At 70.2% G+C, this 56,177-nt stretch carries 51 protein-coding genes (1 of these 51 running past the window's edge); 24 read left to right on the top strand and 27 right to left on the bottom strand.

The genetic code is table 11. The annotated features are described in order from the left end of the window. Positions 1 to 337, bottom strand: partial view of an NAD(P)H-quinone dehydrogenase gene (locus tag ACZ4WS_RS06020; RefSeq protein ID WP_467977582.1) — the start only. 1,163 nt of this gene lie to the left of the window's left edge; only the first 337 of its 1,500 coding nucleotides appear in the window; it begins with the start codon at positions 335 to 337; its stop codon lies beyond the left edge, outside the window. Between the two features lie 56 nt (positions 338 to 393). On the opposite strand from ACZ4WS_RS06020, the gene ACZ4WS_RS06015 reads away from it, so the two are divergent. The 4 genes from ACZ4WS_RS06015 to ACZ4WS_RS06000 all read left to right on the top strand — a co-directional run bounded on the left by ACZ4WS_RS06015 (position 394) and on the right by ACZ4WS_RS06000 (position 5,007). Further along, entirely contained in the window at positions 394 to 831 is a 438-nt protein-coding gene (locus tag ACZ4WS_RS06015) for a gamma-glutamylcyclotransferase family protein (protein ID WP_330306915.1), read from the top strand. Between the two features lie 127 nt (positions 832 to 958). Continuing rightward, positions 959 to 1,783: a purine-nucleoside phosphorylase gene (locus ACZ4WS_RS06010; RefSeq protein WP_467977580.1), complete on the top strand. Its 825-nt coding sequence runs from the start codon at positions 959 to 961 to the stop codon at positions 1,781 to 1,783. Positions 1,784 to 2,017: 234 nt separating this feature from the next. Next, positions 2,018 to 3,649 (top strand): phospho-sugar mutase, encoded by a 1,632-nt coding sequence (locus tag ACZ4WS_RS06005; protein WP_467977579.1) that lies wholly within the window; start codon positions 2,018 to 2,020, stop codon positions 3,647 to 3,649. A 140-nt stretch (positions 3,650 to 3,789) separates the two neighbouring features. Next, complete coding sequence (locus ACZ4WS_RS06000; protein ID WP_467977577.1) at positions 3,790 to 5,007, top strand: hypothetical protein; 1,218 nt, start codon at positions 3,790 to 3,792, stop codon at positions 5,005 to 5,007. 142 nt (positions 5,008 to 5,149) lie between these two features. On the opposite strand, the gene ACZ4WS_RS05995 is transcribed toward ACZ4WS_RS06000, so the two are convergent. After that, positions 5,150 to 5,791 (bottom strand): PH domain-containing protein, encoded by a 642-nt coding sequence (locus ACZ4WS_RS05995; RefSeq protein WP_467977576.1) that lies wholly within the window; start codon positions 5,789 to 5,791, stop codon positions 5,150 to 5,152. A 167-nt stretch (positions 5,792 to 5,958) separates the two neighbouring features. Here ACZ4WS_RS05995 and deoC point away from each other — a divergent pair, with 167 nt between their 5' ends. From deoC to ACZ4WS_RS05980, 3 genes are read left to right on the top strand one after another with little or no spacing between them, the layout of a single operon-like run. Continuing rightward, the gene (gene deoC, locus ACZ4WS_RS05990) at positions 5,959 to 6,945 is read left to right on the top strand and encodes a deoxyribose-phosphate aldolase (RefSeq protein WP_467977574.1); all 987 of its coding nucleotides are present in this window, start codon (positions 5,959 to 5,961) and stop codon (positions 6,943 to 6,945) included. 5 nt (positions 6,946 to 6,950) lie between these two features. Next, the gene (locus ACZ4WS_RS05985; protein ID WP_467977573.1) at positions 6,951 to 8,387 is read left to right on the top strand and encodes an aldehyde dehydrogenase family protein; all 1,437 of its coding nucleotides are present in this window, start codon (positions 6,951 to 6,953) and stop codon (positions 8,385 to 8,387) included. Then, positions 8,380 to 9,312: an aldehyde dehydrogenase family protein gene (locus ACZ4WS_RS05980; protein WP_467977572.1), complete on the top strand. Its 933-nt coding sequence runs from the start codon at positions 8,380 to 8,382 to the stop codon at positions 9,310 to 9,312. Before ACZ4WS_RS05985 ends, ACZ4WS_RS05980 begins: the two co-directional genes overlap by 8 nt. A gap of 102 nt (positions 9,313 to 9,414) precedes the next feature. Here ACZ4WS_RS05980 and ACZ4WS_RS05975 read toward each other — a convergent pair whose 3' ends face one another. Then, entirely contained in the window at positions 9,415 to 9,822 is a 408-nt protein-coding gene (locus ACZ4WS_RS05975; RefSeq protein WP_467977570.1) for a hypothetical protein, read from the bottom strand. A 300-nt stretch (positions 9,823 to 10,122) separates the two neighbouring features. On the opposite strand from ACZ4WS_RS05975, the gene ACZ4WS_RS05970 reads away from it, so the two are divergent. Beyond that, positions 10,123 to 10,761, top strand: a complete 639-nt coding sequence (locus tag ACZ4WS_RS05970; RefSeq protein WP_467977568.1) for a uridine kinase family protein — start codon at positions 10,123 to 10,125, stop codon at positions 10,759 to 10,761. A 167-nt stretch (positions 10,762 to 10,928) separates the two neighbouring features. On the opposite strand, the gene ACZ4WS_RS05965 is transcribed toward ACZ4WS_RS05970, so the two are convergent. Continuing rightward, positions 10,929 to 11,714 (bottom strand): SigE family RNA polymerase sigma factor, encoded by a 786-nt coding sequence (locus ACZ4WS_RS05965; RefSeq protein WP_467977566.1) that lies wholly within the window; start codon positions 11,712 to 11,714, stop codon positions 10,929 to 10,931. A gap of 297 nt (positions 11,715 to 12,011) precedes the next feature. Here ACZ4WS_RS05965 and afsQ1 point away from each other — a divergent pair, with 297 nt between their 5' ends. The 5 genes from afsQ1 (at position 12,012) to ACZ4WS_RS05940 (ending at position 15,862) form a co-directional block, all read left to right on the top strand. After that, entirely contained in the window at positions 12,012 to 12,689 is a 678-nt protein-coding gene (afsQ1, locus tag ACZ4WS_RS05960; protein ID WP_099505496.1) for a two-component system response regulator AfsQ1, read from the top strand. Beyond that, positions 12,686 to 14,257: an ATP-binding protein gene (locus ACZ4WS_RS05955; RefSeq protein ID WP_467977563.1), complete on the top strand. Its 1,572-nt coding sequence runs from the start codon at positions 12,686 to 12,688 to the stop codon at positions 14,255 to 14,257. The genes afsQ1 and ACZ4WS_RS05955 overlap by 4 nt, the downstream gene beginning before the upstream one ends. Then, positions 14,254 to 14,859: a hypothetical protein gene (locus tag ACZ4WS_RS05950; protein ID WP_467977562.1), complete on the top strand. Its 606-nt coding sequence runs from the start codon at positions 14,254 to 14,256 to the stop codon at positions 14,857 to 14,859. The genes ACZ4WS_RS05955 and ACZ4WS_RS05950 overlap by 4 nt, the downstream gene beginning before the upstream one ends. 128 nt (positions 14,860 to 14,987) lie before the next feature. Then, complete coding sequence (locus ACZ4WS_RS05945) at positions 14,988 to 15,539, top strand: VanZ family protein (protein ID WP_467977560.1); 552 nt, start codon at positions 14,988 to 14,990, stop codon at positions 15,537 to 15,539. A gap of 92 nt (positions 15,540 to 15,631) precedes the next feature. Beyond that, on the top strand, positions 15,632 to 15,862 hold the full coding sequence (locus ACZ4WS_RS05940) for a PspC domain-containing protein (protein ID WP_467977558.1): 231 nt from the start codon (positions 15,632 to 15,634) through the stop codon (positions 15,860 to 15,862). An 80-nt stretch (positions 15,863 to 15,942) separates the two neighbouring features. Here ACZ4WS_RS05940 and ACZ4WS_RS05935 read toward each other — a convergent pair whose 3' ends face one another. Further along, entirely contained in the window at positions 15,943 to 16,296 is a 354-nt protein-coding gene (locus tag ACZ4WS_RS05935) for an ATP-binding protein (protein ID WP_467977556.1), read from the bottom strand. 141 nt (positions 16,297 to 16,437) lie between these two features. Continuing rightward, positions 16,438 to 17,592, bottom strand: a complete 1,155-nt coding sequence (locus ACZ4WS_RS05930) for an adenosine deaminase (protein ID WP_467977554.1) — start codon at positions 17,590 to 17,592, stop codon at positions 16,438 to 16,440. A 113-nt stretch (positions 17,593 to 17,705) separates the two neighbouring features. Between ACZ4WS_RS05930 and ACZ4WS_RS05925 the strand changes: the two genes are divergently transcribed. Next, positions 17,706 to 18,467 (top strand): alpha/beta hydrolase family protein, encoded by a 762-nt coding sequence (locus ACZ4WS_RS05925; RefSeq protein ID WP_467977553.1) that lies wholly within the window; start codon positions 17,706 to 17,708, stop codon positions 18,465 to 18,467. A 92-nt stretch (positions 18,468 to 18,559) separates the two neighbouring features. Here the strand turns inward: ACZ4WS_RS05925 and ACZ4WS_RS05920 are convergent, their stop codons facing one another. Next, positions 18,560 to 19,522 (bottom strand): LysR family transcriptional regulator, encoded by a 963-nt coding sequence (locus tag ACZ4WS_RS05920; RefSeq protein ID WP_467977551.1) that lies wholly within the window; start codon positions 19,520 to 19,522, stop codon positions 18,560 to 18,562. 62 nt (positions 19,523 to 19,584) lie between these two features. Between ACZ4WS_RS05920 and ACZ4WS_RS05915 the strand changes: the two genes are divergently transcribed. The 3 genes from ACZ4WS_RS05915 to ACZ4WS_RS05905 all read left to right on the top strand — a co-directional run bounded on the left by ACZ4WS_RS05915 (position 19,585) and on the right by ACZ4WS_RS05905 (position 23,294). Then, on the top strand, positions 19,585 to 20,862 hold the full coding sequence (locus ACZ4WS_RS05915; protein ID WP_467977549.1) for an MFS transporter: 1,278 nt from the start codon (positions 19,585 to 19,587) through the stop codon (positions 20,860 to 20,862). A gap of 126 nt (positions 20,863 to 20,988) precedes the next feature. Further along, the gene (dnaN, locus tag ACZ4WS_RS05910; RefSeq protein WP_467977547.1) at positions 20,989 to 22,182 is read left to right on the top strand and encodes a DNA polymerase III subunit beta; all 1,194 of its coding nucleotides are present in this window, start codon (positions 20,989 to 20,991) and stop codon (positions 22,180 to 22,182) included. A gap of 104 nt (positions 22,183 to 22,286) precedes the next feature. Next, positions 22,287 to 23,294, top strand: coding sequence for a sigma-70 family RNA polymerase sigma factor (locus ACZ4WS_RS05905; RefSeq protein WP_467977545.1), 1,008 nt, complete (start codon positions 22,287 to 22,289; stop codon positions 23,292 to 23,294). On the opposite strand, the gene ACZ4WS_RS05900 is transcribed toward ACZ4WS_RS05905, so the two are convergent. Continuing rightward, positions 23,187 to 23,573, bottom strand: a complete 387-nt coding sequence (locus ACZ4WS_RS05900) for an STAS domain-containing protein (RefSeq protein WP_467977544.1) — start codon at positions 23,571 to 23,573, stop codon at positions 23,187 to 23,189. The genes ACZ4WS_RS05905 and ACZ4WS_RS05900 overlap by 108 nt on opposite strands. 138 nt (positions 23,574 to 23,711) lie before the next feature. Between ACZ4WS_RS05900 and ACZ4WS_RS05895 the strand changes: the two genes are divergently transcribed. After that, entirely contained in the window at positions 23,712 to 24,632 is a 921-nt protein-coding gene (locus ACZ4WS_RS05895; RefSeq protein ID WP_467977542.1) for an AEC family transporter, read from the top strand. A 61-nt stretch (positions 24,633 to 24,693) separates the two neighbouring features. Here the strand turns inward: ACZ4WS_RS05895 and ACZ4WS_RS05890 are convergent, their stop codons facing one another. The 12 genes from ACZ4WS_RS05890 to ACZ4WS_RS05835 form a co-directional block, all read right to left on the bottom strand. Continuing rightward, a complete protein-coding gene (locus tag ACZ4WS_RS05890) occupies positions 24,694 to 25,977 on the bottom strand; it encodes a thymidine phosphorylase (RefSeq protein WP_467977541.1) in 1,284 nt (427 codons plus the stop codon). Between the two features lie 66 nt (positions 25,978 to 26,043). Then, on the bottom strand, positions 26,044 to 26,457 hold the full coding sequence (locus ACZ4WS_RS05885) for a cytidine deaminase (protein WP_467977539.1): 414 nt from the start codon (positions 26,455 to 26,457) through the stop codon (positions 26,044 to 26,046). Further along, positions 26,454 to 27,716, bottom strand: coding sequence for an ABC transporter permease (locus tag ACZ4WS_RS05880; RefSeq protein ID WP_467977537.1), 1,263 nt, complete (start codon positions 27,714 to 27,716; stop codon positions 26,454 to 26,456). Before ACZ4WS_RS05880 ends, ACZ4WS_RS05885 begins: the two co-directional genes overlap by 4 nt. Continuing rightward, a complete protein-coding gene (locus tag ACZ4WS_RS05875; RefSeq protein ID WP_467977535.1) occupies positions 27,713 to 28,837 on the bottom strand; it encodes an ABC transporter permease in 1,125 nt (374 codons plus the stop codon). Before ACZ4WS_RS05875 ends, ACZ4WS_RS05880 begins: the two co-directional genes overlap by 4 nt. Beyond that, entirely contained in the window at positions 28,834 to 30,495 is a 1,662-nt protein-coding gene (locus tag ACZ4WS_RS05870) for an ABC transporter ATP-binding protein (protein ID WP_467978315.1), read from the bottom strand. Before ACZ4WS_RS05870 ends, ACZ4WS_RS05875 begins: the two co-directional genes overlap by 4 nt. A gap of 248 nt (positions 30,496 to 30,743) precedes the next feature. Further along, entirely contained in the window at positions 30,744 to 31,796 is a 1,053-nt protein-coding gene (locus ACZ4WS_RS05865) for a BMP family lipoprotein (RefSeq protein ID WP_467977533.1), read from the bottom strand. 568 nt (positions 31,797 to 32,364) lie between these two features. After that, positions 32,365 to 33,396 carry a BMP family lipoprotein gene (locus ACZ4WS_RS05860; RefSeq protein WP_467977531.1) on the bottom strand — a complete coding sequence of 344 codons (1,032 nt, stop codon included), beginning with the start codon at positions 33,394 to 33,396 and terminating at the stop codon, positions 32,365 to 32,367. A 334-nt stretch (positions 33,397 to 33,730) separates the two neighbouring features. Beyond that, positions 33,731 to 34,951, bottom strand: a complete 1,221-nt coding sequence (locus ACZ4WS_RS05855) for an amidohydrolase (protein WP_467978313.1) — start codon at positions 34,949 to 34,951, stop codon at positions 33,731 to 33,733. 383 nt (positions 34,952 to 35,334) lie between these two features. After that, complete coding sequence (locus ACZ4WS_RS05850) at positions 35,335 to 36,408, bottom strand: hypothetical protein (protein ID WP_467977529.1); 1,074 nt, start codon at positions 36,406 to 36,408, stop codon at positions 35,335 to 35,337. 47 nt (positions 36,409 to 36,455) lie between these two features. Beyond that, positions 36,456 to 37,394 (bottom strand): N-acetylneuraminate synthase family protein, encoded by a 939-nt coding sequence (locus ACZ4WS_RS05845; protein WP_467977528.1) that lies wholly within the window; start codon positions 37,392 to 37,394, stop codon positions 36,456 to 36,458. A gap of 14 nt (positions 37,395 to 37,408) precedes the next feature. Further along, positions 37,409 to 38,746 (bottom strand): cytidylyltransferase domain-containing protein, encoded by a 1,338-nt coding sequence (locus ACZ4WS_RS05840; protein WP_467977526.1) that lies wholly within the window; start codon positions 38,744 to 38,746, stop codon positions 37,409 to 37,411. A 41-nt stretch (positions 38,747 to 38,787) separates the two neighbouring features. Next, a complete protein-coding gene (locus tag ACZ4WS_RS05835) occupies positions 38,788 to 40,116 on the bottom strand; it encodes a DUF6716 putative glycosyltransferase (protein WP_467977524.1) in 1,329 nt (442 codons plus the stop codon). A 198-nt stretch (positions 40,117 to 40,314) separates the two neighbouring features. Here ACZ4WS_RS05835 and ACZ4WS_RS05830 point away from each other — a divergent pair, with 198 nt between their 5' ends. Both ACZ4WS_RS05830 and ACZ4WS_RS05825 read left to right on the top strand, forming a co-directional pair. Further along, entirely contained in the window at positions 40,315 to 41,298 is a 984-nt protein-coding gene (locus ACZ4WS_RS05830; protein WP_467978311.1) for a glycosyltransferase family 2 protein, read from the top strand. Beyond that, positions 41,295 to 42,629, top strand: coding sequence for an alpha-2,8-polysialyltransferase family protein (locus ACZ4WS_RS05825; protein WP_467977522.1), 1,335 nt, complete (start codon positions 41,295 to 41,297; stop codon positions 42,627 to 42,629). The genes ACZ4WS_RS05830 and ACZ4WS_RS05825 overlap by 4 nt, the downstream gene beginning before the upstream one ends. Before the next feature lie 99 nt (positions 42,630 to 42,728). On the opposite strand, the gene ACZ4WS_RS05820 is transcribed toward ACZ4WS_RS05825, so the two are convergent. Then, positions 42,729 to 45,062, bottom strand: a complete 2,334-nt coding sequence (locus ACZ4WS_RS05820) for a glycosyltransferase (RefSeq protein ID WP_467977521.1) — start codon at positions 45,060 to 45,062, stop codon at positions 42,729 to 42,731. Continuing rightward, positions 45,059 to 46,531, bottom strand: a complete 1,473-nt coding sequence (locus tag ACZ4WS_RS05815) for a glycosyltransferase family 29 protein (RefSeq protein WP_467977519.1) — start codon at positions 46,529 to 46,531, stop codon at positions 45,059 to 45,061. Before ACZ4WS_RS05815 ends, ACZ4WS_RS05820 begins: the two co-directional genes overlap by 4 nt. Before the next feature lie 293 nt (positions 46,532 to 46,824). Here ACZ4WS_RS05815 and ACZ4WS_RS05810 point away from each other — a divergent pair, with 293 nt between their 5' ends. Beyond that, a complete protein-coding gene (locus tag ACZ4WS_RS05810) occupies positions 46,825 to 47,994 on the top strand; it encodes an acyltransferase family protein (RefSeq protein WP_467977518.1) in 1,170 nt (389 codons plus the stop codon). A gap of 80 nt (positions 47,995 to 48,074) precedes the next feature. Here ACZ4WS_RS05810 and ACZ4WS_RS05805 read toward each other — a convergent pair whose 3' ends face one another. Further along, on the bottom strand, positions 48,075 to 48,296 hold the full coding sequence (locus ACZ4WS_RS05805) for an RICIN domain-containing protein (RefSeq protein ID WP_467977517.1): 222 nt from the start codon (positions 48,294 to 48,296) through the stop codon (positions 48,075 to 48,077). Between the two features lie 520 nt (positions 48,297 to 48,816). Here ACZ4WS_RS05805 and ACZ4WS_RS05800 point away from each other — a divergent pair. Then, complete coding sequence (locus ACZ4WS_RS05800) at positions 48,817 to 49,788, top strand: class I SAM-dependent methyltransferase (RefSeq protein ID WP_467977515.1); 972 nt, start codon at positions 48,817 to 48,819, stop codon at positions 49,786 to 49,788. Positions 49,789 to 49,895: 107 nt separating this feature from the next. Here the strand turns inward: ACZ4WS_RS05800 and ACZ4WS_RS05795 are convergent, their stop codons facing one another. Continuing rightward, positions 49,896 to 50,546 carry a TetR/AcrR family transcriptional regulator C-terminal domain-containing protein gene (locus ACZ4WS_RS05795; protein WP_467977513.1) on the bottom strand — a complete coding sequence of 217 codons (651 nt, stop codon included), beginning with the start codon at positions 50,544 to 50,546 and terminating at the stop codon, positions 49,896 to 49,898. Between the two features lie 69 nt (positions 50,547 to 50,615). Between ACZ4WS_RS05795 and ACZ4WS_RS05790 the strand changes: the two genes are divergently transcribed. Next, positions 50,616 to 52,064 (top strand): FAD-dependent oxidoreductase, encoded by a 1,449-nt coding sequence (locus ACZ4WS_RS05790; RefSeq protein WP_467977511.1) that lies wholly within the window; start codon positions 50,616 to 50,618, stop codon positions 52,062 to 52,064. On the opposite strand, the gene leuE is transcribed toward ACZ4WS_RS05790, so the two are convergent. The 3 genes from leuE to ACZ4WS_RS05775 all read right to left on the bottom strand — a co-directional run bounded on the left by leuE (position 52,061) and on the right by ACZ4WS_RS05775 (position 55,019). After that, positions 52,061 to 52,711, bottom strand: coding sequence for a leucine efflux protein LeuE (gene leuE / locus ACZ4WS_RS05785; RefSeq protein ID WP_467977510.1), 651 nt, complete (start codon positions 52,709 to 52,711; stop codon positions 52,061 to 52,063). The two genes, ACZ4WS_RS05790 and leuE, sit on opposite strands and share 4 nt — an antisense overlap. A gap of 55 nt (positions 52,712 to 52,766) precedes the next feature. Continuing rightward, entirely contained in the window at positions 52,767 to 53,348 is a 582-nt protein-coding gene (locus tag ACZ4WS_RS05780) for a Uma2 family endonuclease (RefSeq protein WP_467977508.1), read from the bottom strand. Positions 53,349 to 53,438: 90 nt separating this feature from the next. Beyond that, the gene (locus tag ACZ4WS_RS05775) at positions 53,439 to 55,019 is read right to left on the bottom strand and encodes an acyl-CoA mutase large subunit family protein (protein WP_467977506.1); all 1,581 of its coding nucleotides are present in this window, start codon (positions 55,017 to 55,019) and stop codon (positions 53,439 to 53,441) included. A 209-nt stretch (positions 55,020 to 55,228) separates the two neighbouring features. Between ACZ4WS_RS05775 and ACZ4WS_RS05770 the strand changes: the two genes are divergently transcribed. Further along, positions 55,229 to 56,041 carry a L,D-transpeptidase family protein gene (locus tag ACZ4WS_RS05770; protein WP_467977504.1) on the top strand — a complete coding sequence of 271 codons (813 nt, stop codon included), beginning with the start codon at positions 55,229 to 55,231 and terminating at the stop codon, positions 56,039 to 56,041. Positions 56,042 to 56,177 lie beyond the last annotated feature (136 nt).

Genomic DNA, 56,177 nt, shown 5'->3' with positions numbered 1-56,177 from the left:
TGACCTTGCCGAGATCGACCCCCACCACCCGGGCGGCCTGCTCCATGGGAGGCGTGTCGTCGGCGACGATGATGCCGAGTTCCTCGTACGACGAATCGAAGGTGGTCATCACCTCGGCCGTAGCGATAAGGGTCTTCGACGGCACGCAGTCGGTGAGCACCGACGCCCCGCCCAGACCGTCGCAGTCGACGACGGTCACCTCCGCGCCGAGCTGGGCGGCCACCAGGGCCGCCTCGTATCCGCCGGGTCCGCCACCGATGATCACGATCCGAGTCACGTACTCCATTGTCCCGCACGCTTCAAGGTGCTTCCGCCCAGGGGGGCTACGACTGTGCATCTGAGCTACTTCTGTTACGCGAGAGGTGTACGTGTCCCTGCCGTACCCTCGACCCCATGTCGCTCTACGCCGCGTACGCCGGCAATCTCGACCCGCGGCTCATGACGCGCCGCGCTCCGCACTCGCCGCTGCGTGCCACGGGCTGGCTGAACGGCTGGCGGCTGACCTTCGGGGGCGAGCACATGGGCTGGGAGGGCGCGCTCGCGACGATCGTCGAGGCACCGCGGTCACAGGTCTTCGTGACGCTGTACGACATCGCACCCCTGGACGAGGACTCCATGGACCGCTGGGAGGGTGTCGGCCTCGACATATACCGGCGGATGCGCGTACGCGTGCACACGCTGGAGGGGGAGGAACCGGCGTGGGTGTACGTACTGAACGGATACGAGGGCGGACTGCCGTCGGCGCGGTACCTGGGTGAGATCGCCGACGCCGCCGAGTCGGCGGGGGCGCCGCACGACTACGTGATGGAGCTGCGCAAGCGGCCCTGCTGAGGGTCACCCCGGGAATCCCCCATCTCCAACGAAGGCTCCCCTTTGTTGGAAACGACAAGACAACGATCGCAAGACCGTGAGCTCTGTCATCTACGCGCGTAGGCCTGGACCAGCTACCCTCATCCGCGTGAACGCATCTCTTCTTCCGGACGACATCCAGGGCGACCCCTACGCCGCCGCCGACGCCGCCGCCACGCGCCTGCGCGAGATCACGGGCGCCGAGACCCACGACGTCGCCCTCGTGATGGGCTCCGGCTGGGCGCCGGCCGTGGACGCGCTCGGCACCCCCGAGGCTGAGTTCCAGGTCACCGAGCTGCCCGGGTTCCCCCCGCCGGCGGTCGAGGGCCACGGCGGCAAGATCCGCTCGTACCGGATCGGTGACAAGCGCGCCCTGGTCTTCCTCGGCCGCACCCACTACTACGAGGGCCGCGGTGTCGCCGCCGTCGCGCACGGTGTCCGTACCGCCGTCGCCGCCGGCTGCAAGACCATCGTCCTCACCAACGGCTGCGGCGGTCTGCGCGAGGGCATGCGCCCCGGGCAGCCGGTGCTGATCAGCGACCACATCAACCTGACGGCCACCTCGCCGATCGTCGGCGCGAACTTCGTGGACCTCACCGACCTGTACTCGCCCCGGCTGCGCACGCTGTGCAAGGAGATCGACGCCACCCTGGAGGAGGGCGTCTACGCGCAGTTCCCCGGGCCGCACTACGAGACGCCGGCCGAGATCCGGATGGCCCGCGTCATCGGCGCGGACCTCGTCGGCATGTCGACCACGCTCGAGGCCATCGCCGCGCGCGAGGCCGGTGCCGAGGTGCTGGGCATCTCCCTGGTCACCAACCTCGCCGCCGGTATGACGGGCGAGCCCCTCAACCACGAGGAGGTCCTCCAGGCCGGCCGCGACTCGGCCACGCGGATGGGGGCGCTCCTCACCCAGGTGCTGGACCGGCTGTAGTTTTTCGCCCCCGCCGCCCCTACCCTCCCCCATCTTCCTGGGGCTCCGCCCCAGAACCCGCTCCTCAAACGCCGGAGGGGCTGACTTCAGCCGTCCGGCGTTTGAGGACGAGGCCGTTCAGGCCGATAGCGGGGGTCTGGGGGCGCAGCCCCCAGGTACGGGTCGGGTAGGGGCGGCGGGGGCGAAAACGTGGGTACACAGCAACGCACACACGAACAGAGAGGTTCACCCGACGTGCACGACGAACTCATCGCACGGGCCAAGGCGTGGCTGGCCGAGGACCCCGACGCGGAGACCCGTGAGGAACTCGCCAAGCTCATCGACGCCGAGGACGTCACCGAGCTCGCCGCACGCTTCAGCGGCACCCTCCAGTTCGGCACCGCCGGCCTGCGGGGCGAGCTCGGCGCGGGCCCGATGCGCATGAACCGCTCCGTCGTGATCCGCGCGGCCGCGGGCCTGGCGGCGTACCTCAAGGCCAAGGGCCAGACCGACGGCCTCGTGGTCATCGGCTACGACGCCCGCCACAAGTCCGCGGACTTCGCCCGGGACACCGCCGCCGTGATGACGGGCGCGGGCCTCCGGGCAGCCGTACTCCCCCGCCCGCTCCCCACCCCCGTCCTCGCCTACGCCATAAGGCACCTCGGCGCGGCGGCGGGCGTGGAGGTCACCGCCAGCCACAACCCGCCCCGCGACAACGGTTACAAGGTCTACCTCGGCGACGGCTCGCAGATCGTCCCCCCGGCGGACGCGGAGATCGCAGCCGAGATCGACGCCGTCCGCGCACTCGCCGACGTCCCGCGCCCGGACTCCGGCTGGGAAACCCTCGACGAGAGCGTCCTGGACGCCTATCTGGCCCGCACGGACGCCGTACTGTCCGAGGGCTCCCCCCGCACCGCCCGCACCGTCTACACGGCGATGCACGGCGTCGGCAAGGACGTGCTGCTCGCCGCGTTCGCGCGGGCCGGTTTCCCGGAGCCGGCCCTCGTCGCCGAGCAGGCGGAACCCGACCCTGACTTCCCGACCGTCGCGTTCCCGAACCCGGAAGAGCCCGGCGCGATGGACCTCGCCTTCGCGAAGGCCCGCGAGACGGAGCCCGACCTGATCATCGCCAACGACCCGGACGCCGACCGCTGCGCGGTGGCCGTCAAGGAGGGTGCGGACTGGCGGATGCTGCGCGGCGACGAGGTCGGCGCGCTGCTCGCCCAGCACCTCGTGCGGCGCGGCGCGCGGGGCACCTTCGCCGAGTCGATCGTCTCCTCCTCCCTCCTCGGCCGGATCGCCGAGAAGGCGGGGCTCCCGTACGAGGAGACCCTGACGGGCTTCAAGTGGATCGCCCGCGTGGAGGGCCTGCGGTACGGCTACGAGGAGGCGCTGGGGTACTGCGTCGACCCGGACGGCGTACGCGACAAGGACGGCATCACCGCCGCCCTCCTCGTCACGGAACTCGCCTCCGAACTCAAAGAGCAGGGCAGGACCCTCCTCGACCTCCTCGACGACATCGCCGTCGAGTACGGCCTGCACGCCACCGACCAGCTCTCGGTCCGCGTGGAGGACCTGTCGGTCATCGCGAACGCCATGCGGCGCCTGCGCGAGCAGCCGCCCACCCAGCTCGCGGGCCTGGCGATCACGAAGTCAGAGGACCTGACGAAGGGCACGGACAAGCTCCCGCCGACGGACGGCCTGCGCTACACGCTGGACGGCGCCCGCGTCATCGTCCGCCCCAGCGGCACCGAGCCGAAGCTGAAGTGCTACCTGGAGGTCGTGGTGCCCGTGGGCACCCGGGACAACCTCCCCGCGGCTCACGCCAAGGCCCAGGACCTGCTCGCGAAGATCAAGCGGGACCTTTCGGCGGCCGCGGGCATCTGAGACATCGGGGTGCCCCGCCCCCGGGAGGGGCACCCCATCGGGTGATTTCCACACGGCAGTTGCCGCAGGGCTCCCGTGCGCCACCGCTGGACCGAGGAACGGTTACCGGTAGCGCATCGCCAAGTCCCAGGAGCTGCCGCGTGTCCTCGACCACTTCCCGGCCGACGTCCGCCCCACCCCGCAGTACCCCGAGCGAACTCGTCCCGAACGCCCGGCGCCACCGGAACGGAGCCCCGCGCACCCCCGCGGCCAGACTCCGCGCCCACGCACTCCGTGCGGCCCCCGCCCTCCTCGCCTACGCGGCCGTACGGGCCACCGGCCTGCTCGCGCTCGCGCTGTGGGCCCACCGACAGCACCACGGCCTCTGGCCGATCCTGGCGACGCAGTGGGACATGGACTGGTACCTGGGCATCGCCGACTACGGCTACTCGCACCATCTCGGCGGCGCGTACAACTCCAACAACCTCGCCTTCTTCCCGCTCTACCCGCTGCTGGTCAAGGCGGTCGCGGTGCTGACGCCGGGCACACCCGCGACGACGGGGCTGGTGACCGCGGTCGCGTGCTCGTTCCTCGCCGCGTGGGGCATCTTCTCGGTGGGCAGCCATCTGCACGGCCGCCGCGTGGGCGTGCTCCTGACCGTCCTGTGGGCGGCCCTTCCGGTGGGCCTGGTCCAGTGGATGGGCTACACGGAGTCCCTGTTCACGGCGTGCGTCGCCTGGTCGCTGTACGCGGTGCTCACCCGCCGCTGGCTGTGGGCAGCCGCGCTGGCGGCGATGGCGGGCCTGACCCGCCCGACGGGCGTCGCGGTGGCCGCCGCGGTCACCGTCACGGCCCTGCTCTCCCTGCGCCGCGGCTTCTCGCCCCGTGCCCTCGCGGCCGCCGCCCTCGCCCCGGCCGGCTGGTTCGCGTACGTCGGCTGGGTGGGCCTGCGCCTCGGCCGCTGGGACGGCTACTTCGCCGTACAGCGGCTGTGGCACAACGAGTGGGACGGCGGCGCGGAGACCCTGCGCCGGATGCGGGGAGTGCTGGCGCACGACTCGACGCCCGAGCTGTTCCTGGTGATGGTGACCGTGACGCTGATCGCGTCGATGGCGCTCTACCTCGTCTGCGCCTGGGACCGCCAGCCGCTCCCCCTGCTGGTCTTCACGGGCGTCCTGCTCCTGATCGTCCTGGGCAGCGGCGGCGTCTACTTCCCGCGCGCCCGCTTCCTCATCCCGGGCTTCCCCCTGCTGCTCCCCCTGGCCCTCCATCTCTCCCGCGCCTCACGCCGCTTCCGGGCGCTGGCCCTGACGGCAGCGGTCCTGGGATCGGCGTACTGCGGCGCGTACATGGCGCTGGTGTGGCCGAGCGCGCCCTGACCGCGACGAGGACCACGAGGGCTACGAGGGCTACGGGGGCTACGGGGGCTACGGGGACAGTACGAGCATCGCCACCCTCATCCGGGGTGCCCCAGTCCTCTCAGGGGCTGGGCTGGGCTGAGCTGGGCCGGCGTGGCGCTGGTCAGCCAACCGCCAGCAGGATCGCGAGCAGTACCGCCCCCGCGACGGCGGGCCCCATCACCTCGTACGCCCAGCGCACGGTCACCTCGCCCTGCGCGCTCTCCGCGGAGGCACGGACCTCGGCCAGGTCGCGCAGGTCGTCCATGATCCGGTCGGTCTGGGCGCGGGTGGACCCGGTGCCGATCGGGGACATCCGGCCACTGCTGTTCGCCGCGGCGCCCCGCATCTGGTGCTTGGTCGCCCTCTTGCGGGCGCGCAGCGAGACGGGCACCGCCCACAGCTGGTACTTGGTGCCGGAGGTGTCGACCACCTCGTTGGAGTAACTGGAGCGCAGGGAGGCGACCCTGCCCCAGGGCAGCACGATCACGCGGAACGGGTTGCGGATGCGCAGCCGGTCGTTGTTCGCGTAGACCGCGGGGCGCAGCGTGAAGGCGGACACCAGCGGCACGACGAGAATCAGCCCGGCGAGCGCCAGCCAGGGGGTGCGGCCGTGTCCCGAGATCAGCGCGTCGATGCCGAGCCAGCCCGCGATGGCGAGCAGCATGGCGCCGCCCGCGATACCGGCGGGCGACCGGTAGATCCGGTCCTTCGACTCGGGTCGCGAGGCGTCCGGTACGGGGGGCTGGTGGTCCGGGGTGGTCATGGCCCTGATTGTGCCGGACGCCTGCGGCGGGGCTCGCGCGTGGTGGGGGCTTGAGCGATTTTCGCCCCCGCGTCGGGACGGGCAGGGGCGGCGGGGGCGAAATCAGCCCCACCCCAACCCCGGGGGTGTACAGCCGCTACGCGCGTAGATATGCTCGGCTGGTGACCATGCCCACCACTGCACCCTCCCCCACTGCCGAAAGCGTGGGCGGTGCCCCCACACACGCCCTCGGCGACGTAACCGCGTCCGACAGCATGCTGCGCCGCTTCCTCCACGGGCTGCCCGGCGTCGACGCGGTCGGCCTGGAGGCGCGCGCCGCCTCGCTCGGCACCCGTTCCATCAAGACCACCGCGAAGGCGTACGCGATCGACCTCGCCATCTCGATGGTCGACCTGACGACGCTGGAAGGCGCGGACACCCCGGGCAAGGTCCGGGCGCTCGGCGCCAAGGCCGTCCACCCCGACCCGACGGACCGGGCGACGCCGAGCACCGCCGCCGTCTGCGTCTACCCCGACATGGTGGCCACCGCCAAGGAGGCCGTCGCCGGCTCAGGTGTGAAGGTCGCCTCCGTGGCCACCGCGTTCCCGGCCGGCCGCGCCGCCCTGGACGTGAAGCTGGCCGACGTGCACGACGCCGTCGCCGCGGGCGCCGACGAGATCGACATGGTCATCGACCGCGGGGCGTTCCTCGCGGGCAAGTACATGAAGGTGTACGACGAGATCGTCGCCGTGAAGGAGGCCTCGGGCGCCGCCCGCCTGAAGGTCATCTTCGAGACCGGCGAGCTGTCGACGTACGACAACATCCGCCGCGCCAGCTGGCTCGGCATGCTGGCCGGCGCCGACTTCATCAAGACCTCCACCGGCAAGGTGGCGGTGAACGCGACGCCCGCGAACACCCTCCTCATGCTGGAGGCCGTCCGCGACTTCCGCGCGCAGACCGGGGTCCAGGTCGGCGTGAAGCCGGCCGGCGGCATCCGCACCACGAAGGACGCCATCAAGTTCCTGGTCCTGGTCAACGAGACCGCGGGCGAGGACTGGCTGGACAACCACTGGTTCCGCTTCGGCGCGTCCTCGCTCCTGAACGACCTGCTGATGCAGCGTCAGAAGCTGGCCACCGGCCGCTACTCCGGCCCCGACTACGTGACGGTGGACTGATCACCATGGCATCCGCATTCGAGTACGCACCGGCGCCCGAGTCCCGCGCGGTCGTCGACATCGCCCCGTCGTACGGTCTGTTCATCGACGGCGAGTTCGTCGAGGCCGCCGACGGCAAGGTCTTCAAGACCGTCAGCCCGAGCACCGAAGAGGTCCTCTCCGAGGTGGCCCAGGCGGGCGCCGAGGACGTCGACCGCGCCGTGAAGGCCGCCCGCAAGGCCTTCGAGAAGTGGTCGGCGCTGCCCGGCTCCGAGCGCGCCAAGTACCTGTTCCGTATCGCCCGGATCATCCAGGAGCGCTCCCGCGAGCTCGCCGTCCTTGAGACGCTGGACAACGGAAAGCCGATCAAGGAGACGCGCGACGCCGACCTCCCCCTGGTCGCCGCGCACTTCTTCTACTACGCGGGCTGGGCCGACAAGCTCGACCACGCCGGCTTCGGCGCGAACCCGCAGCCGCTGGGCGTCGCGGGCCAGGTCATCCCCTGGAACTTCCCCCTGCTCATGCTGGCGTGGAAGATCGCCCCGGCGCTGGCCACCGGCAACACCGTGGTCCTCAAGCCCGCCGAGACGACCCCCCTGTCCGCCCTCTTCTTCGCGGACATCTGCCGCCAGGCGGGCCTGCCCAAGGGCGTCGTCAACATCCTTCCGGGATACGGCGACACGGGCGCCGCGCTCGTCGAGCACCCCGACGTGAACAAGGTGGCCTTCACCGGCTCCACCGCCGTCGGCAAGGCCATCGCCCGCCAGGTCGCGGGCACGAACAAGAAGGTCACGCTCGAACTCGGCGGCAAGGGCGCGAACATCGTCTTCGACGACGCCCCCATCGACCAGGCCGTCGAGGGCATCGTCACCGGCATCTTCTTCAACCAGGGCCAGGTCTGCTGCGCGGGCAGCCGTCTCCTCGTCCAGGAGTCGATCCAGGACGAGCTCCTCGACTCGCTCAAGCGCCGCCTGTCCACCCTCCGCCTCGGCGACCCGCTGGACAAGAACACGGACATCGGCGCGATCAACTCCGCCGAGCAGCTGTCCCGTATCACCTCACTCGTCGAGCAGGGCGAGGCCGAGGGCGCCGAGCGCTGGTCCCCGGCCTGCGAACTCCCCTCCTCCGGCTACTGGTTCGCCCCGACGCTCTTCACGAACGTCACCCAGGCGCACACCATCGCCCGCGACGAGATCTTCGGCCCGGTGCTGTCGGTCCTCACCTTCCGCACGCCGGACGAGGCCGTCGCCAAGGCCAACAACAGCCAGTACGGCCTCTCCGCGGGCATCTGGACCGAGAAGGGCTCCCGGATCCTGGCCGTCGCGAGCAAGCTGCGCGCGGGCGTCATCTGGTCCAACACGTTCAACAAGTTCGACCCGACCTCGCCGTTCGGCGGTTACAAGGAGTCGGGCTTCGGCCGCGAGGGCGGTCGTCACGGCCTGGAGGCGTACCTCGATGTCTGAGAAGTCCGAGAAGACCGGGCAGAACCGTCTGAGCGTCTTCAAGACCTACAAGCTGTACGTGGGCGGGAAGTTCCCGCGTTCCGAGAGCGGCCGGGTGTACGAGGTGACCACAGCAACATCAGCCGCTGACGCGGCGGGCAAGGGCAAGTGGCTGGCGAACGCGCCCCTCTCCTCCCGCAAGGACGCCCGTGACGCGGTGGTCGCCGCCCGCAAGGCGTTCGGCGGCTGGTCCGGCGCGACGGCGTACAACCGCGGCCAGATCCTCTACCGCGTCGCGGAAATGCTGGAGGGCCGCAAGGAGCAGTTCGTACGGGAGGTCGCGGACGCCGAGGGGCTGTCGAAGTCCAAGGCGGCGGCGCAGGTCGACGCGGCCATCGACCGCTGGGTCTGGTACGCGGGCTGGACCGACAAGATCGCCCAGGTGGTCGGCGGCGGCAACCCGGTGGCGGGCCCGTTCTTCAACCTCTCCAGCCCGGAGCCGACGGGCGTGGTCACCGTCCTCGCCCCCCAGGAGTCGTCGTTCCTGGGCCTGGTCTCGGTGATCGCCCCGGTGATCGCCACCGGCAACACGGTCATCGTGATCGCGAGCGAGAAGTCCCCGCTCCCGGCGCTGTCGCTCGGCGAGGTGCTGGCCACCTCCGACCTGCCCGGCGGCGTGGTCAACGTCCTGTCCGGCAGGACGGCGGAGATCGCGGCCCCGCTGGCCGCGCACCAGGACGTCAACGCGATCGACCTCGCGGGCGCGGACGACGTACTGGCGAAGGAGCTGGAAATCGCCGCCGCGGACAACCTGAAGCGGGTCGTCCGTCCACAGGCTGTGGATTACTCCGAGACGCCCGGCATCGAGCGCCTCACGGCGTTCCTGGAGACGAAGACGGTCTGGCACCCGACGGGTTCCCTGGGCGCCTCCGGATCGTCCTACTGAGGTTTCGGGGCCCCGATCAGTGTCCCCGGGGCCCCGTTCACGGGAGAGCCGCGCTTCCCCTCCGTCCAGGGGGAGCGCGGCTCTCTCATGTCTCTGCTCGGTTCAGTGCAGCAGGCCCGTCACCTGTCCGAGCACCGGGATGTTGCCCACCGACGACGCCTGCGCGACCGGTCGCGTCAGTGCCTGTGACGACAGCGGCTTGAAATCGGCGAGCTGGGTGCCGACCCCGTTGTCCAGCGGGTCGACTCCGGTGCCCGCCAGCGGGTTGGGCTTGAGCCCGCCGACGGGGCCGGTGACGTACCCGACCGTGCCGGTCAGGGCCTGCAGGCCCGCCTGCGGGTCGATGTTGTCCAGAGAAGTAGGCCGGGTGCGCACGACGTCCACGACGTGGGCCGTGTCCGCGACGGCCGGGGAGGCCGCGGCCACACCGGCAGCGACCACGCCGACCGCGGCGGCGATCCGCGCGGTGGTACGGGACATGGCGGTCTGCTGGGCTGCGTGTCGCACCATCAGGGTTTCCTCTTCGAAGAGCGGAGAGCAACTGGATCTGCACGCAGAGTAGTTGAGTGGACTCACCTTCCGGGCCGTCCGGGCGACGGATTCGCCTGTGCGGGTCAACAGACATACAGACACAAGCCCGATAATCCACCGGGCATCGCACGGGCGTTCACGGACAGGCCCGTGTTCCTCTCCCCGGTGCGCACCCGGCGCGCGCTGTCCGAGCAACCGGGAGCCCTGGAGGCAGGGATAATGTCCTGAGGCGTGCCGAAGCGCGGCTAGGCCAGAACGAGTCACAGAAGGTACAGAGAATTGGGTTCCCATCCCCCGATACCCACCCGCGTGGTGCTGCTCTGCGGCCCCTCCGGCTCTGGAAAGTCCCTTCTCGCGGCCGACTCCGGGCTTCCCGTGCTCCGCCTCGACGACTTCTACAAAGAGGGCACCGATCCGACGCTTCCGCAGGTGGAGGGCAGCGCGGACATCGACTGGGACCATCCGCTGTCCTGGGACGCGGACACCGCGGTCGCCGCGATCGAGGAGCTGTGCCGTACGGGACGTACGACCCTCCCCGTGTACGACATCTCGCTGAGCGCCCGTACCGGCACGGAGACGCTGCGCATCGAGCGGACGCCGCTGTTCATCGCGGAGGGCATCTTCGCCGCCGAGATCGTCGAGCGCTGCCGGGAGCTGGGGGTACTCGCCGACGCGCTGTGCCTGTCCCGTGGCCCGGTCACCACGTTCCGCCGCCGCTTCCTGCGGGACCTGAAGGAGGGCCGCAAGTCGGTGCCCTTCCTGCTCCGCCGCGGCTGGCGCCTGATGCGCGCCGAGCGCTCCATCGTGGCCCGCCAGTCCGCGCTGGGCGCGCACCCCTGCGACAAGGACGAGGCCCTGGGCCGGCTGACCGCGGCGGCCGCGGGGCGCTGCGCGACACCGCGCCCGACGGCGGCGTAGGCAGGGAACGAAAGACGGAAACAGAGGAACGGAAACGAAAAGAGGTCCAGGCGAACCCCCCGTCCGCCTGGACCTTTCTCGTTTCCCCCGTGGTCCCCCGTGACCCCGTTGGTTCCCCCCGGTACCGCTTCCCCCGTACTACCTACCTGTTACTCCCCCCACAGCCTTCAGGCGACAAGCTCCCCGAAGGACTCCTCCTCGTCACGGCCGAAGCTGAGGACCTCGTCCTCGCGCATCCGGCGCAGCGAGCGCCAGATGCTGGACTTCACCGTGCCGACACTGATGTCGAGGATCTCCGCGATCTCCGGGTCCGTGCGGCCCTCGTAGTAACGGAGGACCAGCATGGTGCGCTGGAGTTCGGGCAGCCGGGCCAGCGCCTGCCACAGCACGGCGCGCAGCTCGGTGCCGCGCATCGCGTCCGTGTCACCGGCGGTCTCCGGCAGCTCCTCGGTCGGGTACTCGTTCAGCTTGCGGCGGCGCCACGCGCTGATGTGCAGATTGGTCATGGTGCGGCGGAGGTAGCCCCCGACCGCGGCCTTGTCGCTGATCCGGTCCCAGGCCTTGTACGTCGAGAACAGCGCGCTCTGCAACAGGTCTTCGGCCTCGAAACGGTCACCGGTCAGGTGGTAGGCGGTTGCGTACAGGGAGGCGCGGCGCTCCTGGACGTAGGCGGTGAACTCCGCCTCCGACACCGAACGACGCTCCCCCGTGGCCTCCCCGTACGCGGCTCCCCCGTGAGCCTTCCCCCCGACCGTGCCCATTGCGGCTGCCGCCGCGGGGCTCTCCCCCGTGAACGCGTCAACCACCGTCATGTACGCGGTGTGCTGACGCCCGGTGCCGCGAGCGCACCCCCGCCCGCTCACGGCACCGGACTTCTCCGTGCTCCGAGTGACGTCATGAAGACGCGTGACAACTGCAACTGCGCTAGTGCTGGTGCTGTGCAGCGTGTTCATCTCGCGCCCCCCGTCGTGGAGTCCCGGCTTTTCGGTTCGTTCTGCGGTGCTTCCTTGCTTGTGTCGAAAAGCTTGCCCGGGCCACTTCATGGCCGTGTCCGCCGACTGTCACAGACCTGTCACAGGGCCCATCCGCAGGCGCGCCACAGCACGATCACAGAGAAGAGCGTTACGACTACGCAGATGACCAATTGGGGCCTCCCCGCCACGCGCGAGAGGCCCTCCTTCTGTGCTGGAGATGGGTGGGAGCGCTCCAACGGTCGATACCCGGCCATGACATGGGCCAGAATGACGTCCGTGCCTTCCCTGTTGCTGATCGAGGACGACGACGCCATCCGGACGGCCCTGGAGCTCTCTCTGACGCGCCAGGGACACCGCGTGGCCACCGCTGCCACCGGTGAGGACGGTCTGAAGCTGTTGCGCGAGCAGCGGCCCGATCTGATCGTCCTCGACGTGATGCTGCCCGGCATCGACGGATTCGAGGTGTGCCGGCGCATCCGGCGCACCGACCAGCTGCCGATCATTCTGCTGACCGCGCGCAGCGACGACATCGACGTCGTGGTCGGCCTGGAGTCCGGCGCCGACGACTATGTCGTCAAGCCCGTGCAGGGCCGGGTGCTCGACGCCCGTATCCGTGCCGTGCTGCGGCGCGGTGAGCGCGAGGCGAACGACTCGGCGACGTTCGGCTCCCTCGTCATCGACCGTGCCGCGATGACGGTCACCAAGAACGGCGAGGATCTGCAACTGACGCCCACCGAGCTGCGGTTGCTCCTGGAGCTGAGCCGCCGGCCCGGACAGGCGCTGTCCCGCCAGCAGCTGCTGCGTCTGGTGTGGGAGCACGACTATCTGGGTGACTCGCGCCTGGTGGACGCGTGTGTGCAGCGGCTGCGCGCCAAGGTGGAGGACGTGCCATCCTCTCCCACCCTGATCCGTACCGTGCGTGGCGTCGGCTACCGGTTGGACAATCCTCAGTGACCAAACCGCAGGACAAGCTCCGCGGCTGGGCCGCGGCGCGCAAGGCGATCCTGTCCGGCCTGCGCTTCACCAGTCTGCGGCTGCGCCTGGTCGTGGTGTTCGGACTCGTCGCGCTCACGGCCGCCGTATCGGCGTCGGGCATCGCCTACTGGCTCAACCGCGAGGCCGTCCTGACGCGTACACAGGACGCGGTGCTGCGCGACTTCCAGCAGGAGATGAGCAACCACGCGAGCATGCTGCCGTTGCACCCGGCGCAGAGCGAACTCCAGCGCACGGCCGGGCAGATGGCGAACAGCAGCCAGCGCTTCAGCGTGCTGCTGGTCGCCGAGGACGCGAACGGCAAGACCGTCGTCGGCAATTCCGCGCTGGACACCTTCACGCTGGAGGACGTGCCCAAGTCCCTCCAGAAGGCGGTGAACAAAGAGCAGAAGCTCTCCTCGAACAACAAGTCCGCGTACCACCTGTACTGGCAGCGGATCACCGACCACGACAAGCCGTACCTGGTGGGCGGCGCGAGGGTGATCGGCGGCACCACGACCGGCTACATGCTCAAGTCCCTGGAGCCGGAGGCCAAGGATCTCAACTCGCTGGCCTGGTCCCTGGGTATCGCGACGGGCCTGGCCCTGATCGGCTCGGCCCTCCTCGCCCAGGCCGCCGCGACCACGGTCCTCAAGCCGGTGCACCGCCTGGGCATCGCGGCCCGCCGCCTCGGTGAGGGCAAGCTCGACACCCGGCTGCGCGTGTCGGGTACGGACGAACTCGCGGACCTCTCCCGTACGTTCAACCACACGGCGGAGGCCCTCGAAAAACGCGTGGACGACATGAGCGCGAGGGACGAGGCGTCCCGCCGCTTCGTCGCCGACATGTCGCACGAACTCCGTACGCCGCTCACCGCGATCACCGCCGTGACGGAGATCCTGGAAGAGGAACTGGACGCGGAGACCGGCAGCGTCGACCCGATGATCGAACCGGCCGTGCGCCTGGTCGTCAGCGAGACCCGCCGCCTCAACGACCTCGTCGAGAACCTGATGGAGGTCACCCGCTTCGACGCGGGCACCGCCCGTCTCGTCCTGGACTACGTGGACATCGCCGACCAGATCACCGCGTGCATCGACGCGCGCGCCTGGCTGGACGCGGTGGACCTGGACGCCGAGCGCGGCATCATGGCGCGCCTCGACCCGCGCCGCCTGGACGTGATCCTGGCGAACCTGATCGGCAACGCGCTCAAGCACGGCGGTTCGCCGGTACGGGTCTCGGTGCGCAAGGAGGCCGACGCCCTGGTGATCGAGGTCCAGGACCACGGTCCCGGCATCCCCCAGGACGTCCTCCCGCACGTCTTCGACCGCTTCTACAAGGCGAGCGCCTCCCGCCCCCGCTCGGAGGGCAGCGGCCTGGGCCTGTCCATCGCGCTGGAGAACGCGCACATCCACGGCGGCGAGATCACGGCGGCGAACGCGCCCAAGGGCGGAGCGGTCTTCACCCTGCGCCTGCCCCAGGACGCGTCGGAACTGATCGCCGACGATCCCCGCGACGGGAACGGGAACGGCACGGAGGGCACCGCCGGATGACGACCGCACGACTCCGAGGCGTACGCCCCTGGCTCGCCCTCCCGCTGCTGGCCGCACTGCTCACGGGCTGCGGCATCCGCTCCACCCAGGTCCCGACGGACTTCGGGCCCGCGCCCTCCCGGGTGCCCTGCGCCCTCTCGGGCCCGGACATCTCCACCCAGTCCTCCCGGGGCATCCCGGTCCAGGTCTTCCTCCTCTGCTCCGCGCAGCTGGTGACGGTCGACCGGTCGGTGCGCATCCCCGACGGCACGGCGGAGGCGGAGCGCCGCGTCCTGGTGGCCCAGGCTCTCCTCGACGAACTCGCCGAGACGCCCTCCACGCCCGAGCAGCAGGCCGGTTACACGACCGACGTGCGCGGCGGCATGACGGTCGGCGGCCCCCGCGGCAAGGACCCCGAGGACACCCTCCGGCTGAGCAGCCCGCCGCAGAACCTCACGTCCTCCGCCCTCGCCCAGATCGTCTGCACCTTCGCCGACTCCGCGGCAGCCCGGGACGACGGCTCCGTCCTCCTCGGCGGCCCCGACTCCACGCCCCTGCGCACCTACGAGTGCACCCCCGACTCCCGCTCCGAACCGGGCAATTTCAGCCCGTCCGGCGTTTGAGGACGAGCGCGAAGCGCGATACGGGGGTGTGGGGGCGGAGCCCCCTGGTACGGGAAGGGTAGGGGCGGAGGGGGCGAAAACCCTCGGGCCCCGGAACCGATCGTGCCGGACGTCGCGTCTTGGGGGGCGTGCAGCGTCAAGGCTCAGACGGCGGCAGTGCCGTGACCCGCGTCCGTGTGGCAGGAGGTGTCCTCCTCGTCGCACACCTCGCCCTCGTCGCCTGGCTCACGCTGCGTCCCCTGGACGTCCCCTGGGTGAGCGCCGCCAACCTGCGGCCGTTCGCCGGCATCAGAGCCGACCTCGCGCTGGGCCCACAGGAGGCGGCCCGCCGCATCGGAGAGGGCCTGGGCCTCCTCGCCCCCCTGGGTGTCCTGCTCCCCATGGCGGGCGGCAAGCTCGACGTCTCCCCGCTCGGCTCCCTGGTCCGGACGGTCGCCGCCGGCGCCCTCCTGTCCCTGGGCATCGCGCTCCTGCAGACCGGCGTCCCCGGCCAGGTCGTGGACGTCGACTCCCTGCTGCTCAACACCGTCGGCGTGGCCCTCGCCCACCTCGCGATCGTGCCCGCCGCCCGGACCAGGCTCCGCCGCCGGGCCGACACACGGCGCCGCGCGGCCCTCCGCCGGGAGGAGTCGCCTCAGGGTCGGACCCCGACGATTCCCAGGGTCGGGATCGCACCATAGAGCGATGCTTGGTCCCCTTCGTCCCCGTAGCGTTGAAGTCAACGGGGCGGCCACCAGGGAAGCCTCGGACCACGGTTCACGAAGGAGCCCCGATGACCGCCCTTGCCCGCCCCACCAACGGCCGCATGATCGGCGGAGTGTGCGCAGCGCTGGCACGGCGCTTCGGCATCTCCGCGACCACGATGCGCGTGATCTTCGTACTGTCCTGTCTGCTTCCGGGCCCGCAGTTCCTGCTCTACATAGCGCTGTGGATCCTCTTCCCCTCCGAGGACAAGGCGGCCCGCTTCCCCTCCGAGGACAAGGCGGCCCACACGGCCTGGTAACCAACGGCCACAGCCCGACGCGCCGAAGGGGCGCACCCGTCCAGGGTGCGCCCCACCGGCGTCCGTATGTCCCGAAGGCCTCAGCCGAGCGGCACCCCGTTCACCGGCAGACCGTGCGTGGGCAGGCCCTTCAGCGGCAGTCCGCCGAGCAGCCCGGCCACGGGTGCGGCCGGCCCCGCGGCGAGGACGCGCGCGGCGACGGGCTGGGCGGCGGCCAGGCCCGCACCGAGGGCGCCCTGCCCCTGGGTGATCGCCTCACCCGCGCCGGGCAGTGCCGTGGCGACGTTCTCCGCGGGCAGCGTCTTGGTGACGGTGTCCAGCGCCGAGGAGGCGTCCGGCACGGCCGGCGCGGCGTTCGCGGCACCCGCGCCGGCTGCGGCGAAGGCGGCACCGAGAGCGGCGACACCGAGGGTCTTGGCAGCAGACTGCTTCATATTGAATGCGTCCTTGGATCCGTGAGACGGGATGTGAACGATCCAAAACCGTAAACATGCAAAGCCGCCCCCGGCAAACATCAAAAAGCGGTCGAGTCATGAAGAAGCAGTGAAGACCCGACCGCTTCCAGATCTCGCTGATCAGGCCTGATGACCCACAGAGCCGCTGGTGGAGGCGGTTTGCTGGAACAGCCATTCGGACTTCAACTCTGCATAACCGGGCTTGATCACGTCATTGATCATGGCGAGTCGTTCATCGAAAGGAATGAATGCTGACTTCATAGCATTGACCGAGAACCACTGGAGATCATCGAGCGAATAACCGAACGCCTCGACAAGATGCTCGAATTCCCGGCTCATACTGGTGCCCGACATGAGTCGATTATCCGTGTTCACGGTCGTCCGGAAATGCAGCCGCCGCAGCAGCCCGATCGGATGGGCGGCATACGAGTCGGCGGCACCGGTCTGGAGGTTGGAGCTGGGGCACATCTCCAGCGGGATGCGCTTGTCGCGCACGTACGAGGCGAGCCGGCCGAGCTTCACCGAGCCGTCCTCGTGGACCTGGATGTCGTCGATGATCCGCACGCCGTGTCCGAGCCGGTCGGCGCCGCACCACTGCAGCGCCTGCCAGATGGACGGCAGCCCGAAGGCCTCACCGGCGTGGATGGTGAAGTGGTTGTTCTCGCGCTTGAGGTACTCGAAGGCGTCGAGGTGCCGGGTGGGCGGGAACCCGGCCTCGGCGCCCGCGATGTCGAAGCCGACGACACCCAGGTCCCGGTACCGGTTGGCCAGTTCGGCGATCTCCAGCGCACGGGCGGCGTGCCGCATGGCGGTCAGCAGGGCGCCGACCCGGATCCGGTGTCCGTTCTCCCGGGCCCGCCGTTCGCCCTCCCGGAATCCCTCGTTGACCGCCTCGACGACCTCTTCGAGGGTGAGCCCGGCCTCCAGGTGCTGCTCCGGTGCATACCGGACCTCGGCGTAGACGACACCGTCCTCGGCCAGGTCCTCGGCGCACTCGGCGGCGACCCGGACGAGGGCGTCCCGGGTCTGCATGACGGCGCAGGTGTGGGCGAAGGTCTCCAGGTACCGCTCCAGCGAACCGGAGTCGGCGGCCTCGCGGAACCACACGTCGAGTTTGTCGGGGTCGGTCTCGGGAAGCCCCGAGTAGCCGGTGTCGCGGGCGAGTTCGACGATCGTCCCGGGGCGCAGGCCCCCGTCGAGATGGTCGTGCAGCAGGACCTTGGGCGCCCGGCGGATCTGTTCCGAGCTCGGGGTGGTACGGATCTGGCTCGTCATTTTCGCACTCTAGACCCTACGCGCGTAGATCTCCTGTTGTACGGATCCGTCGATATGTAACGGTGACCGTGCGGACGGGTGGCGTACACCGTCGCTTCTGACACTGTTCTGTCATGGCACAGCAAGCGACGCCGGTCCCCCGGGCCCGGCTGGGGAGGGCGCTCGGCCCGGAGCCGACGGCGGTCAGCGGAGTGGTTCTGCTGCTCCCGGGCGGCGAGGAGATCTCCGCGCGCAGGCCGTCCCCCATGATGGCGACCGCCTCCGTACGCGCGTTGGGACGCCGTCTTGCGCGCGCGGGACGCGCGGAAGGCCTGGTCACCCACGTGGTGCACTACCGGTTTCGCGGCTGGAACGGCAGCGAGGCGCACCTGGCGAGCGACGCGTCCTGGGCCGCCGACGAGGTCGTACGCCGCTACGGGGACGTCCCGGTATGCCTGGCCGGTGTGGACATGGGAGGCCGTGCCGCACTGCGGGCGGGCGGTCACGCGGCCGTCAACTCCGTACTGGCGCTTGCCCCATGGCTGCCCGAGGAGGACGTGGCCGCGCCACCCGAACCGGTGAAGCAGCTGGCGGGGCGACGCGTGCTGATCGTGCACGGCACGAATGACGAGCGGACCGATCCGGAGCTGTCGTTCCGGCTCGCGGCACGGGCGAAGAAGACCAACCGGGACATCTGCCGGTTCGAGGTCCACTCGGACGGGCACGGATTGCACCAGCATCGGTCCGAAGTCCATGCGCTGGCGGAGGATTTCGTCATGGGGGCGTTGTTCGGCCGGACTCTGTCCCGCCCGGTTGAGGATGCGCTCGCGGCGCCGCCGCCGTTGGGGTTGCGTATGCCGCTTGCCTCCGGCTTCGGGAAGGCATTGCGGCACTAGGTTGTCTGCGGGTTTCGGCGGGCTGGTCGCGCCCACGCGGCGGAGCCGCATGAGGTCACAGCCGCGCCCCTGAAGGGGCGCTCTTGGTGCCGTCAGTCAGGGAGCAGGCGTCCCCGCCGTGACAGCAGGAACTTCTTGAACGCGGCGACGGGCGGGGTGTCCAGGTGGCCGTCCAGCCAGGCCACCCCGATTTCGCGTACCGCGCGTGGGGCGGTGACCGTCAGTTCGACAACCCCCGGGCGGGCGACGGCGGGTGGCGGGAGAAGGGCGACTCCCAGGCCTGCTGCCACGAGGCCTCGCAGGGTCTCCGCCTCCTCCCCCTCGAAGGCGATCCGCGGCTTGAAGCCCGCCTCCTGGCAGAGGTCGTCGGTGATGCGGCGCATGCCGTAGCCGGGTTCGAGGGTCACGAAGGTCTCGTCGGCGGCCTCGGCGAGGCGGATGCGCTTGCGGGCGGCGAGGCGGTGGTCGGCCGGGACGACGAGCCGGAGCTTCTGCTCGTCGAGGCGGCGGCCCACGAGGTCGGGCGCGTCCGGTACCGGCGAGGTGAGGCACAGGTCCAACTCGCCGGAGCGCAGCCGTTCCAGCATCGCCTCGCCGTAGTTCTGGACGAGGCTGAAGCGGACCCGGGGGTGGTCGGCGCGGAAGGCGCGGATCAGGCCGGGGACCGTCTCGGAGCCCATGGTGTGCAGGAAGCCGAAGGCGACCTTGCCGGTGGCCGGGTCGGCGTCCGCGCGCACCTCGTCGGCGGCCCGCTCGATCTCGGCGAGGGCACGCTCGACGGAGCCGAGGAACGTACGCCCTGCGGCCGTGAGGGAGACCGTACGACCCCTGCGCGCGAACAGGTCGACGCCCAGGTCCTGTTCGAGCCGGACCATGGCCCGCGACAGGGTGGACTGCGGGACCTGCATCTCCTGCGCGGCCCGGGTGACGTGCTCGGTGCGGGCGACTCCGGCGAAGTACGCGAGCCGTGGAGCGAGCAACCTCGACATGTTCGCGCTGTCTTCTGTGTCACTGGACGGTGACAGGTGAGCTTCTGACCTCTGCTGATGCACCATGGGAACGATTATGGGGTTTCCATGCATTGGACGGATGAGTGTGGGCTCTCTAGTTTCGAAGCATGCCTTCCGCCAGTACCGGGGCGTCCACCACCGTGGGCGCCACCGCCTCCGTCCCTGTCGTCGACACCCGCATGGCCCCCGGCGGGCCCGGCTACCGCCGGATGAGCTTCGCCCTCTTCCTCGCGGGTGTCGCGACCTTCGCGCTCCTCTACTCCACCCAGGCCCTCCTCCCGCTCCTCTCCACGGACTTCGGGGTCACCGCGAGCGAGGCGAGCTGGACGGTGTCGGCCGCGACCGGCGCGCTGGCGCTGTTCGTGCTCCCGATGAGCGCGCTGTCGGAGCGGTTCGGACGGCGGACGCTGATGACGGCGTCGCTGGCGGTGGCCGTGACGGTCGGGCTGCTGGTCCCCCTCGCCCCCTCCATCGGCGCGCTCGTCGCGCTGCGGGCGGTCCAGGGTGCGGCGCTCGCCGGACTTCCGGCGTCGGCGACGGCGTACCTGGCCGAGGAGGTCCGCCCGAAGGCGCTGATCACCGCGATCGGACTCTTCGTCGCGGGCAACAGCGTCGGCGGGATGAGCGGCCGGGTCATCACCGGCTGGGTCGCCCAGGAGTGGGGCTGGCGGGTCGCCGTCGCCACGATCGGCGTGATCGCCGTGGCCTGCGCGGTGGCCTTCCGGCTGCTGCTCCCCGCGCCGAAGCACTTCAAGCCGGGCTCGCTGCGGCCCCGGGTGCTGGCCCGCACGGTCCGCGACCACCTCGCGAACCCGCTGCTGTGCCGCCTGTACGCGATCGGCGCGCTGTTCATGATGGTCTTCGGCGGGGTCTACACGGTGATCGGCTACCGCCTGACCGACGCCCCGTTCTCGCTCCCGCAGGGCATCATCGGCTCGATCTTCCTGGTGTACCTGGTCGGTACGGTGTCGGCGTCGACGGCGGGCAAGCTGGTCGCGCGGCTGGGGCGGCGCGGCTCGCTGTACCTGGCGGGCGGCACCACGACTTCCGGTCTGCTGCTCTCCCTGGCCGACTCGCTCCCCCTCGTCCTGCTCGGCCTGGTCCTGATCACCGCGGGCTTCTTCGCGGGCCACGCGGTCGCGTCCTCCTCCGTGAGCCACACCGCCAAGGAGGGCCGCGCCCAGGCCTCGGCGCTGTACCAGTCCGCCTACTACGTCGGCTCCAGCGCGGGCAGCACCCTCGGTGCCGTCGCCTTCCACTCGGGCGGCTGGGCCGGGACCGTGAGCCTCGGCCTCCTCGCGGTGCTCGGCGTCGTGTCCATCACGGTGTTCGGGTCGCACGCGGCGCGGGCGCAGGCGCGGCGGAATCCGGTGCTCGCGCACTGACCGAGCCGGACCGCGCCGTACCGTCCATACGACGCACAGCTCGTACGTTCCCCCTGGTCGGAGCTCGTTGTCAGTGGTGGCGCATAGCCTCCGCTCGATCAACTGGCCCGAGCAGGGGGATTGTTCATGGAATTCCGGACCGACCGCGGTGACTTCGCCGAAGCCGTGGCCTGGGCGGCCCGTACGCTGCCCGCGCGCTCGCCCGTACCGGTGCTGGGCGGGCTGCTCCTGGAGGCCGGCGCCGAGGGGCTGAGCGTCTCGGGGTTCGACTTCGAGGCGGCGGCACGCATCGAGACCGACGCCGAGACCGTCACGGCCGGGCAGGTGCTCGTCCTGGGGCGCAGGCTGCTGGACATCTGCCGGGTCCTGCCCGAGGGGCCGGTGACCTGTGCTCTGGAGGGCTCGCGGTTCACGGTGGAGGCGGGCGGCACCCGGTTCGGCCTGTCGACGCTGCCCCGGGACGAGTACCCCGCCCTGCCGGTGCCGCCCGAGCCGCGGGGCACCGTGGACGCCGCCGCGTTCGCGACCGCCGTGTCCCAGGTCGCCGTGGCGGCCGGGCGCGACGACACCCTGCCCGTCCTCACCGCCGTCCAACTGCGCATCGACTCCGACGCGATGACGCTCTCCGCGTCGGACCGCTATCGGTACGCCGTACGCACCCTGGCGTGGAAACCCGAGGCGGCCCTCGACGAGGTCGTGGAGGCGCTGCTGCCCGCCCGGCGACTGCACGAGATCGCCCGCTCGCTGGCCCGCTCCGGTGACGTACGCATCGGGTTCGCCCTCGCGGGCGGCGGCATGATCGGCTTCGAGGGCGGGGCGATGCGCACGGCGGTGCGGCTGATGGAGGGGCGGCTGCCGCGGCACGGCTCGCTGTTCTCGGTGCCGGACGCGGCGGTCGCGGAGGTGGAGTGCGGCGCGCTGGCGGAGGCGGTGCGGCGGGTCGCCGTCGTCGCCGAGGAGAACAGTCCCGTACGGCTGGACTTCACCGGCGGTCAGGGCGCCGAGGGATCCGTGCTGCTGCGCGCCGGATACGCGGACGACGTGGCCTCCCAGCGGCTGCCGGCCACGCTGACCGGCGCGGACGAGGTGACCGTCGCCTTCAACCCGGCGTATCTGCTGGACGCCCTGAACTCCTTCGAGGGACCGCGAGTGCGGCTGGAGCTGCTGGGACCGGGGCAGCGGGCGCTCCTTACCGAACCAGGGACCGCGACCGCGACCAAGAGCGGGAGCGGGAGCGGGAAAGAGGCAGGGACCGGATCCGGTGACGAGCCGGGCGCAGGGCATCGGCATCTGCTCATGTCTGTGAAGCAACTGGTCTGACCTGCGCTTTTTCCCACTCCGGGGGCCATTGTCAGTGGGCTGCGGTAGCTTCCGAAGTGCTGGCGCAATGGTGCGACGGAAAGAGCCACAGGGGTGGGTTGGCTATGAGCGACGGTTCGGCGACGACGACAGACCTGGACGTCCAACTGGAAAAGCACCGGGTCGAGCTGACCGGGTACTGCTACCGGATGCTCGGCTCGTCCTTCGAGGCCGAGGACGCGGTGCAGGACACGATGGTGCGCGCCTGGCGCAGCTACGACAAGTTCGAGGGCCGCTCCTCGATGCGGTCCTGGCTCTACCGGATCGCGACGAACGTGTGCCTGGACATGCTGAACGCGGGCAATCGAAGGGCCCGGCCCATGGATCTCACCGCTCCCTCGCCGCTGGCCCAGGCGGCGCTCACTCCGCGCCCGGACAACACGTGGCTGGAGCCGGTGCCCGACGCCCGCGTGCTGCCGACGGTCAGCGACCCGGCCGAGGCAGCGGTGGCGAAGGAGTCGGTGCGCCTCGCCTTCATGGCCGCCCTGCAGCAGCTGCCGCCCAAGCAGCGGGCCGTGCTCATCCTGCGCGAGGTCCTCGCGTGGAAGGCGAGCGAGGTCGCCGAGCTGCTCGGCACCACGGTCGCCTCGGTCAACAGCGCGCTCCAGCGGGCCCGCGCGACCCTCGCCGAAAGTGACGGCGCCGGCGCGGAGGCCGCCACCTCCGACCCGCTCGACGAGGAGCAGCAGAAGCTCCTGGAGCGCTATGTCGCCGCCTTCGAGGGGTATGACATGACGGCGCTGACGGCGCTGCTCCACGAGGACGCGATCATGACGATGCCGCCGTTCGACCTGTGGCTGCGCGGCACGGACGACATCACCGGCTTCATGACGACGATGGGCGCCGCCTGCGAGAACTCGCGTCTGGTGCCGGTCGAAGTCAATGGCCTGCCCGGGTTCGCCCAGTACAAGCCGGATCCGGAAGCGGGTGGCTACACGCCCTGGGCGGTGCAGGTGCTGGAGATCTCAAAGGGCCGGATCACCGGGTTCCACTGCTTCCTGGACACCGCCCGCTGGTTCCCGCTCTTCGGGCTGCCCCTCCGACTCGAAGCGAAGGCCGACCAGGTCGAGTAGGGCACGCAAGGCCGGGTCCGGGTTCCGCAGGCGTATCCGGCCTCCGGCCCTCCGCGCCGCCAGCTCCAGTCTCGCCAGTACGTCGACGGCGGCGAGACCGGGCGGCCCCAGCCCCGCGACATCGCAGACGACGAACCCGGCCCCGGTCGTCTCCAGCTGCGCCCGCACGTCGTCGCAGAGCCGCGGCACCTCGTCACGGGTGACGGGTCCGGGCAGTACGAGTACGGCGGGTGTCGTGGCGTCCACAGTCAGTAGACCGGTCGGGGGCACGGAACTCATCGGGGGCGCGGCCGGAGTCCGTACAAGATCACATTGACCTGCACCCGGCCTTCCCGGTTGGGTTGGGTGTATGCCCCACGAATCAGCACCTCCCGCGATACCTGACGGCTTCATCCCCGCCAAGGACAAGGAGGCGCCGTGCAGGGGGTGCTGACCGGCTTCGCCGTCATCGCCGTCGTCATCGGGGTCGGTTACGTCATCGGGCGGCGCGGCTATCTCGGGGACAACGGGCGGGAGGTGCTGACGAAGCTCGCCTTCCATGTGGCGTCGCCCGCGCTGCTGTTCACGACGCTCGCGCAGGCCGACCTGTCGGTGATCTTCTCCAGCCGGCTCCTGGTCACCGCGATGAGCACGGCCGCGGCGGCCGGAATCTTCGTCGCGGTGGGTGTCGTACGCGGCTGGGGCGTGGGACGGACGACGATCGGCGCGCTGTGTTCCAGTTACGTCAACTCGGGCAACCTGGGCATCCCGATCGCCGTGTATGTGCTCGGCGACGCCTCGCTGGTGGCGCCCGTGCTGCTGTTCCAGCAGATCATGGTCACACCCATCGCCCTGACCGTCCTCGACCTGTCCACGACTGGCGAGAAGCGTCCACTGTGGCAGCGGCTGATCACGCCGCTGCGCAATCCCATCGCCGTCGGCTCGCTGGCCGGGGTCGCGGTGTCGGCGACCGGTCTGACCGTGCCGGGGCCGATCCTCGACCCGCTCAAGCTGATCGGGGGCATGTCGGTGCCCGCGGTACTGCTGGCGTTCGGCATCTCGCTGTGCGGCAGCACCCTGCCGGGGCGCGGCTCGGACCGGCATCCGGTGCTGCTGTCCGTCACGCTGAAGTCCGTGGGCCAGCCGCTGGCCGCCTGGGCGCTGGCCGTCGGCGTGTTCGGGCTGCACGGCGCACCCCTGCTCGACGTGGTGGTCACCTCGGCCCTGCCCGCCGCCCAGAACCTGTTCACGTACGCCTCGCGCTACCGGGTCGGCGAGACCCTGGCCCGGGAGTCGATCCTCATGTCGACGATCGTGTCCGTGCCGGTCCTCGTGGTGATCGCGGCGGTGCTCGGCTGACGCCGCGCACAAGAGAGGGACCGGCGCCGAAGCACCGGTCCCTCTCGACTGCCGCCCGGAATCAGGCGATCCGGTCCAGCACGATCGGGGCCGGCTTGAAGTCCGTACCCGCGGCGCCGATGTCGTACGAGCCCTCGACCGCCTGAAGGGCGTACTCGAAGCGCTCCGGGGTGTCCGTGTGGAGGGTGAGGAGGGGCTGGCCCGCCGTCACCGTGTCGCCCGGCTTGGCGTGCAGCTCGACGCCCGCGCCGGCCTGCACCGGGTCCTCCTTGCGGGCGCGTCCGGCGCCCAGACGCCAGGCTGCGATGCCGATGTCGTACGCGTCGAGGCGGGTCAGGACACCGGAGGACGGGGCGTTCACCACGTGCTGTTCGCGCGCGGTGGGCAGCGCGGCGTCCGGGTCGCCGCCCTGCGCGGCGATCATGCGGCGCCAGACGTCCATCGCGGAGCCGTCGGCGAGGGCCTTCGCCGGGTCCGCGTCCTTCACCCCCGCCGCCTCCAGCATCTCGCGCGCCAGGGCGATGGTGAGGTCGACGACGTCCGAGGGGCCACCGCCCGCGAGGACCTCGACGGACTCGCGGACCTCGAGGGCGTTGCCCGCCGTCAGGCCGAGCGGCGTCGACATGTCGGTCAGCAGCGCGACCGTCTTCACTCCGTGGTCGGTGCCCAGCCCGACCATCGTGGAGGCGAGTTCCCGCGCGTCCTCGATGGTCTTCATGAAGGCGCCGGTGCCGACCTTCACGTCCAGGACCAGCGAACCGGTGCCCTCGGCGATCTTCTTGGACATGATCGAGGAGGCGATCAGCGGGATGGCCTCGACGGTGCCGGTGACGTCCCGGAGGGCGTACAGCTTCTTGTCGGCGGGGGCGAGACCGTCACCGGCCGCGCAGATCACCGCGCCCGTGGTGTCGAGGACGTGCAGCATCTCCTCGTTGGACAGCAGCGCGCGCCAGCCGGGAATCGACTCCAGCTTGTCGAGGGTGCCGCCGGTGTGGCCGAGACCGCGCCCGGACAGCTGCGGAACCGCCGCGCCGCAGGCCGCCACCAACGGCGCCAGCGGGAGCGTGATCTTGTCGCCGACACCGCCCGTGGAGTGCTTGTCGGCGGTCGGGCGGGACAGCGACGAGAACTCCATGCGCTCGCCCGAGGCGATCATCGCGGCGGTCCAGCGGGCGATCTCGCGGCGGTTCATGCCGTTGAGCAGGATCGCCATGTTGAGGGCGGCCATCTGGTAGTCGGCGACCTCGCCGCGGGTGTACGCGTCGATGACCCAGTCGATCTGCGCATCGCTGAGCTCACCGCGGTCCCGCTTGGTGCGGATGACGGAGACGGCGTCCATGGCCATGGCTTTCCTTCCGAAAGATGAGCGGCCCCTCCCGGAGATCAGTAGATCAGGAGGGGCCGCACGGAGTTACTTGGTGAGATGCTCCGGCCCGAAGGCCTGCGGCAGCATCTCGGAGAGCGGCATGAGTCCGGCCGGGGTCTCCAGGATCAGATCGGGCCCGCCGAACTCGAAGAGCAGCTGGCGGCAGCGCCCGCACGGCACCAGGATCTCGCCCCGTCCGTCGACGCAGGTGAAGTGCGTCAGCCGGCCGCCCCCGCTGTTCTGCAGCTGGGAGACCAGACCGCACTCGGCGCACAGTCCGAGCCCGTACGAGGCGTTCTCGACATTGCAGCCGGAGATGATCCGGCCGTCGTCGACGAGGGCCGCGGCGCCGACCGGGTAGCCCGAGTACGGGGCATAGGCACGGGACATGGCGTCCCGCGCGACCTCCCGCAGGGCCTCCCAGTCGACGGCCGCGGAACCCTGGTCGGCCGAGGTCACTTGCCCTGCCCCTTCCGGTACGGCATGCCGTCCGCCTTGGGCATCCGCAGATGCTGCGCGGACAGCGAGAGGACGAGCAGGGTCACGACGTACGGCGTGGCGCTCACGAACTGCTGCGGGACCTCGTCGGTGGCGAGGTACCAGACGAACATCAGCGCCGAGACCGCGGCGGTGATCAGCGCGGGAACGGGCCGCTTCTTCCACAGCAGGTAGGCGACGGCGAAGACCAGCAGGATCGCGAGGAGCAGGATCAGCGCGTGCACGTTCGTGCCGCCGCCGCGCAGGTTGAGGCTGTCGGTGTAACCGAACAGGCCCGCGCCGAGCGCGAGGCCGCCCGGCATCCAGTTGCCGAAGATCATCGCGGCGAGACCGATGTAGCCGCGGCCCGCGGTCTGGCCGTCGAGGTAGACGTTGGACGCGACGATCGACAGGAAGGCGCCGCCGAGGCCGGCGAAGCCGCCCGAGATGATCACGGCGATGTACTTGTACTTGTAGACGTTGACACCGAGGGACTCGGCGGCCACCGGGTTCTCACCGCAGGAGCGCAGGCGCAGGCCGAAGGCCGTGCGCCACAGCACCCACCACGTGGCCGGTACGAGCGCCACCGCGATGACCGTCAGCGGCGACAGGTCGGTGACCAGACCGCCGAGCAGGCCCGCGATGTCCGAGATCAGGAACCAGTGCTTGGCGTTGAGCGTGTCCAGCCAACTGGACAGCCCCGGAACGTCGAAGGTGCCGAGCGAGTCGATGGGCGGAGACTGCTTGGACGAGCCGCCCTCGGCGTTCTCGAAGGTGAACTTGGAGAGGTAGCGGGTGCTGCCCAGGGCCAGGATGTTGATGGCCACACCGGAGACGATGTGGTTGACGTTGAAGGTCACCGTGGCGATGGCGTGCAGGATGCCGCCGAGCATGCCGCCGATGATGCCGAAGGCGACACCGGTCCACGGGCCCCACTGATAGCCCGCCCAGGCGCCGAACCAGGTGCCGAGGATCATCATGCCCTCGAGGCCGATGTTGACGACGCCCGCGCGCTCGGCCCACAGACCGCCGAGGCCCGCGAGGCCGATCGGCACCGCGAGGCGCAGCGCCGTGGACATCTGTCCGGTCGAGGTGATGCCGTCCGCGCCGGTGATCAGGCGGACGATCGACGTCAGGATCAGCACACCCGCGATGATCAGCAGGAGTACCGGGAGCGAGAAACGGCGGCTGCCCTTGCCGGGCTGCTGCGCCTGCGGCTTGGCGACGGTCGCGGTGCTCATCGGGCAGCCACCTCCTTCGGGGAGTTGTTGTTCGCGGCCGCGGCCAGCTCGGCGCCGACCTGACGCTGCTGGCGGCGCAGACCCCACTGCCGTACGGCCTCGTAGGAGATGACAACCGCGAAGACGATCAGGCCCTGCATGATCGTGGCGATCTCCTTCTCGTACGGCACCGGGGTGGCGTAGTCGAGCGCCGGGGACGCCTTGTCGAGGAAGGCCCACAGGAGCGCCGCGAGTGCGATGCCGCCCGGGTTGTTGCGGCCGAGCAGTGCGATGCCGATGGCGGTGAAGCCGAGGCCGGCCGGGAAGCTCAGGCTGTAGGTGTGGGCGTCGCCGAGGAGCAGCGGCAGGCCGGAGAAGCCCGCGACCGCGCCGGAGATCAGCATCGCGGTGAGCACCATGCGCTTGGCGTCGACGCCGGAGGCCGCGGCGGCGGTCTCGGAGGCGCCAGTGGCGCGCAGGTCGAAGCCGAAGCGGGTGCGGTTGAGGACGAGCCAGTACAGGACGCCCGCGAGGATCGCGATGAAGACCATGCCGTAGAGCTCGCCGACGTCCGCGCCGAGGTTGATGCCGGGGAACCAGCCGGATTCCTTCATGACGCCGGTCGTGTTGTTGTTACCGACCTGCACGCCCCAGATGTTCTCCGCGGTGAGGTAACCGATGAGGCTGGTGGCGATCGCGTTGAGCATGATCGTCGAGACGACCTCGCTGACGCCCCGGGTGGTCTTCAGAACGCCCGCGATACCGGCCCAGAAGGCGCCGGTGAGCATGGCGACGATCATCAGCACCGGGATCTGCAGGAAGGACGGCAGCGCGAGGTGCGCGCCGACCACCGCGGTCATCATCGCGCCGAGGCGGTACTGGCCGTCGACGCCGATGTTGAACAGGTTCATCCGGAAGCCGATGGCCACCGCGAGCGCCGCCAGGTAGTACATCGACGCCTGGTTGACGATCAGCACCTGGACGTCGGAGTACGTGGCCTGCTCGAGCATCAGACGGTACGGCTCGAACGCGCTCTTGCCCGAGGCGAGCAGCACGATCGACGTCAGGGCGATCGCCGCGACGAGCGCGATGACCGGGCCGGCCACCGCGAGGAGCACGCGCTCCTTGTCGAACTTCTTCATCGGGCCTCGTCCTCCGGGGCGGCGCTTTCCTCTACATGCTCCAGGTGTCCGGAGGCGGCGCCGGTCATGGCCGAGCCGAGCTCCTCCGGGGTGATGGTCGCCGGGTCGGCGTCCGCCACAAGCCTGCCGTTGTAGATCACCCGCAGGGTGTCGGACAGGCCGATCAGCTCGTCCAGGTCCGCGGAGATCAGCAGGACGGCGAGGCCCTCACGGCGCGCCTCGCGGATCTGGTCCCAGATCGCGGCCTGCGCGCCGACGTCCACACCGCGGGTGGGGTGGGCGGCGATCAGGAAGCGCGGATTGTGGCTCATCTCGCGGCCGACGATCAGCTTCTGCTGGTTGCCGCCGGACAGCGAGGCGGCGGTGACGTCGATGCCGGGCGTGCGAACGTCGTACTCCTCGACGATCCGGCGGGTGTCCTCCTGGGCGCCCTTGATGTCGAGCCAGACGCCCTTGGCGTTGGGCTTCTCGGTGACGTGGCCGAGGATGCGGTTCTCCCACAGCGGGGCTTCCAGGAGGAGGCCGTGGCGGTGGCGGTCCTCGGGGATGTAGCCGATGCCCTGCTCGCGGCGCTTGCGGGTGGCCCAGCCGGTGATGTCCTCGCCGAGGAAGGAGACGGAGCCGGAGTCGGCGTGCTTGAGGCCGATCAGCGCGTCGATGAGCTCGGTCTGGCCGTTGCCCTCGACGCCGGCGATGCCCATCACCTCACCCGCGTGGATGGTGAAGGTGATGCCGTCGAGGACGCGCCGCACCGCGGCGGCGGTCTCGGCCGTGTCCTCCGTGAGCAGACCGGAGGCCGTCGGCTCGCCGACCTCGCCGAGGGAGGCGCCGCCGCTGGCGAAGGCCGTGAGGTCCTTGACTTCGATGACCGGCTTGTCCGTGACGGTGGACTCGGCGGTCTCCGGGGTGGGCAGCTCGCTGCCGACCATCATCTCGGCGAGCTGGCGGGGGGTGGTCTTGGCGGGAACGGCCGTGCCGACCGTCGTACCGCGCCGGATGACCGTGATCTCGTCGGCGACCGACAGCACCTCGCCCAGCTTGTGCGAGATGAAGATGACCGCGAGGCCCTCGGACTTGAGCTCGCGCAGGTTGTCGAAGAGTGCGTCGACTTCTTGCGGCACGAGTACGGCGGTGGGCTCGTCCAGGATCAGGATGCGGGCGCCGCGGTAGAGGACCTTGAGGATCTCCACGCGCTGGCGCTCGGCGACTCCGAGGTTCTCGACCAGCACGTCCGGGCGCACGTTCAGCCCGTAGCGGTCGGAGATCTCCTTGATCTTCTTACGGGCGCCGCCACCGATGCCGTACAGCTTCTCGCTGCCCAGGACGACGTTCTCCAGGACCGTGAGGTTGTCGGCGAGCATGAAGTGCTGGTGGACCATGCCGATGCCGCGCACGATGGCGTCGGCGGGCGACGAGAAGGTGACCTCCTCGCCGTTGACGGCGATCGTGCCCTCGTCCGGCTTCTGCATGCCGTAGAGGATCTTCATCAGCGTCGACTTGCCGGCACCGTTCTCGCCGACGAGGGCGTGGACCGTGCCTTTCCGGACACTGAGGTGGATGTCGTGGTTGGCCACCACACCGGGGAAACGCTTGGTGATCCCCGCCAGCTCGACCGCAGTCGACTGCGCGGTGAGCGGAGGGCTGCTGGACGCGTCGATGGCGCACTCTCCTTGGAAAAGGGGCCTATCTACGCGCGTAGCGCCCCTGCTTTAAATAGTGCTCGGACGGACCGGACTCAATCTGCTCCGAATCTGTGCCGAGCATTCTGCCGCGCGAACGGGGCGCGGGAAGTCATCCTCCCCACACCCCGTTCCGTGGCCGTAACGCTGCCATTACAGCGCTGCCTTGGCCATGGTTTCGACGTCTGGTTACGACGTCTTGACCTTGGCCAGGGTCATGGTCGCGTTCAGGAGGTCTTGACCGTGATCGAGCCGTCCTTGATGCCCGCCTCGGCCTTCTTCAGCGCGGCCTGCAGGTCGGCGTTGTTCTTGAACACCGGGTTGGAGTCGGCCAGGCCGACACCGCCGGTGGAGAGGCTGGCGCGGACCACGCCGGTCTCGGGCTTGCCGTCGTGCACCGACTTGGCGAGGTTGAAGACCGCCCCGGAGACGTCCTTCATGGCCGAGGTGAGGATGTAGTCCTTGTACTTCGCCAGCGCGTCCTGCTTGTACTGGTCGGAGTCGACACCGATCGCCCAGATCTTGTGCGCGGCGGCGGCCTTGATGGCGCCCTGGCCCGACAGGCCCGCGGCGGCGTAGACCACGTCGGCGCCGGCGTCGATCTGACCCGAGGCCGCGTTCTCGCCCTTGTCCGGGCTGGAGAAGCCACCCTCCGCGGCCGTCTCGGTCAGGTACTGCGACTTGACGTTGACGCCCTTCTTGGTGTCCGCGACGCCCTGCTTGAAGCCCGCTTCGAACTTGTGGATCAGCGGGACGTCGACGCCACCGATGAAGCCGACGGTGTTCGTCTTCGTGGTCTTGGCGGCAGCGACACCGGCGAGGTAGGAGGCCTGCTCCTCGTGGAAGACGAGGTCGGCGACGTTGTCGGCCTTGATGGTCTCGTCGTCGACGATGCCGAAGGTCACCTTCGGGTACTTCGCGGCGACCTCCTTCACGGCGGGGGCGTAGGCGAAGCCGACGCCGATCACCGGGTTGTAGCCCGACTTGGCGAGCTGCTCGAGGCGCTGCACCTTGTCGGCGTCGGACTCGCCGTCCTGCGGCTCGACGGCCGTCGAGGTGTAGCCGAACTCCTTGTCGGCCTTCTCCATGCCGGAGGTGGCCGCGTCGTTGAAGGACTGGTCGCCCTTGCCACCGACGTCGTACGCGAGGGCGAGGCCCTTGCCCTTGCCGCTGGAGCTGGAGCTGGAAGCGTCGCTGGACGTTCCGCCACAGGCGGAGAGAGCAACGGCGAGGGTAGCGGTCGCAACGCCCGCAACCGTGATTCGGGACACCCGGCGCATGGAACGAGACTCCTTTGTGCAAGCGCCCAAACCAGGCGCTGGTTCCGCCGCAGCGTAACGCGCGTAGACCAGACGGAAAACCCCTTCTGTCCGGTCCGTTACCGAGCTGTGGCCGCAGACGGGGGACAGCGTACGGAAAGTGAGAGGGGGCTTGCGGGAGGCAAGGATGTGGGGTTCACGCGGCGCGCGGGGCGTCCGGCGCCAGGAGGTTTTTCGCCCCCGCCGCCCCTACCCGACCCGTACCCGGGGGCTCCGCCCCCAGACCCCCCGTATCGGCACGAATGGCCTCGTCCTCAAACTCCCCCACTCTCGGCTTCGCTCGAGCGGGGGGACCCCCACGACGGGCTAAAAGATTGCCGCCCACGCACGGAAGGGGGCGTGCCGGTACATCAAATGCCCGCATCCGGACGGATCAAAAGAAGACGGCGCCCTCCCGCCCTACAGCTGATCCGTCCGGATGCGGGCGGATGTACCGGCGCGCCCCCGACCCACCCACCGGCGGCAGGCGAACCCGGCCGGAGCCGCACAACGCACCCCGGCCGAGCTACCCCCGCTCACCTTGACGGAGTCACTTCGTGTTGACGGTGACCTTGCCGTCGATGATGTCCTGCTTGGCCTTGTCGACCGCCGCGACGACGTCCGTCATGGCCTTGTACTTCGGGTTGGTGTCGGCGAAACCGACACCGCCGTTGTCGAGGCCGCCGCGGACCACGCCGGTCTTGGGCGCGCCCTCGTACACCGACTTCACCAGGTCGTAGACCGCGCCGCCGACATTCTTCAGCGCGGAGCCGAGGATGTAGTTCTTGTAGTCGGCCAGCGCCTTCTGCGAGTACTGGTCGGAGTCGACACCGATGGCCCAGACCTTCTTGCCCGCAGCCTCGGAGATCACGCCCTGACCGGAGAGACCGGCCGCGTGGTAGAGGACGTCGGCGCCCGCCTCGATCTGACCCGCCGCGGCGTCCTTGCCCTTGTCGGGGCTGGAGAAGCCACCCTCCTGGGCCGTCTGGGTCAGATACTGCGACTCGATCTTGATCTTCGGGTTGACCGACTTGGCGCCCTGGTCGAAGCCGGCCTCGAACTTGTGGATCAGCGGGATGTCCACGCCGCCGATGAAGCCGATGTGGTTCTTCTTGGTGGTCTTGGCCGCGGCCACACCCGCCAGGTAGGAGGCCTGCTCCTCGTGGAAGACCATGTCGGCGACGTTCGCGGCCTTGTCCTGCTCGTCGTCGATGATGCCGAAGGTGGTCTTCGGGTACTTCGCCGCGACCTCCTTGACGGCCGGCGCGTAGACGAAGCCGACACCGATCACCGGGTTGTAGCCCGCCTTGGCGAGCTGCTCCAGGCGCTGCACCTTGTCGGCGTTCGACTCGCCGTCCTGCGGCTCGATGTCACGGCCGCCGATCTTGAACTCCTTCTCGGCCTTCTGCAGGCCGGCATACGCGGCGTCGTTGAAGGACTGGTCGCCCTTGCCGCCGATGTCGTACGCGAGGCCGATGCCCTTGCCCGAGTACTTGCCGGACTTGTCGGAGCCCCCGGTGTTACCGCTGTCCTTGCTAGTGCCGCAACCGGCGGCGGCGAGCGCGACGACCGCTACGGTCACCGCGACTTGGGAGAACTTCGTCCTCCGAGATATCAGACGCACAACAAGCACCCTTCATCCCCACGGCACCGTCACCGGTCCGCATCCCCAGTTCGCCGTCACCGCAGCGATTTCGGCGCACAGTAACGCGCGTAGACGAGGAGGGGAACGGGGTTTCTCGCGGCCGTTATCGAACCGTGCCGCCACCGGGTTACGTTTACCCGCCACCGGTTACGGCCGAGTGACGCAGGTGGACGAAGTAGTACCGATCGGGGCATCAAATAAGCCACCAACCGGAGCAGTCCGACCGGGGTGCCCCGGCCACCGCCCCAAGCCCCCCGAGCCCCCCGCCCCACTAGAGCGCCGGGTCCAGCAGAGCCGCCGCCGTGAACAGCTCCACCCCGACCGTGATGGCCGACTCGTCCGCGTCGAAGTCACCCCGGTGCAGGTCACGGGTGGTGCGGTCGCCCGGCGTACGCACCCCGAGGCGGGCCATCGCGCCGGGCACGTGCTCCAGGTACCAGGAGAAGTCCTCGCCGCCCAGGCTCTGTTCGGTGTCCTCGATGGAGTGCGCCCCGCGCCGGGCGGCCATGGCGTCGCGGAGGAGCTCCGTGACGACCGGGTCGTTGACGACCGGCGGCACGCCACGGATGTAGTTGATCTCGGACTTCGCCCGGTACAGGTTCGCGATCTCGTCGATGGCCGCGTGCACGAGGTCGGGCGCATGCCGCCAGGCGTCGAGGTCCAGGCAGCGGACGGTCCCGGAGAGCTCGGCGTGCTGCGGGATCACATTGCAGGCGTGCCCGGACTCGATGCGCCCCCAGGTGACCGCGAGCCCGCTGCGGGCGTCCACCCGCCGGGCGACCAGGGCCGGGACGTCGGTGACGACGCGGGCGGCGGCGGTGACGAGGTCGGTGGTGAGGTGGGGGCGCGCGGTGTGTCCGCCCGCGCCGTCGAGGGAGACTTCGAGCCGGTCGCACGCCGAGGTGATGGCGCCGTGCCGCAGGCCGATGCGCCCCGCGTCCACCTTCGGGTCGCAGTGCACGCCGATGATCCGCCCCACGCCGTCGAGCACGCCCGACTCGATCGCGTCCGGGGCGCCGCCGGGCAGCACCTCCTCCGCGGGCTGGAAGATCAGCCGTACAGGGCGGGCCAGCAGCCCCTCGCGGTGCAGCTCGGCGAGGACGAGCCCGGCGCCGAGCACGACGGTCGTGTGGATGTCGTGGCCGCAGGCGTGGGCGCGGTCGGGCACGGTCGACCGGTAGGCGCAGTCGGTCTTGGTGTCCGGGATGGGCAGCGCGTCGATGTCGGCGCGCAGGGCGAGCATGGGGCGGTCGCCGTCCCACTCACCGATGTCACACATGAGCCCGGTCCCGGTGTCGAGCACGCGCGGCTTCAGGCCCGCCTGCTCCAGACGCGCCTTGAGGGCCGCCGTGGTGCGGAACTCCTGGTTTCCGAGCTCCGGGTGCATGTGCAAGTCGCGCCGGAACGCTACGAGTTCGGCGCGCAGTGCCTCGGGCAGCGCGCCGGGGAGCACCGCTTCCCCGGGGAGGTCGGCCTCGGACTCTCGGGACATCAGTTGGTTCACCCTCTGAAGGGTAGGGCGATCGGGCGGCCAACTAACCCACGATCAACAAAAGTTCAGCCCGTTAGGGGAAGAAAATCTGGCCGCGCGGCGCATAGGTATCGACGGGGATGGGTAAACTCGCCCGGCTTTCCGGGCGATTGGATCTTGAACCGATCCGCCTTGAACCGATCCGCGGGGCTCCGCCGGGGGTCGCCCGCGGATCCCACCGGAGAACGCTCGATGTGCCCGAGCCCATTCCCGTGCTCCGTCTCCACGGTCGCACAGATCACCCCCGTCCGGATTCCGGAAGCGTCACCGCCACGCTGCCGTTCGACACGGACGGTGAGCAGCCCTCCCGCGCGGGGCGGGCCGGGCATACCGCCGTACGGGGGTCAGGCGGTGCTCACCGCCGACAGCCGGTGTACGTCCCGGGCCGTGCCGGTCACGCCCGACAGGAAGCCCTGAGCCCTCGGCGACGCGTGCTGCGTCAGCCAGGTCGGGTCGATGTCGCAGACGGCGACGCGGACCTCGGTGCCGACCAGCGCCAGCGGGAGGGTGTGGACGACCGTCGACGGGAAGCTCAGGATCGTTCGGCCGATGGGGCCTCTGCGGGCGATCAGTTCGAGGGGCAGGTCGGGGCGGACGATCTCGAGGCCCGTTTCGGCGGCCAGGCGGCGGAGTTTGCCGGCGCTCTCGCGGCGGTGGGCGAAGTAGCGGGTCGCGCCGTGCGCCTTGGCGAGGGCGCGGACCGCCTCCAGATAGCGGTCCGGGTCGACCACGCCCGTCTCCACCAGGGACGTGCCGACCAGGTCCGCGCCCTTGGTGATGCGGGGCGGGCCGAAGCGGGCGCGGGTCCAGGAGAAGTCGTTGACGGTGATGCGGACGCCGTCCGGTGCCGAGTCGATCGGCATGGACGAGAAGACCTCGACCGAGCGGCGGGCGGTCGGGGTGAGGCGGCGGCGGGCCGAGGCCGAGACCGGGGCGAAGAGCACGTCGCGCGCGCCGGGACGGCCGCCGCGCCGGTGCCAGCGCACCAGGCGCTCACCGCGGGCGAGCTGGGCGACGAACTCCATGGTGGCCGTGCCGTCGTCCACGACGACCAGGTCGCGGGCACGGGTGATCGTCAGCAGCAGTTGTACGTAGCGGGAGAAGGGGTCTCCCATGACGATGCGGTCGGCGCGGCGCAAGGAGCCCGCCAGGCCGCCGATCGTGTGGAAGGGGGCGGTGGCGCCGCCGCGTGCTTCCTCCCAGCGGACCTCGTAGCCCTCGTCGCGGGCCAGTTCCGCCATCCGGCGCAGCTGGCCGCGTGTCATCGGGTCGGTGGGGGACAGTACGACGAGGGTGAGCCCCGCGCCGGGCTCCTGGAGCGCGTTCGCATGCGCCCACTCCAGCACGTTCAGGAGCTGGACCGGGCTCTCGACGAAGGCGAGGGTGCGGGGGCCGGCGGAACCGGCGCGGGGGCTCATCGACGTATGACCGTCCCGTCGTAAGGCGTTCAGGGAGTTCAGGACGCTCAGACCGCGACCGGCTCGCCCGCCGCCGCGGCGATCTCCGCCTCCGCGACGACACCCGTGACGCGGCGCAGCTTCTTCATGGGGCCGAGCTCGGACTCGTAGACCTTCTTGACGCCGTCGCCGAGGGAGGCCTCGATGGTGCGGATGTCGCGGACGAGGCGGGTGAGGCCCTGCGGCTCGACGGAGGCGGCCTGGTCGGAGCCCCACATGGCGCGGTCGAGGGTGATGTGGCGCTCGACGAAGGTGGCGCCGAGGGCGACCGCGGCGAGGGTGGTCTGCAGGCCCGTCTCGTGGCCGGAGTAGCCGATCGGGACGTTCGGGTACTCCTTCTCCAGCGTGTTGATCACGCGGAGGTTGAGCTCCTCGGCCTTCGCCGGGTACGTCGACGTGGCGTGGCAGAGCAGGATGTTGTCCGAGCCGAGGACCTCGACCGCGTGGCGGATCTGCTTCGGGGTGGACATGCCGGTGGAGAGGATGACCGTACGGCCGGTGGCGCGCAGGGAGCGCAGCAGCTCGTCGTCGGTCAGGGACGCGGACGCGACCTTGTGGGCCGGGACGTCGAACTTCTCCAGGAAGGCGACGGCCTCGGTGTCCCACGGGGAGGCGAACCAGTCGATGCCCCGCTCCTTGCAGTGCTCGTCGATCTGGCGGTACTCGTCCTCACCGAACTCCACGCGGTGGCGGTAGTCGATGTAGGTCATGCGGCCCCAGGGGGTGTCGCGCTCGATGTCCCACTGGTCGCGCGGGGTGCAGATCTCCGGGGTGCGCTTCTGGAACTTGACGGCGTCGCAGCCGGCCTCGGCGGCCACGTCGATCAGCTTGAAGGCGTTCTCGAGCTCACCGTTGTGGTTGATGCCGATCTCGCCGGTGATGTACACGGGCCGGCCGGGACCGGCGGTCTTCGAACCGAACGTGCGCAGGCGGGAGTTGGTGCTCATGGTGGAGACGTTCCTTACTTGTTGAGGGAGTCGAGAGAGGGGCCGAGGATCCAGCTGGCGATCTCTCGGATCGCGCCGTCGCCACCGGGGACGGTGGTGACCGCGCGTGCGGCGCCGCGCACGACGTCGTGGGCGCTCGCGACCGCCACGGGCCAGCCCACGAGGGCGAAGCACGGGAGGTCGTTGACGTCGTTGCCGACGTAGAGCACGCGCTCAGGCGCGATGCCCTGCTCCTCGCACCACTGCTTCAGTGCGAGGTCTTTGCGGTCGATACCGTGCAGCACGGGCATCTGGAGCTTGCGTGCGCGGGCGGCGACGACCGGGTTCTTTTCCGAGGACAGGATCAGCATCGTCAGCCCGCTCTTGCGCAGGGCGGCGATACCGAGGCCGTCCCCGCGGTGCACGGAGACGAACTCCCGTCCGTCGGAGTCGATCAGCACCCTGTCGTCGGTCTGGGTGCCGTCGAAGTCGAGGACGACCGCGTCGATGTCATCGGCGGTCGGAAGGGCGTTCGGGCGCGAGGCGTCGAACAGCGGCGCGAGCGCCCGGGCACGGGCGAGGTCGTGCGGGTCGTCGATCTCCAGCACCCGGGCCGGGTCGGTCCGGACAAGCTCCGTACGCCCGAAGAACCGGTGCTGGTGCTCGCGCAGACCCGCCGCGTCCATGGCGTACGCGGCGCCGGTCTCCAGGAGGTCCTGGGGCCGGTCCTGGCGGCGCGGGCGGAAGGACTTGTCGTGGTTGACGCCGTAGCCGCCGTCCGTGACCGTGGAGTTGGCGACCTTGGTGCCGCCTCCCCCAGCCTCCGGCCGGGGGGACCCCCATGTCGCTTCGCTCACCTGAGCGGTGCGGGTGGAGTCGATGGCTCCGGGGTCGTCCGCCGCGTCCCGCCAGATGAACCCGTGGAACGGGGCCACCGTCAGGGCGGTGTCCGCGCCGTTCTCGACGACCGCCGCCGCGACCCCGTCGATGTCCTCCCGCACGATGAACGGGCTGGTGCACTGCACCAGCAGCACCACGTCGACCGACGCGCCGTGCAGGGCCTCGTGGGCGTCCATGGCGTGCAGGACGGCGGCCTCGGAGGTGGCGGTGTCGCCGGCGATGGCGGCGGGGCGCAGCACGACCTCGGCGCCGGCCTCGCGGGCGGCCGCGGCGATCGTCGTGTCGTCCGTGGAGACGACGACGTCCGTGACGAGCCGGGACGCGCGGCACTCGCGCACGGCGCGGGACACCAGCGGCACACCGCCGACCGGGGCGAGGTTCTTCGCGGGGACGCCCTTGGAGCCGCCGCGCGCGGGGATCACCGCGAGCACACGGCGCACCGGCGCCGCTTGGCCCGCTTCCGAGTTGGACATTCGCTGTTCTCCTTGACGAGGGACACGTGGGATCTGGGCGCTCACAGCTCGCCCATCCGCCGGATCACCGGCGCCACGCGCTGCACTCCGTGGCGGTAGGCGCCGCGGGCCGCCCGGCGCACGATCTGCCGTACGGGGCTGGGCTCCTTGTCCGCCGCGGGCGCGCCGGGCAGCGGGCTGCCGTCCGGGCCGAGGTGGTGGCGGGCGAGGATGCCGGGCAGATAGCCGGGCGCGGTGGCGGGCGTGTAGTAGGGGGCGAGGGGCGGGAGTCCGGGCGCTTCCAGCAGCTCGGTGATGCGGAACCGGGCCACGTCGAAGGCCGTCTCGTACGACCCTCCCCCAGAGGGGGGACCCCCAGCGGCGACGCCCTGCCGGGCCACCCACGCCGCGTCGGGCGTCGGCCGGTGTCCGGCGTCGAGCTGGTCCCAGGAGGCGAGGCATCCGGAGCCCACGAAGTGGTGGTTGCCGAGCGCCTCGCGCACCCCGAGGTCGGTGAGGACGACGGTGGGGACGCGGCGGTGCAGGGACTCCAGGGCCGCCGTGGAGCTGATGGTGACCAGCAGGTCGGTGCGGTCCAGGACATCGCCCATGTGCCCGTACACGAGGCGGAAATTGGCGGGCGGATCAGCCTTCTGCACCAGCTTCTGGTAGGGCAGCTCCTCGATGTGCGTGGTGTGTTCGCCCGGCTTGGAGCGCAGCTTGAGCAGCACCTCGCGGTCCGGGTGCAGACGGGCGTGCTGGACCAGCCGGTTCAGCAGGTACGTACGGTCCTTGCGGCTCTCCGGTACGGAGGGCTGGGCGGCGAAGACGACCGTGTACGGGTCGTTCCCCCCGCCGTACGGCTTCCCGCCGAGGAACGGCAGCGCGACCTCGGTCACCGACCCGGCGTCGGCGCCGACCCCCTCGTACACGGCCCGGAAACGGTCCGCGTCCTGGCGGGAGTTGGCGAGGACGAGGTCCGCGCCGTGCCGCAGCAGCAGGCCGTCGGCGAGCTTCTCGTAGACGACGCCGACATAGCCGGTGACGACCACGGGCCGCTTCGCCCGCCCGTCCCAGGCGCGGGCCAGGCCGTGCAGCATCGCCTGGACGGCGCCGCCGACCAGGGCGAGGACCAGTACGTCGTACTGCTCCTTCGCCATGTGGCGCAGGAACTCGACGGCGGTGACCTCGCGGAGGGAATCCGCGCGGACGCCGACTTCTTCGAGCTGGCGGGCGGTGGGGGTGGCACGGCCGCGCAGGAGGAATCCTTCGAGGTGAATGTCCGATTCAGGAGGGGAAATGCGGTTCGCGGTGAGCGAGCCCCATTTCCACCGAGTATCGGAATCCGCGAGGACGGCTACCCGCAGGGACTTCGTGGTACTTGCTGGCACACCGAAGACGCTAGGAACCCATTTCGAGTTGCGGCCCAACCCGAATACAACAAACGGTTAACAGCACATCGACGAATGGCGAATCGGGCCGCGATCGGCATAGAAATCAGCTGGGTTCACGGTTCCGCCACGCCTCGTTCACCTGACATCTCACCAACGGTCAAGACGAATGCCGGGCCGCCGCCTAACGTCACGTGGGTGGTCAAGCTCTCCATCATCGTGCCGTTCTACAACGTGCAGCAATATGCACCCGACGCCCTGAGGAGTCTGCGCGCGAACGCGCGCGCCGACTTCGAATTCATTCTCGTCGACGACTGCTCGACCGACGGGACACCGGACATTCTCGCGCGCGCGGAGCGCGAGCTCCCGGGCGCCGTGCTCGTCAGACACGAGAAGAACGGAGGGCTGGCGACCGCGCGCAACACGGGCATCGACGCGGCGCGCGGCGAATACCTCACGTTCCTCGACGGGGACGACTGGATCGCCCCCGGCTATTACGAGCAACTCCTCGCCTCCATCGAGGACCTGGGCTGCGACTTCGTCCGTACGGACCATGTCCAGTGCACCGCGCGCGCCCGCACCGTCCACCGCGTACCGCACGGCCTGCGCGGCGTAGTGATGCGTCCGCGCGACGCGATCCTGCCCGCCGACCGGTCCACCTCCGTCGACTACGCGTACGCCTGGGCGGGCATCTACCATCGCCGGCTGGTCGACCGCGGGCTGCTGCACTTCACCGACGGACTGCGTACGGCCGAGGACCGGCCGTGGATCTGGAAGCTGCACCGGGAGGCGGAATCCTTCGCCACGGTGGGGCTCCTCGGCGTGTTCTACCGGCGTGGCGTGGCCTCCTCGCTGACCCAGATCGGGGACGTACGACAGCTCGATTTCATTCGTGCGTTCGATCAGGTGATAAAGGAAACCGCCGCGGACCCCGATGCGTCAAAGCTGCTGCCCAAAGCCGTGCGCACCTATTGCGCGATTATTTCCCACCACCTGGGATCCATCGAAAGGTTCGAGCCACCCGTGGCGCGGAAACTGAAGTCCATGAGCGCCGGGGCATTGCAGCGCATGCCGCAGGACGTGCTCGACGAGGCCCTCGACTCGATGGACCTCGAGCGGGCCACGCGGCTGCGCCGGCTGCGCCGCCGTCCCGCCGGCGCGGCCGCGGGGGTGGCGGCGTGACCACCCAGATCTTCATGGCGTCCACGCTGTACGGCACCGCCACGCTCGCCGCGGCCCTGGACTCCGACTGCTTCGGTCCCGCGGACCGGCGCATCCTGCTCGTCTCCAACAACGCGGCGACACCCGAGACGACGCCCGCCGTGGACGAGATGCCCGGGTTCGAGCAGCTGCACGGCCGCTTCGACGACGTGGTGTCGTGGAACGAGACCATCTCCCCTTTCCATCCAGGGGGTTGGGCTCCCCGGCTCGATGACGTGCCGATGTGGGAGCGGCATCTGCGGCTCGCCTGGAACCTCGGCGACGACGACATCGAGCTGGCCGTCGAGTCGATCCAGGTCAATCCGGCGCTCGGCGTCGCGCAGATCTTCACCGGCACGCCCGTCACCGTCTACGCGGACGGCCTGATGAGCTACGGCCCCACCCGCAACAAGATCGACCAGCTGGTCGGCACGCGCGTGGTCCGGCTGCTCCACCTGGACCTGGTGCCGGGCCTGAAGCCCCTGCTGCTCACCGAGTTCGGCGTGCCGTCGGAGGTCGTGCCGACGGACGCGTTCGCGAAGGTGCTCGCCGAACTCGTGGACACCGGTGACGCGTTGCCGGCCATCGACGAACCGGCCCTCCTCCTCGGCCAGTACCTCTCCGCGCTCGGCATCCTCACCGCCGAGCAGGAGGAGAACCTCCATGTACGGATGCTGAAGGGCGCCGTCGAACTCGGCCACACCCGGGTCGTGTTCAAGCCGCACCCCACGGCCCCGGCGCGCTGGTCGCGCATCCTGGAGCAGGAGGCCGAGAAGCTCGACGTCGAACTGACGGTGCTCGACACGCCCGTCCTCGCCGAGGTGCTGTACCAGCGGATGCGTCCCGCGCTGGTCGTCGGCTGCTTCTCCACGGCGCTGCTCACCGCGTCCGCGCTGTACGGCCTGCCGGTCGCCCGCGTCGGCACGGACTCCCTGCTGGACCGTCTGTCGCCGTTCGAGAACAGCAACCGCGTCCCGGTCACGATCGTCGACGCGCTGCTGCCCGAGCTGACGGACCGCGCGGCGGTCACCGAGCAGCGGGGCAGTATGGACACGGAGGCCCTCACCGGTCTCGTACGGGCCGTCGGTTTCGCGATGCAGCCGAAGATCCTGCCGGGCCTGCGTCCCGACGCCGAGCGGTATCTGACGGAGCATCTGAACAACGCCACCTGGCGGTACTTCAAGCGCAAGCGGCTCACCTCCCTGGCTCTGCCCGGCGCGGTTCCCGCCCAGCTGTCCTTCCTGCCGCGCAACGCGACGGTCCGCCGCGTCGCACGCCGTGCGCGCAACCTGCGGCGGGTCGTGCGCCGCTGAGCGCGTCGCGGATACATCCGCACCGTACGGGCGTGGGGGCCGGTTCACTACGAGCCGGTCCCCACGCCCGTTCCGCCATCTCTGCCGCTGCCGCTATCGCTATCGCTTCAGGATCGTCGCGATGTGTCCGGCGTTCTCCTGCGTGGCCTTCCACAGCAGCTGCTGCCGGTCGTGGACGTCGGCGACGGTCGTCGCGTGGTTGTCCAGGATCCCCAGCGCCCGTTCGGTGAGCACCGCACCGAGGTTCTTCTCGTGCACGGAGACACCCCACTCCGGGCGGTCGATGTCGGACAGGAAGTACGCCATCTTCGGGTGCGAGATCAGGCTGATGATCGGCGTGCCGACTCCGAACGGGATCATGCCGGCGTGCCCGCGCATCCCGATGACCAGCCGGGTCTTGGCGTAGGTCTCCCGGATCGCGTCGTTGTCGAAGTCGTACATCGGGATCACCGGCAGCGAGATGCCGTGCTCGCGCCGCAGGTCGAAGGCGATCCGCTCGTCGTCGAGCGAGTGCGCCACGCACTTGACCTCGGTGTGGTCGCCGATCCCGCGGACCGCCTCCGCGATCTCGGCCAGGAAGTGCCCGTAGTCGTGCCCGAAGCGCAGCCCGGCCCGGTCGTAGGCGGCGTTCAGCAGGACCGTGTCCTCGCGGTACGAGGGGTCGGTCCAGCCCGCCACCAGCTGACGCATGACCGTGGTCGGGCAGGGCTGGAAGCGCACCTTGTCGTGGAGTTCGGCGGGCAGCAGCGCACGGACCTTCTCGATGGAGCCGTGGTTGCGCAGCCCGAAGAAGGCGGACTTCTCCACCAGCAGCCGCAAGCTGGAGTTGAACCGCTCCTGCCGGTAGGACTGTCCGTCGAAGGCGTTGAAGCCCACCGCGAAGACCATGATCGGCACGTCGACGCGGCGCAGCGCGTCGTCCGGGACGTTCCACTGCCAGGCGCTGTTGCCGTTGGGCATGGTGTCCGGGATGAACAGTCCGCCGCCGCCGATGACCAGGCCGCGCCGGGAGTTGACCCGCTCCAGGGCGGCCTCGTCGAACAGGCGGTGGGCGTGCACCGAGTGCCAGCGCCGCGTGGTGGTGTCGGGGCCGAAGGCCAGGCGTACGGTCTCGGGCAGCAGCTTGTCGCCCGCGTTGCCCTGCCGGTCCATGTAGAAGGCGACATGGGCGAGCTGGTCCTCCGGGACGCCCTTCTCCTGGGTGGGCACACCGATGGCGCGCTGCGCCCACAGCCTGCTCGCGCGGTGCGTGGGGTCGACCGTGAGACCGGCCGTCGCGTACCGCTGGGCGGCGGCGTTGTCACCGTGCACCCAGGCGATCTGGGCGAGCCGCGCGTAGGCGGTCGCGGCCCGGTTGGGGGCGGCGGTGGCGAGCAGCAGCTGCGCCTTGGCCTCGTCGTAGCGGGAGACGCTCATCAGGGCGTGGCCCAGCACCTCGTGCGGCCAGGCCTCGTCGGCGGGGATGCGGACGCTGCCCAGCAGTTCGGCGGCTTCCTGGTACTCGCCCGCCCCGATGTGGGCCAGCGCGACCCGGCGGGCGCTGTCCAGGTCGCCGGTGCGCCGCACGTGCGGGGTGCCGTAGTGCACCAGCAGGTCGTGGTGGAGGGACCCGGAAAGCCCCAGGTACGCGGCGTGGAAGTCGGCGTCGGACAGCTCGAACTCGCGCCAGCGGTCCTCCGCCAGGGTGTAGCCGGCCTCGCCGCCCTGCCAGGGCTTGTGCCGCCCGGTGAAGTGCAGGATCGCGGTGTCGTCGGGCACCGGGAGGTCTCCGGACAGGCGCCGCTTGACGAAGTTGTAGCGGGGGTCGAGGCGGACGAAGCCACCGTCCAGGACGGAGTTGAGGATGCCCTGGTCGTGCTTGTCGAGCTCGTAGTCGCCGCTGCGTCCGACGGCGTCGATCTTCGCGCAGAACGCGTCGCTGAGGTACTCGCGCTGGATGACCAGCAGCCCCGAGTTGAGCTTGTGCTGCCCGTAGAAGAACTGCGGAACGGCGGCCAGCCCCTCGCGCAGCTTCAGCAGTTCACCGAGGCCGTCGAGGACGACCATGTCGGTGTCGAGGGTGATGATCGTGTCGTAGTCGCGGACGCGGAACACGTCGAGGATGAAGTACGCCTTGCGGACCAGGTAGTTGTCCTGGTCACCCTTGGCGTACGACTCGTAGTGCTCGGCGTCGACGCGGCGCAGCACGATGCGCGGGTGCAGGGCGCGGATGCGGGCGATGGAGCCGGGGCGCAGGTCGTCGTGCAGGACGATGAAGTCCTCGCAGACGTCCGGGTTGGACAGGGCGAGGCTGCGCAGCAGGGCGAGGAAGCCGGGCAGGTAGTTCTCGTCGACGAAGCTGGCGAACGCGACCCGCCGCTTGCCGGTGAGCGCGTGCGCCGAGGCGGCGGCCGGGGCCTGGTCGAGGGCTCCGGTCAGGGGGGTCACGGTCATCGCAGGGATATCCTCATGTCGGTCACATGCTGAGCCCGTTCCATGACCCAGTCCTTCTCACTCGTGTACTCGTGCACGGACGTGATCGGCATCTTCATCGCTTCCTGGATGCGGTAGGCACCGCTCTCGTAGAAGTCGAAGCCGATCAGGTCGAGGGTCGGGCTGACGTCCAGGAAGTCCAGCAGCCACAGCATGTTGAAGCCGCTGGTAGGGATGGCGGACCAGGCGTCGGCGCCGAGCTTGCCGATGTTCCGCACGGGCCAGCGCAGCGACTCGTCACCGAGGTACTGCTGGGCGCCGGGCACCAGACGGTTGCGCAGCGAGTACTTCCAGTCCCCCGACACACCGCCGAAGACGAGCCGGGTCGTCACCGGCTTCTCCCAGTTGAACCCGTGCTTGTGGATGCTGACGTGGATGTCGGTGCGCGTGCCGGTGTGCTTCGGGTCGATCTTGTACGAGTTGAAGCGCACCACGAGGTCGTACGCGTCGATCTCGGCACCCAGCGAACTGCGGCCGACCCGGCCCGAGTTGGCGATCAGGCAGATCGACTTGCCCGCGATCTGGTTGCGGAACTCGCCGAGGCTGATCCAGTTCACGCCGCCGAAGGTGGGGTCGGCGACCGGTCCCCGCATCCGGATCCGGCGCTGCTCGGCGTAGAGCCCGGCGAGGTCGACGAGTTCGGCCAGCCTGGCGGCGTCGGCGCCGGCGAAACCGAGGCGCAGGTCCAGGTACTGGCTGAGGAGTTCCTGCCGGTCGGCCACGGGAGCGTTCTCGCCGGCCAGCGCGAGCAGCGCGCCGATCAGCCGCGGCTCGGCCGAGGCCCAGTCGCCGCGGGCGTGCCGGTCCAGCCCCTCGGCCCACACGTCGGTGGCGGGACCCCGGGCGAAGTCCTCGGCCGCCGGGCACTGGCGGCGCAGCACACGCAGCAGTTCCTGCTCCCGCTCCGCCGCGGCCCGCAGGCCCGCGATCTTGGCGGCCACGCCGAATCCGTCGTCGTCGGTGAGCGCGAGATAGCGCTCGTACGCCTCGACGGAGGCGGCCTCGTCGCCGAGGGCCTCCAGGAGCCGGGCGCGCAGCCGCCAGCCCGCGCGGGAGTTCTTGCGCTGGGCCATGACGGTGTCGCTGATCACCAGCGCCAGGTTCAGCTCGTCGTCGTAGCCGCATTCCAGCGCCTTGTTGGCGACGGCCAGCAGGGCGTCCAGCACATCGCCGTCGAGCCCGCCGGAGGGTGCGGCCACGCCCTTGACGGCCCGCTTGAGCAGTGCCGTGGCGCCACCGGCCGGTGCGGTCGGGGCGGCGGTCGGGGTCATCCCCCATACGGCGAGCAACTGCCGCAGCTGCTCGGCCAGTGCCGTCCGCCGACGGTCGAGGCTGCCCACCAGCTTTCCGCTGTGCACCGCGCAGGCGCGCAGGCAGTCGTCCAGCTCCCCTCCTCGCGCACGCGCCTGTTTGTTCTGGACCGTCGTCATGGCACTCCCGGTTTTTACCAAGCCAAATCCGCGTTTACCGCTGCATGCTGTGTGTTTACCGCTGCATGTGCTGCGTTTACTGGTGCATGGGGGGTTGATGAGGAAAGTAGGAATCCAAAACGACGGACGGGTGAACTCATCGCGTCCGTACGGAGAATGGTTGGATCGTCAACGAGTGGCTCCCTGTGAATCGGATCAACGCGCTGTGCCACGCGTGTGACGTCCGGGGCACGGCGCACGCTCATGGAGCGTCGGCGCTCCGTCGCGTGGTCCGCCCCTGAGAAAGTCCGGGCATGAACGCGTCCGACCGGACCATGGCACCGGCACGTCCGACCCTCGCGCCGCCCCCGTACCCCCCGACCCCCGAGATGCCCTCCGCTCGCCCCGTCCCCGCCCCGCACGCACGGGAGGACCGGCTGCGCTCACTGGACGGCCTGCGCCTGCTGGCCGCCCTGATGGTCTGCCTCTACCACTTCGCCGGGAGGGGCGGGACGGTCGCCGCCTCCTGGCACCAGTCCCCCGGCCTGCTCTTCCCGAGCCTGTCGCGGGCGGCGGTCTACGGCTGCCTCGGCGTACAGTTCTTCTTCGTCATCAGCGGCTTCGTGATCTGCATGAGCAGCTGGGGGCGGACCCTGGGCGACTTCTTCCGCTCCCGGGTGGCCCGGCTCTACCCGGCGTACTGGGCCGCGCTGCTCCTGGTCACCGCGGCGGCGCTGGTGCTGCCGGACGTCCTGCGTCCGCCGAGGCCCGACGAGTTCCTGGTCAATCTGACGATGCTCCAGCAGCCGACGGGGGTGCCTCGGGTCCTCGGGGTGTGCTGGACGCTCTGGGTGGAGGTGCGCTTCTACGCGCTGTTCGCGCTGCTCGTGGTCCGGCGGGGCGTCACCTACCGGCGCGTGGTGCTGTTCTGCTGCCTGTGGACGCTCGCCTGTGCCGTCGCCCGGGTCGCCGACACTCCACTGACGGACGAGCTGGTCATGCCCGACGACTCGCCCTTCTTCATCGGCGGCCTGGCGCTCTATCTGATCCACCGTTACGGGAGCGACCTGCTGCTCTGGGGCATCGTGGGCGTGTCCTGGCTGCTGGGGCAGCGCTTCTCGACGGTGGGGCTGTGGCACCCCGGCGCGCACGGCGGCCTCCAGCGCGATCCGTACGTGATCCAGCTGATCGTCACGCTCGCCTTCGCCGCCGTGGCGGCCGTCGCGCTGGGCTGGGCACGCGGGGCGAACTGGCGCTGGCTGACGGTGGCGGGGGCGCTGACGTACCCCTTCTATCTGGTGCACGAGCATCTGGGCTGGGTCGTCATCCGGGTACTGCACCGGGATCTCGGGCTGCACCCGTATCTGACGCTCACGCTCACGGTGTTGAGCCTGCTGGCCGTGTCCTGGCTGATCCACCGTTTCGTGGAGAGGCCTTTCGGGCCGCGGCTGAAGCGGGCGCTGGCGGTGCGGCCCACACCGTGACGGGGCGGCCCGGGGCGGGGCCCCGGGCCGCTTACTGCTTGGCTCTTACTGGCTTACCGCTGGCCGCTGGCCGCGGTGGATCAGATCCAGTACTGCTCCGACGCACCGTTGCAGGTGTAGATGACGAGCTTGGTGCTGTTCGCGGTGCCGGCGGCGTAGGTGGACATACAGGTGTTGCTCTTGCTGTTGACCCAGGTGAAGTAGTCGAGCGCCGTCGCGGAAGCCTGAGTTGAACCGAGCGAGAGGCTGGCGGCCACCGCCGCACCGGCCGCCAGAGCCGTACGGATCTTCGTCTTGCTCACACGTGCCCCCTTTTCCGCCGCGGACGGGGGTTCCGTCCTGCGGGATTTCCGAGCCGCTCCTGTCACAGCTGTCGCTGGAGCGGCGGGGAGATCTTGGCATGCACAGCATCAGTGGCGACTGGGGACCACCGGTCAGCGTCGAGTGAATCCAGCGGGACGCAAGAGGGAAAGTGAGGTGTCCATTCCGCATCTCCCGGGTGCGGCGCAAGCGGCCTGCCTGCACATGGCACTGACACAAACCGCGGGCGCCCGGATATCGAGACGCGCGGGGGTGGCCGAAAGAAGCGCAGGATGATTACGGCCGCAACTAAAGGGACGCGGCCGGACACCCGGTAATAGCCGCCAGTAAAGCGGAAATTGGCCTGGCGTTCACTTCGGACGCCGGTTCGGAATTCTCCCTCCGGGCATGCGCTCCATACTTCTTGACCGCCCCATAGGCTTCTCATAGGTTCCTGGGCCTGCCGGCCTCGCGCAGAGCCCGGGCCTCAGCCTCGTCCGCACAAGGGAGTGCTCTCTCCTCATGACCGCCGCACAAGGCACGATCCGACCGCCCCGCCGGCTCGACGACGTTCCCGGCTGGTTCCCCGTCCTCGACCAGATGCTCTTCGACTGGTTCCTGGACCGCCAGGAGTCCACGGAGATACGTGGCGACCTGCTGGAAGTCGGGGTGTACATGGGCAAGAGCGCGATCTTCCTCGGCCGCCATCTCCGGGAGGACGAGCGGTACACCGTCTGCGACCTCTTCGAGGGCGACGCACCGGACGGCGCCAACCAGGCGGAGTCGACGAAGTCGTACAGCGCGCTCACCCGGCGGACCTTCGAGGAGAACTACCTCTCGTTCCACGACGAGCTCCCCCGCGTGCTGCAGGGCCCCAGCTCGCTGGTACCGGCCGAAGTCGAGCCCCGCTCCTGCCGGTTCGTCCACATCGACGCCTCGCACCTGTACGAGCACGTGCACGGGGACATAGGAGCGGCCCACGACGCACTGCTGCCCGGCGGCATCGTCGTCCTGGACGACTTCCGCTCGGAGCACACGCCCGGCGTCTCCATAGCCGCCTGGGAGGCCGTCCTCAACAGGGGCCTGCACCCGATCTGCCTGAGCACGCAGAAGCTGTACGGCACGTGGGACGATCCCGAGCCCTTCCAGCAGGAGCTGCTGGCCATGGTGCGGGAGCGCGGGGACTGTCACCTGAGCGTCCAGCACGCGGCCGGACACCGCATCATCCGCCTCAAGTCCAACGGCATGCAGGCCCCGGCCTTCCCGCCCTCCCGGCACCACACGGACAGTCCCGAAACCGCCGCGGTCCGGGCCGGGTCCGAGGCCCCCGCGGGGCAGCGGCCCGCGAAGCCGTCCGCGTCCGCCGCCCAGCACTCCCGCCCCGCGGCCCGCCGCAGCCGCACCCGCCGTATCGCCGCCGACCTGCTGCCGCCCGTTCTCACCCGGGCGATCCGCAGCGCCCGCTCGGCCAGGCGCGCGGCGACGTCGCGCTGACCCGTAGGCGCACGGCGGCGCGCTGACCCGACCCGGCCGTCTCACCTTCACCCACGCCGACCCGACCCTGCCGTCCCGCTTTCACCCCGCGCCGCGTCGGCAGGGTCTCAGCGGACCCCGTACCGCGCCGCGATCCCCGCGATCACCAGCCGCAGCCCCTCCTCGAAACCCTCGTCGTACCCCTGGAAGATCTCGGTGCCCGCGGCCGCGGCGAGGGGGAAGTCCGCCATGCGCGCGGCGCGTTCGTCGACGTCGTAGCCCTCGCGGCGCTCCCCCGGCAGCGGCTGGACGCCCTGTTCCTCGGTGACGAAGCCGAGGGTGAAGAAGTAGGCCGTGGAGGAGGCGCGGACGGCCTGGGGGAGCTGGAAGCCCGCCTCGACGAGGGCGCGCAGGTTCGCTTCCATCTCGACCCCGTGTTCGGTGCCGGTGAAGCGGGAGCCGCTGAAGACCTTGGCGCCGTCGCGGTAGCCGAGCAGGGCGGCGCGCAGCCCGCGATTGGCGTTCAGGAGCCGCTCCTGCCAGGTGGCGCCGGGGGCCAGGGCCACACCCGCGACCATCCGGCGGTACATCTCCGTGGCCATCTCGTCGAGCAGGGCCTGCTTGTTCTTGAAGTGCCAGTAGAGCGCGGGCGCCTGGACGTTCAGCTCCTTGGCGATGGCCCGCAGGGTGAGGCCGTCGAGGCCGACCTCGTTGAGCAGCCGCAGGGCGGTCTCGATGACCTGCTTCTTGTCCAGCTTGGGGGATCTCTGCGTCACCACGCTTGACAGTTTAACGCCGTTAAGGGCAGGCTCCAAAGCCTGGAGCTTAACGGCGTTAAGGAGCTGTCCATGGACGTGTACGACAACGCGTACGACACTCATGTCCTCGTCGTCGGTGCCGGTCCCACCGGGCTCGCGCTCGCCGTCGACCTCGCCCGGCGCGGAGTGCGCGCCCTCGTCGTGGAGCGGGCCGACAAACTCTTCCCGGGCTCGCGCGGCAAGGGTCTGCAGCCCCGCACCCTGGAGGTCCTCGACGACCTCGGCGTGCACGAGGCGATCCGGGCGGCGGGCGGCCCGTACCCGGTCGGGATGATCTGGCGCGACGGGGAGCGCCAGGGCGAGCACCGGATGTTCGACGAGACGGAGGCGAGCGAGACCTCGCCGTACCGCGCGCCGTGGATGGTGCCGCAGTGGCGTACGCAGGAGATCCTCTTCGCGCACCTCGATGAGCTGGGCGGCGAGGTCGCGTTCGGGCGGGAGCTGGTCTCCGTCGCGCAGGACGCCGACGGGGTGACGGCCCGGTTCGCCTCCGGCGCGCCCGTCCGCGCGCGCTACGCCGTCGCCGCCGACGGAGGCCACGGCGCCGTGCGGCGCGCGCTGGAGATCGGCATGACCGGCGAGACGGTGGACCCGAACCCGACGCTGGTGGCCGACGTCCGCATCAACGGGCTCGACCGCGACAACTGGCATGTCTTCCCGCCCGCCGACGGCGAGGGCTTCCTGGCGATCTGCCCGCTGGCGGGGACGGCGGACTTCCAACTGGTCGCCCAGTTCCCCGAGGACGCGACGCCCGACCTCTCCCTCGACGGCATCCGCAAGGTCGTCGCCGCCCGCTCGCACCTCTCCCCCGACCAGGTGACCGAGGTGCGCTGGGCCTCGGACTTCCGGCCGCGGGCGGCGATGGCCGACCGGTTCCGCGCGGGCCGCGTCTTCCTCGCCGGTGACGCCGCGCACGTCCACTCGCCCGCGGGCGGGCAGGGCCTCAACACCAGCGTCCAGGACGCCTACAACCTGGGTTGGAAGCTGGGTGCGGTGCTGCGGGGCGGGGCTCCCGAGTCCCTCCTCGACTCCTACGAGGAGGAGCGGCTGCCCGTCGCCGCCGACATGCTCGGGCTGTCCACCCGGGTCCACCGGGGCGAGGTGCGGCGGGGCGCGGCCACGCAGCAGCTCGACCTCGGCTACCGGGGCACCTCGCTCGCGGTGGAGACCCGCACGGGCCTGTCCGAGGACGCGCTGCACGCGGGCGACCGCGCACCGGACGGCATCCGCGGCGGCGTACGCCTCTTCGACGCGTTCCAGGGGCCGCACTGGACACTGCTGGCGGTCGGCACGGACGCGGGCACGGACGCGGACGCGGACCTGCCGACGCTCTCCGCCGCCGTCCGCACGGTCCGGATTCCGTCGTACGAGGCGTACGGGACCGGGGTCTTCCTCGTCCGGCCGGACGGTTACGTGGGATGGGCGGGCGCGACAACGGAGGGTCTGGCGGAGTACGCGGCCCGCGTGGGCGTCGCTTAGGCGCTGGCCAGCGTGAGCTTCACGGCGAAGCCGAGGAAGAGGGCACCCGCGGCGGTCGTGGCCCCCGCGGAGAGGCGCTTGCGCCTGCGGAAGGCCGCCGCCAGCTTCGTACCGCTGAAGATCAGCGCGGTGAGGTACAGGAAGCTCGCGAGCTGCGCGAAGGCGCCGAGGACGACGAAGGAGAGGGCCGGGTAGGCATAGCCCGGGTCCACGAACTGCACGAAGAAGGCGACGAAGAACAGGATCGCCTTCGGGTTGAACAGACTGATGACCAGCGCGCGCTGGTAGGGCCGCTCCTCGGTGGCCGCCTCGGGCTCCACGGTCTCCGCGACCCGCTCCCGCCGGGTCCGCCACATCGCCCACGCGGCCCGCAGCATGCCGAACGCCAGCCACGTCAGATATCCGGCGCCGGCGTACTTGACGATCCCGAACAGCACCGCGTTCGCCTGCAGCAGCGAGGCGACTCCGGCCGCCGACAGCGTCATCAGCACGGTGTCGCCACACCAGACGCCTGCGGCGGCCGTGTACCCGGCGCGAACACCTCGGCGGGCGGCGACGGACAGCACATAGAGCGAGTTCGGGCCGGGGAGCAGAACGATCAGGACGAGTCCTGCGAGGTAGGTGGGGAGATCGATGACACCAAGCATGAAGTGGAGTGTCGCACGGGGGTACGACACTCCACTTCCGGGTTTCGCATCGCGGTCAGTCGTCACCGTCGAGGAGGTTGTCGACGGACAGTTCCACGGAGACGCCGACGGACTCGGGGAGCGGGACGGTCATGCCGCGCTTGTAAGGCGTGACGGTGCCGTACTTGTCGCCCTCGGGATCGGTGTACACGACAACCTGTTCATGCCTTCGATCCACTACGACGTACACCGGGATACGTGTCTCGGCGTAGATCTCAGCCTTTGCGTGCACGTCGGTTCCCCAGTTGGAGGAGGTCACCTCCAGGACCAGCCGGAATACGTGCGGCGCGTAGCAGTTCTTCTCGATCAGTGCGTCAGCGATATCGGCATCGACCACAGACAAGTCCGGGATCGCGTAATCCGCTGAACCTGTTGGCAGCCACAATCCGATGCCCGGGCGAACCTTGAGCCCTGCCGCTTTCGCCCCTGCCCGCCGGATCTCGTAACCGGCCTCGAACACCGTCCCCTGGTGCGGCTCGTCCGGCGGTGATGTCACAAGAATGCTCCCCTTGAGGACCTCCACGCGGTGTCCGGGCAGCCAGCTGGAGACACGGTCGGCGGCCTCAGCGATCGTTGTCTCGCGCTCTATCACAGCCACGGCAACCTCCTTTCAGGAGCACTCTCCACGAGCGTAACCGGGAACGGGCATATTCCGCCTCCGATCACCCAATCGGGGTAATCGCCCAGGTCAGAACGCATCCGCCGGCACGTAAGTCCCCCAAACCTCCCGCAGCGCATTGCACACCTCGCCCACCGTCGCCCGCGCGCGGAGGGCGTCCTTCATCGGGTACAGGACGTTGTCCGTACCCTCCGCCGCCTTCTTCAGGTCGGCCAGTGCCGCGTCCACCGCCTCCTGGTCCCGCTCCGCCCGCAGCTTCGCCAGCCGCTCGGCCTGCTGGGCCTCGATCGCCGGATCCACGCGGAGGGGCTCGTACGGCTCCTCCTCGTCCAGCTGGAAGCGGTTGACGCCGACCACGACCCGTTCGCCGGAGTCGGTCTCCTGGGCGATGCGGTACGCGGAGCGCTCGATCTCGCCCTTCTGGAAGCCGTGTTCGATGGCGCTGACCGCGCCGCCCAGGTCCTCCACCTTCGCCATCAGCTCGACCGTGGCCGCCTCCACGTCGTCCGTCATCTTCTCGATGACGTACGAGCCCGCGAAGGGGTCGACCGTGGCGGTCACGTCCGTCTCGTAGGCGAGGACCTGCTGCGTACGCAGAGCAAGGCGGGCGCTCTTGTCCGTCGGCAGCGCGATCGCCTCGTCGAAGGAGTTCGTGTGCAGGGACTGCGTGCCGCCGAGGACCGCGCCCAGGCCCTGGACAGCGACGCGGACCAGGTTCACCTCCGGCTGCTGGGCCGTGAGCTGGACGCCCGCCGTCTGCGTGTGGAAGCGCAGCATCAGCGACTTGGGATTCTTCGCCCCGAACTCGTCGCGCATCACGCGGGCCCAAATACGCCTGGCCGCACGGAACTTGGCGACCTCCTCGAGGATCGTGGTCCGGGCGACGAAGAAGAAGGACAGGCGCGGGGCGAAGTCGTCCACGTCCATCCCGGCCGCCACGGCCGTACGCACGTACTCGATGCCGTCCGCCAGCGTGAACGCGATCTCCTGCGCGGGTGAGGCGCCCGCCTCGGCCATGTGGTAGCCGGAGATCGAGATCGTGTTCCACTTCGGGATCTCGGTCTTGCAGTACTTGAAGATGTCCGCGATCAGCCGGAGGGAGGGCTTCGGCGGGAAGATGTACGTGCCCCGCGCGATGTACTCCTTGAGCACGTCGTTCTGGATCGTGCCCGTCAGCTGGGAGGCGGGCACGCCCTGCTCCTCGCCGACCAGCTGGTACATGAGCAGGAGGAGAGCGGCGGGCGCGTTGATCGTCATCGACGTGGAGACCTTGTCGAGGGGGATCCCGCCGAACAGGATCCGCATGTCCTCGACCGAGTCGATCGCCACACCCACCTTGCCGACCTCACCGTGCGCGATCGGCGCGTCCGAGTCGTGGCCCATCTGCGTGGGCAGGTCGAAGGCGACCGACAGACCCATCGTGCCGTTGGCGATCAGCTGCTTGTAGCGGGCGTTCGACTCCACGGCCGTGCCGAAACCGGCGTACTGGCGCATGGTCCACGGACGTCCGGTGTACATCGACGGGTACACGCCACGGGTAAAGGGATACGAGCCCGGCGCGCCCAGCTTCTCGGCTGGGTCCCAGCCCTCCAGAGCCTCCGGCCCGTAGACCGGTTCGATGGGCAGACCGGACTCGGATTCGCGCGCCATTGCTGTGCCTCCCGCTGAAGCTACTCACTAGTAGGACCCGACCTTCGCGACGGACTGTAGTGGCGGCCGTGCGCCCGGTGGAGAGGACCGGGCTGGGACCTTCCTCACAGACCTGTTCACAGTTTCATTCCCCACCATGGCGCGCCGTTCGCAACCGGGCACGCGCGGGAAACATCTCAGGTGACACGACAACACAACGGGGGGTCGGGATGCGCACGACAGGTATCAGGAGATCGCTGGCCGCCGTCGTGGCGCTCGTCGCGGTCGGCGGCTGCACGGCGCACGCCGTGGACACGAAGGGGCATCAGCCGCCCGCGACGAGCAGCGCCACGGCCACTCCCGGGGACGCCAAGCCGAGCGGCACTCCCTCCAAGGCCCCGCAGCCGGCTCCCGAGGTCCTCTGGTCCGGCGGCGACAAGGGCACGGACGTCCGCGAGGTGCAGGCCCGGCTGCACCAGGTCGCCTGGCTCTTCGAGGCCCCGACAGGGACGTACGACGCCAAGACGGCCACCGCCGTGAAGGGGTTCCAGGGCAAGCGGGGGCTGCCGCGCACCGGCGAGCTGGACACCGTCACCTGGCAGCGGCTGAAGCAGATGACGCACGAGCCGGCCCAGTGGGAGCTCTACCCCTACGGCGGGCAGCCGGCCGCGCAGCCGGACCCGCGCTGTATGACGGGCCGCGTGCTGTGCATCAGCAAGACGAGTCGCACGCTGCGCTGGATGATCGACGGGAAGACGGTCTCGACGATGGAGGTGCGGTTCGGCTCGCAGTACACGCCGACCCGCGAAGGTGTGTTCAGCGTCTACTTCAAGTCGCGCTACCACGTGTCGACGATCTACCACTCGTCCATGCCGTACGCGATGTTCTTCAGCGGCGGCCAGGCGGTCCACTACTCCTCGGACTTCGCGGCCCGCGGCTACTACGGCGCCTCGCACGGCTGCGTGAACGTACGGGACGAGGGGAAGATCGCGGCGCTGTTCGCGCAGGTCCGCACGGGGGACAAGGTCGTCGTCTACTGGTGACGTCCGGTGGGCGTCCGGCCGATGCCCGGCGGAGAGAGAGTGGGGGGGGGGGGGGGGGGGGGGGGGGGGGGGGGGGGGGGGGGAGGCGCGGAACATGTATCGGGGAAAGGGGGGGAGGGCAGAGGCCTGTATCGCA

The sequence above is a fragment of the Streptomyces sp. NPDC029292 genome (genome assembly GCF_055569295.1).
This window is presented reverse-complemented; position numbering and strand designations above follow the sequence as displayed.

Coding starts and splice junctions, on each gene's coding strand:
- ACZ4WS_RS06015 (WP_330306915.1), top strand. CDS start 394: ATGTCGCTCTACGCCGCGTACGCCGGCAATCTCGACCCGCGGCTCATG.
- ACZ4WS_RS05995 (WP_467977576.1), bottom strand. CDS start 5,791: ATGACCACCCCGGACCACCAGCCCCCCGTACCGGACGCCTCGCGACCC.
- deoC (WP_467977574.1), top strand. CDS start 5,959: ATGCCCACCACTGCACCCTCCCCCACTGCCGAAAGCGTGGGCGGTGCC.
- ACZ4WS_RS05985 (WP_467977573.1), top strand. CDS start 6,951: ATGGCATCCGCATTCGAGTACGCACCGGCGCCCGAGTCCCGCGCGGTC.
- ACZ4WS_RS05980 (WP_467977572.1), top strand. CDS start 8,380: ATGTCTGAGAAGTCCGAGAAGACCGGGCAGAACCGTCTGAGCGTCTTC.
- ACZ4WS_RS05975 (WP_467977570.1), bottom strand. CDS start 9,822: ATGGTGCGACACGCAGCCCAGCAGACCGCCATGTCCCGTACCACCGCG.
- ACZ4WS_RS05965 (WP_467977566.1), bottom strand. CDS start 11,714: ATGAACACGCTGCACAGCACCAGCACTAGCGCAGTTGCAGTTGTCACG.
- ACZ4WS_RS05950 (WP_467977562.1), top strand. CDS start 14,254: ATGACGACCGCACGACTCCGAGGCGTACGCCCCTGGCTCGCCCTCCCG.
- ACZ4WS_RS05940 (WP_467977558.1), top strand. CDS start 15,632: ATGACCGCCCTTGCCCGCCCCACCAACGGCCGCATGATCGGCGGAGTG.
- ACZ4WS_RS05935 (WP_467977556.1), bottom strand. CDS start 16,296: ATGAAGCAGTCTGCTGCCAAGACCCTCGGTGTCGCCGCTCTCGGTGCC.
- ACZ4WS_RS05930 (WP_467977554.1), bottom strand. CDS start 17,592: ATGACGAGCCAGATCCGTACCACCCCGAGCTCGGAACAGATCCGCCGG.
- ACZ4WS_RS05925 (WP_467977553.1), top strand. CDS start 17,706: ATGGCACAGCAAGCGACGCCGGTCCCCCGGGCCCGGCTGGGGAGGGCG.
- ACZ4WS_RS05920 (WP_467977551.1), bottom strand. CDS start 19,522: ATGGTGCATCAGCAGAGGTCAGAAGCTCACCTGTCACCGTCCAGTGAC.
- ACZ4WS_RS05915 (WP_467977549.1), top strand. CDS start 19,585: ATGCCTTCCGCCAGTACCGGGGCGTCCACCACCGTGGGCGCCACCGCC.
- dnaN (WP_467977547.1), top strand. CDS start 20,989: ATGGAATTCCGGACCGACCGCGGTGACTTCGCCGAAGCCGTGGCCTGG.
- ACZ4WS_RS05905 (WP_467977545.1), top strand. CDS start 22,287: ATGAGCGACGGTTCGGCGACGACGACAGACCTGGACGTCCAACTGGAA.
- ACZ4WS_RS05900 (WP_467977544.1), bottom strand. CDS start 23,573: ATGAGTTCCGTGCCCCCGACCGGTCTACTGACTGTGGACGCCACGACA.
- ACZ4WS_RS05890 (WP_467977541.1), bottom strand. CDS start 25,977: ATGGCCATGGACGCCGTCTCCGTCATCCGCACCAAGCGGGACCGCGGT.
- ACZ4WS_RS05880 (WP_467977537.1), bottom strand. CDS start 27,716: ATGAGCACCGCGACCGTCGCCAAGCCGCAGGCGCAGCAGCCCGGCAAG.
- ACZ4WS_RS05875 (WP_467977535.1), bottom strand. CDS start 28,837: ATGAAGAAGTTCGACAAGGAGCGCGTGCTCCTCGCGGTGGCCGGCCCG.
- ACZ4WS_RS05865 (WP_467977533.1), bottom strand. CDS start 31,796: ATGCGCCGGGTGTCCCGAATCACGGTTGCGGGCGTTGCGACCGCTACC.
- ACZ4WS_RS05855 (WP_467978313.1), bottom strand. CDS start 34,951: ATGTCCCGAGAGTCCGAGGCCGACCTCCCCGGGGAAGCGGTGCTCCCC.
- ACZ4WS_RS05850 (WP_467977529.1), bottom strand. CDS start 36,408: ATGAGCCCCCGCGCCGGTTCCGCCGGCCCCCGCACCCTCGCCTTCGTC.
- ACZ4WS_RS05845 (WP_467977528.1), bottom strand. CDS start 37,394: ATGAGCACCAACTCCCGCCTGCGCACGTTCGGTTCGAAGACCGCCGGT.
- ACZ4WS_RS05840 (WP_467977526.1), bottom strand. CDS start 38,746: ATGTCCAACTCGGAAGCGGGCCAAGCGGCGCCGGTGCGCCGTGTGCTC.
- ACZ4WS_RS05820 (WP_467977521.1), bottom strand. CDS start 45,062: ATGACCGTGACCCCCCTGACCGGAGCCCTCGACCAGGCCCCGGCCGCC.
- ACZ4WS_RS05815 (WP_467977519.1), bottom strand. CDS start 46,531: ATGACGACGGTCCAGAACAAACAGGCGCGTGCGCGAGGAGGGGAGCTG.
- ACZ4WS_RS05810 (WP_467977518.1), top strand. CDS start 46,825: ATGAACGCGTCCGACCGGACCATGGCACCGGCACGTCCGACCCTCGCG.
- ACZ4WS_RS05800 (WP_467977515.1), top strand. CDS start 48,817: ATGACCGCCGCACAAGGCACGATCCGACCGCCCCGCCGGCTCGACGAC.
- ACZ4WS_RS05790 (WP_467977511.1), top strand. CDS start 50,616: ATGGACGTGTACGACAACGCGTACGACACTCATGTCCTCGTCGTCGGT.
- leuE (WP_467977510.1), bottom strand. CDS start 52,711: ATGCTTGGTGTCATCGATCTCCCCACCTACCTCGCAGGACTCGTCCTG.
- ACZ4WS_RS05775 (WP_467977506.1), bottom strand. CDS start 55,019: ATGGCGCGCGAATCCGAGTCCGGTCTGCCCATCGAACCGGTCTACGGG.
- ACZ4WS_RS05770 (WP_467977504.1), top strand. CDS start 55,229: ATGCGCACGACAGGTATCAGGAGATCGCTGGCCGCCGTCGTGGCGCTC.